The sequence below is a fragment of the Streptomyces sp. NPDC002499 genome, from assembly GCF_053595415.1.
Genome location: NZ_JBSFXO010000015.1, coordinates 171,157 through 227,143, shown reverse-complemented (window position 1 = coordinate 227,143; position 55,987 = coordinate 171,157). Strand labels below are relative to the sequence as shown.

General features: G+C 69.8%; 53 protein-coding genes and 1 pseudogene (2 of these 54 running past the window's edge). 28 read left to right on the top strand and 26 right to left on the bottom strand.

All coding sequences use genetic code 11. The annotated features are described in order from the left end of the window. Nucleotides 1-1,483, top strand: the 3' portion of a protein-coding gene (gene hutH / locus ACWD5F_RS37990) for a histidine ammonia-lyase (protein WP_451260953.1). 56 nt of this gene lie to the left of the window's left edge; 1,483 of the gene's 1,539 nt are visible here — the last part of the coding sequence; its start codon lies beyond the left edge, outside the window; the stop codon is at nt 1,481-1,483. Between the two features lie 58 nt (nt 1,484-1,541). On the opposite strand, the gene ACWD5F_RS37985 is transcribed toward hutH, so the two are convergent. Both ACWD5F_RS37985 and ACWD5F_RS37980 read right to left on the bottom strand, forming a co-directional pair. Beyond that, nucleotides 1,542-2,354 (bottom strand): hypothetical protein, encoded by an 813-nt coding sequence (locus tag ACWD5F_RS37985; protein WP_451260842.1) that lies wholly within the window; start codon nt 2,352-2,354, stop codon nt 1,542-1,544. Between the two features lie 41 nt (nt 2,355-2,395). Continuing rightward, nucleotides 2,396-2,746, bottom strand: coding sequence for a hypothetical protein (locus tag ACWD5F_RS37980; protein ID WP_451260841.1), 351 nt, complete (start codon nt 2,744-2,746; stop codon nt 2,396-2,398). A 109-nt stretch (nt 2,747-2,855) separates the two neighbouring features. Between ACWD5F_RS37980 and ACWD5F_RS37975 the strand changes: the two genes are divergently transcribed. From ACWD5F_RS37975 to ACWD5F_RS37950, 6 genes are all read left to right on the top strand, one after another. Further along, on the top strand, nt 2,856-3,203 hold the full coding sequence (locus ACWD5F_RS37975; protein ID WP_451260840.1) for a hypothetical protein: 348 nt from the start codon (nt 2,856-2,858) through the stop codon (nt 3,201-3,203). 223 nt (nt 3,204-3,426) lie between these two features. Continuing rightward, a complete protein-coding gene (locus ACWD5F_RS37970; protein ID WP_401713646.1) occupies nt 3,427-4,692 on the top strand; it encodes a L,D-transpeptidase in 1,266 nt (421 codons plus the stop codon). A gap of 152 nt (nt 4,693-4,844) precedes the next feature. Then, the gene (locus tag ACWD5F_RS37965) at nt 4,845-5,264 is read left to right on the top strand and encodes a hypothetical protein (protein WP_451260839.1); all 420 of its coding nucleotides are present in this window, start codon (nt 4,845-4,847) and stop codon (nt 5,262-5,264) included. 100 nt (nt 5,265-5,364) lie between these two features. Beyond that, nucleotides 5,365-6,828 (top strand): ABC transporter permease, encoded by a 1,464-nt coding sequence (locus ACWD5F_RS37960; protein WP_451260838.1) that lies wholly within the window; start codon nt 5,365-5,367, stop codon nt 6,826-6,828. 104 nt (nt 6,829-6,932) lie between these two features. Then, complete coding sequence (locus ACWD5F_RS37955) at nt 6,933-7,616, top strand: ABC transporter ATP-binding protein (RefSeq protein ID WP_401713643.1); 684 nt, start codon at nt 6,933-6,935, stop codon at nt 7,614-7,616. A 217-nt stretch (nt 7,617-7,833) separates the two neighbouring features. Further along, the gene (locus ACWD5F_RS37950) at nt 7,834-11,154 is read left to right on the top strand and encodes a S8 family peptidase (protein ID WP_451260837.1); all 3,321 of its coding nucleotides are present in this window, start codon (nt 7,834-7,836) and stop codon (nt 11,152-11,154) included. 77 nt (nt 11,155-11,231) lie between these two features. Here ACWD5F_RS37950 and sigJ read toward each other — a convergent pair whose 3' ends face one another. After that, nucleotides 11,232-12,116: an RNA polymerase sigma factor SigJ gene (gene sigJ, locus ACWD5F_RS37945; RefSeq protein ID WP_451260952.1), complete on the bottom strand. Its 885-nt coding sequence runs from the start codon at nt 12,114-12,116 to the stop codon at nt 11,232-11,234. A 214-nt stretch (nt 12,117-12,330) separates the two neighbouring features. Between sigJ and ACWD5F_RS37940 the strand changes: the two genes are divergently transcribed. Both ACWD5F_RS37940 and ACWD5F_RS37935 read left to right on the top strand, forming a co-directional pair. Continuing rightward, the gene (locus tag ACWD5F_RS37940) at nt 12,331-12,876 is read left to right on the top strand and encodes a YceI family protein (RefSeq protein ID WP_451260836.1); all 546 of its coding nucleotides are present in this window, start codon (nt 12,331-12,333) and stop codon (nt 12,874-12,876) included. A gap of 62 nt (nt 12,877-12,938) precedes the next feature. Beyond that, nucleotides 12,939-13,742: a globin domain-containing protein gene (locus tag ACWD5F_RS37935; RefSeq protein WP_451260835.1), complete on the top strand. Its 804-nt coding sequence runs from the start codon at nt 12,939-12,941 to the stop codon at nt 13,740-13,742. A gap of 3 nt (nt 13,743-13,745) precedes the next feature. Here ACWD5F_RS37935 and ACWD5F_RS37930 read toward each other — a convergent pair whose 3' ends face one another. Then, nucleotides 13,746-14,663, bottom strand: coding sequence for a helix-turn-helix domain-containing protein (locus tag ACWD5F_RS37930; protein ID WP_451260834.1), 918 nt, complete (start codon nt 14,661-14,663; stop codon nt 13,746-13,748). 179 nt (nt 14,664-14,842) lie between these two features. Here ACWD5F_RS37930 and ACWD5F_RS37925 point away from each other — a divergent pair, with 179 nt between their 5' ends. Next, nucleotides 14,843-15,883, top strand: coding sequence for an NAD(P)-dependent alcohol dehydrogenase (locus tag ACWD5F_RS37925; RefSeq protein WP_451260833.1), 1,041 nt, complete (start codon nt 14,843-14,845; stop codon nt 15,881-15,883). Between the two features lie 65 nt (nt 15,884-15,948). Here the strand turns inward: ACWD5F_RS37925 and ACWD5F_RS37920 are convergent, their stop codons facing one another. The 3 genes from ACWD5F_RS37920 to ACWD5F_RS37910 are packed head-to-tail and all read right to left on the bottom strand — an operon-like array spanning nt 15,949 to nt 19,033. After that, the gene (locus ACWD5F_RS37920) at nt 15,949-16,995 is read right to left on the bottom strand and encodes a FecCD family ABC transporter permease (RefSeq protein ID WP_451260832.1); all 1,047 of its coding nucleotides are present in this window, start codon (nt 16,993-16,995) and stop codon (nt 15,949-15,951) included. 2 nt (nt 16,996-16,997) lie between these two features. Further along, nucleotides 16,998-17,987 (bottom strand): FecCD family ABC transporter permease, encoded by a 990-nt coding sequence (locus ACWD5F_RS37915; protein WP_451260831.1) that lies wholly within the window; start codon nt 17,985-17,987, stop codon nt 16,998-17,000. Then, nucleotides 17,984-19,033 carry an ABC transporter substrate-binding protein gene (locus ACWD5F_RS37910; RefSeq protein ID WP_451260830.1) on the bottom strand — a complete coding sequence of 350 codons (1,050 nt, stop codon included), beginning with the start codon at nt 19,031-19,033 and terminating at the stop codon, nt 17,984-17,986. The genes ACWD5F_RS37915 and ACWD5F_RS37910 overlap by 4 nt, the downstream gene beginning before the upstream one ends. Before the next feature lie 127 nt (nt 19,034-19,160). Here ACWD5F_RS37910 and ACWD5F_RS37905 point away from each other — a divergent pair, with 127 nt between their 5' ends. Both ACWD5F_RS37905 and ACWD5F_RS37900 read left to right on the top strand, forming a co-directional pair. After that, nucleotides 19,161-19,544 (top strand): VOC family protein, encoded by a 384-nt coding sequence (locus ACWD5F_RS37905; protein ID WP_451260829.1) that lies wholly within the window; start codon nt 19,161-19,163, stop codon nt 19,542-19,544. Between the two features lie 124 nt (nt 19,545-19,668). Next, a complete protein-coding gene (locus tag ACWD5F_RS37900) occupies nt 19,669-20,436 on the top strand; it encodes an SDR family oxidoreductase (RefSeq protein WP_451260828.1) in 768 nt (255 codons plus the stop codon). Nucleotides 20,437-20,465: 29 nt separating this feature from the next. On the opposite strand, the gene ACWD5F_RS37895 is transcribed toward ACWD5F_RS37900, so the two are convergent. The 4 genes from ACWD5F_RS37895 to ACWD5F_RS37880 form a co-directional block, all read right to left on the bottom strand. Continuing rightward, on the bottom strand, nt 20,466-21,143 hold the full coding sequence (locus ACWD5F_RS37895) for a DUF3885 domain-containing protein (RefSeq protein WP_451260827.1): 678 nt from the start codon (nt 21,141-21,143) through the stop codon (nt 20,466-20,468). Next, complete coding sequence (locus ACWD5F_RS37890; RefSeq protein ID WP_451260826.1) at nt 21,140-22,267, bottom strand: serine hydrolase domain-containing protein; 1,128 nt, start codon at nt 22,265-22,267, stop codon at nt 21,140-21,142. Before ACWD5F_RS37890 ends, ACWD5F_RS37895 begins: the two co-directional genes overlap by 4 nt. A 120-nt stretch (nt 22,268-22,387) precedes the next feature. Beyond that, complete coding sequence (locus ACWD5F_RS37885; RefSeq protein WP_451260825.1) at nt 22,388-23,128, bottom strand: hypothetical protein; 741 nt, start codon at nt 23,126-23,128, stop codon at nt 22,388-22,390. Nucleotides 23,129-23,337: 209 nt separating this feature from the next. After that, a complete protein-coding gene (locus ACWD5F_RS37880) occupies nt 23,338-24,267 on the bottom strand; it encodes a DUF5829 family protein (protein ID WP_451260951.1) in 930 nt (309 codons plus the stop codon). A gap of 153 nt (nt 24,268-24,420) precedes the next feature. Here ACWD5F_RS37880 and ACWD5F_RS37875 point away from each other — a divergent pair, with 153 nt between their 5' ends. The 7 genes from ACWD5F_RS37875 (at nt 24,421) to ACWD5F_RS37845 (ending at nt 32,795) form a co-directional block, all read left to right on the top strand. After that, complete coding sequence (locus tag ACWD5F_RS37875; protein WP_401713617.1) at nt 24,421-24,996, top strand: TetR/AcrR family transcriptional regulator; 576 nt, start codon at nt 24,421-24,423, stop codon at nt 24,994-24,996. Between the two features lie 222 nt (nt 24,997-25,218). Further along, nucleotides 25,219-25,824 (top strand): (2Fe-2S)-binding protein, encoded by a 606-nt coding sequence (locus tag ACWD5F_RS37870; protein ID WP_451260824.1) that lies wholly within the window; start codon nt 25,219-25,221, stop codon nt 25,822-25,824. Nucleotides 25,825-25,828: 4 nt separating this feature from the next. Then, nucleotides 25,829-26,803, top strand: coding sequence for an FAD binding domain-containing protein (locus tag ACWD5F_RS37865; protein WP_451260823.1), 975 nt, complete (start codon nt 25,829-25,831; stop codon nt 26,801-26,803). Further along, nucleotides 26,803-28,947 carry a xanthine dehydrogenase family protein molybdopterin-binding subunit gene (locus tag ACWD5F_RS37860; protein ID WP_451260822.1) on the top strand — a complete coding sequence of 715 codons (2,145 nt, stop codon included), beginning with the start codon at nt 26,803-26,805 and terminating at the stop codon, nt 28,945-28,947. The genes ACWD5F_RS37865 and ACWD5F_RS37860 overlap by 1 nt, the downstream gene beginning before the upstream one ends. Nucleotides 28,948-29,158: 211 nt before the next feature. Beyond that, complete coding sequence (locus tag ACWD5F_RS37855) at nt 29,159-29,827, top strand: hypothetical protein (RefSeq protein ID WP_451260821.1); 669 nt, start codon at nt 29,159-29,161, stop codon at nt 29,825-29,827. Between the two features lie 30 nt (nt 29,828-29,857). Further along, complete coding sequence (locus ACWD5F_RS37850; protein WP_451260820.1) at nt 29,858-30,952, top strand: hypothetical protein; 1,095 nt, start codon at nt 29,858-29,860, stop codon at nt 30,950-30,952. 583 nt (nt 30,953-31,535) lie between these two features. Continuing rightward, on the top strand, nt 31,536-32,795 hold the full coding sequence (locus tag ACWD5F_RS37845) for a hypothetical protein (RefSeq protein ID WP_451260819.1): 1,260 nt from the start codon (nt 31,536-31,538) through the stop codon (nt 32,793-32,795). 71 nt (nt 32,796-32,866) lie between these two features. On the opposite strand, the gene ACWD5F_RS37840 is transcribed toward ACWD5F_RS37845, so the two are convergent. Continuing rightward, nucleotides 32,867-34,132: a transcriptional regulator gene (locus tag ACWD5F_RS37840; RefSeq protein WP_451260818.1), complete on the bottom strand. Its 1,266-nt coding sequence runs from the start codon at nt 34,130-34,132 to the stop codon at nt 32,867-32,869. Between the two features lie 93 nt (nt 34,133-34,225). Further along, a complete protein-coding gene (locus ACWD5F_RS37835) occupies nt 34,226-34,894 on the bottom strand; it encodes a hypothetical protein (RefSeq protein WP_451260817.1) in 669 nt (222 codons plus the stop codon). A 75-nt stretch (nt 34,895-34,969) separates the two neighbouring features. On the opposite strand from ACWD5F_RS37835, the gene ACWD5F_RS37830 reads away from it, so the two are divergent. Then, a complete protein-coding gene (locus ACWD5F_RS37830; protein ID WP_451260816.1) occupies nt 34,970-35,596 on the top strand; it encodes a hypothetical protein in 627 nt (208 codons plus the stop codon). A 52-nt stretch (nt 35,597-35,648) separates the two neighbouring features. Here the strand turns inward: ACWD5F_RS37830 and ACWD5F_RS37825 are convergent, their stop codons facing one another. From ACWD5F_RS37825 to ACWD5F_RS37795, 7 genes and pseudogenes are all read right to left on the bottom strand, one after another. Beyond that, nucleotides 35,649-36,242 (bottom strand): DUF4291 domain-containing protein, encoded by a 594-nt coding sequence (locus ACWD5F_RS37825; protein ID WP_451260815.1) that lies wholly within the window; start codon nt 36,240-36,242, stop codon nt 35,649-35,651. A 644-nt stretch (nt 36,243-36,886) separates the two neighbouring features. Further along, nucleotides 36,887-37,021 (bottom strand): annotated as a pseudogene (locus ACWD5F_RS37820) (peptide-methionine (S)-S-oxide reductase MsrA); the annotation flags it as partial. Between the two features lie 115 nt (nt 37,022-37,136). Beyond that, nucleotides 37,137-38,105 carry a WD40/YVTN/BNR-like repeat-containing protein gene (locus tag ACWD5F_RS37815; RefSeq protein WP_451260814.1) on the bottom strand — a complete coding sequence of 323 codons (969 nt, stop codon included), beginning with the start codon at nt 38,103-38,105 and terminating at the stop codon, nt 37,137-37,139. A 437-nt stretch (nt 38,106-38,542) separates the two neighbouring features. After that, nucleotides 38,543-38,956, bottom strand: a complete 414-nt coding sequence (locus ACWD5F_RS37810; protein ID WP_451260813.1) for a hypothetical protein — start codon at nt 38,954-38,956, stop codon at nt 38,543-38,545. 304 nt (nt 38,957-39,260) lie between these two features. Next, on the bottom strand, nt 39,261-39,560 hold the full coding sequence (locus ACWD5F_RS37805) for a hypothetical protein (protein WP_451260812.1): 300 nt from the start codon (nt 39,558-39,560) through the stop codon (nt 39,261-39,263). A 366-nt stretch (nt 39,561-39,926) separates the two neighbouring features. Further along, nucleotides 39,927-40,607, bottom strand: a complete 681-nt coding sequence (gene msrA / locus ACWD5F_RS37800) for a peptide-methionine (S)-S-oxide reductase MsrA (protein WP_451260811.1) — start codon at nt 40,605-40,607, stop codon at nt 39,927-39,929. A gap of 93 nt (nt 40,608-40,700) precedes the next feature. Next, nucleotides 40,701-41,819: a hypothetical protein gene (locus ACWD5F_RS37795; RefSeq protein WP_451260810.1), complete on the bottom strand. Its 1,119-nt coding sequence runs from the start codon at nt 41,817-41,819 to the stop codon at nt 40,701-40,703. Between the two features lie 243 nt (nt 41,820-42,062). On the opposite strand from ACWD5F_RS37795, the gene ACWD5F_RS37790 reads away from it, so the two are divergent. Beyond that, the gene (locus tag ACWD5F_RS37790) at nt 42,063-43,217 is read left to right on the top strand and encodes a cystathionine gamma-synthase (RefSeq protein WP_451260809.1); all 1,155 of its coding nucleotides are present in this window, start codon (nt 42,063-42,065) and stop codon (nt 43,215-43,217) included. A gap of 21 nt (nt 43,218-43,238) precedes the next feature. Here ACWD5F_RS37790 and ACWD5F_RS37785 read toward each other — a convergent pair whose 3' ends face one another. The 3 genes from ACWD5F_RS37785 to ACWD5F_RS37775 all read right to left on the bottom strand — a co-directional run bounded on the left by ACWD5F_RS37785 (nt 43,239) and on the right by ACWD5F_RS37775 (nt 44,732). Next, nucleotides 43,239-43,487: a hypothetical protein gene (locus ACWD5F_RS37785; RefSeq protein ID WP_451260808.1), complete on the bottom strand. Its 249-nt coding sequence runs from the start codon at nt 43,485-43,487 to the stop codon at nt 43,239-43,241. 61 nt (nt 43,488-43,548) lie between these two features. Continuing rightward, the gene (locus ACWD5F_RS37780) at nt 43,549-44,052 is read right to left on the bottom strand and encodes a sigma factor-like helix-turn-helix DNA-binding protein (protein WP_451260807.1); all 504 of its coding nucleotides are present in this window, start codon (nt 44,050-44,052) and stop codon (nt 43,549-43,551) included. 173 nt (nt 44,053-44,225) lie between these two features. Further along, nucleotides 44,226-44,732 (bottom strand): MarR family winged helix-turn-helix transcriptional regulator, encoded by a 507-nt coding sequence (locus ACWD5F_RS37775; protein WP_401714403.1) that lies wholly within the window; start codon nt 44,730-44,732, stop codon nt 44,226-44,228. A gap of 163 nt (nt 44,733-44,895) precedes the next feature. Here ACWD5F_RS37775 and ilvA point away from each other — a divergent pair, with 163 nt between their 5' ends. From ilvA to ACWD5F_RS37760, 3 genes are all read left to right on the top strand, one after another. Further along, nucleotides 44,896-46,125, top strand: a complete 1,230-nt coding sequence (ilvA, locus tag ACWD5F_RS37770) for a threonine ammonia-lyase (protein ID WP_401713594.1) — start codon at nt 44,896-44,898, stop codon at nt 46,123-46,125. A gap of 171 nt (nt 46,126-46,296) precedes the next feature. Further along, nucleotides 46,297-47,343 carry an ATP-binding cassette domain-containing protein gene (locus ACWD5F_RS37765; protein WP_451260806.1) on the top strand — a complete coding sequence of 349 codons (1,047 nt, stop codon included), beginning with the start codon at nt 46,297-46,299 and terminating at the stop codon, nt 47,341-47,343. Continuing rightward, a complete protein-coding gene (locus ACWD5F_RS37760; RefSeq protein ID WP_401713590.1) occupies nt 47,340-48,197 on the top strand; it encodes an ABC transporter permease in 858 nt (285 codons plus the stop codon). The genes ACWD5F_RS37765 and ACWD5F_RS37760 overlap by 4 nt, the downstream gene beginning before the upstream one ends. A 66-nt stretch (nt 48,198-48,263) precedes the next feature. Here ACWD5F_RS37760 and greA read toward each other — a convergent pair whose 3' ends face one another. Both greA and ACWD5F_RS37750 read right to left on the bottom strand, forming a co-directional pair. Continuing rightward, nucleotides 48,264-48,764, bottom strand: coding sequence for a transcription elongation factor GreA (gene greA, locus ACWD5F_RS37755; RefSeq protein WP_123998068.1), 501 nt, complete (start codon nt 48,762-48,764; stop codon nt 48,264-48,266). Between the two features lie 178 nt (nt 48,765-48,942). Continuing rightward, complete coding sequence (locus tag ACWD5F_RS37750) at nt 48,943-49,341, bottom strand: DUF4307 domain-containing protein (protein ID WP_401713587.1); 399 nt, start codon at nt 49,339-49,341, stop codon at nt 48,943-48,945. Between the two features lie 107 nt (nt 49,342-49,448). Between ACWD5F_RS37750 and mca the strand changes: the two genes are divergently transcribed. Together mca and ACWD5F_RS37740 are read left to right on the top strand one after the other, a co-directional pair. Next, nucleotides 49,449-50,330: a mycothiol conjugate amidase Mca gene (gene mca / locus ACWD5F_RS37745; RefSeq protein ID WP_451260805.1), complete on the top strand. Its 882-nt coding sequence runs from the start codon at nt 49,449-49,451 to the stop codon at nt 50,328-50,330. After that, nucleotides 50,323-50,592 (top strand): hypothetical protein, encoded by a 270-nt coding sequence (locus tag ACWD5F_RS37740; RefSeq protein WP_451260804.1) that lies wholly within the window; start codon nt 50,323-50,325, stop codon nt 50,590-50,592. Before mca ends, ACWD5F_RS37740 begins: the two co-directional genes overlap by 8 nt. 191 nt (nt 50,593-50,783) lie before the next feature. On the opposite strand, the gene ACWD5F_RS37735 is transcribed toward ACWD5F_RS37740, so the two are convergent. Further along, nucleotides 50,784-53,984 (bottom strand): tetratricopeptide repeat protein, encoded by a 3,201-nt coding sequence (locus ACWD5F_RS37735; RefSeq protein ID WP_451260803.1) that lies wholly within the window; start codon nt 53,982-53,984, stop codon nt 50,784-50,786. 180 nt (nt 53,985-54,164) lie between these two features. On the opposite strand from ACWD5F_RS37735, the gene ACWD5F_RS37730 reads away from it, so the two are divergent. Together ACWD5F_RS37730 and ACWD5F_RS37725 are read left to right on the top strand one after the other, a co-directional pair. Beyond that, the gene (locus ACWD5F_RS37730) at nt 54,165-54,896 is read left to right on the top strand and encodes a hypothetical protein (protein WP_451260802.1); all 732 of its coding nucleotides are present in this window, start codon (nt 54,165-54,167) and stop codon (nt 54,894-54,896) included. A gap of 30 nt (nt 54,897-54,926) precedes the next feature. Next, a protein-coding gene (locus tag ACWD5F_RS37725; RefSeq protein ID WP_451260801.1) for a thioredoxin domain-containing protein crosses the window boundary here: on the top strand, nt 54,927-55,987 show its 5' portion. It continues 973 nt past the right edge of the window; the window shows 1,061 of its 2,034 coding nt (coding positions 1-1,061); the start codon lies at nt 54,927-54,929; its stop codon lies beyond the right edge, outside the window.

Here is a 55,987-nt window from a genome sequence, read left to right as displayed (position 1 = left end):
GGCGCGCGACGGCGCCCGGGTCGAACTCTCCGCGGAGGCGGTGACGGCCCTCGCCGCGGCCCGCGCGATCGTGGACACGCTGGCGGCCAAGCCCGAGCCCGTCTACGGCGTCAGCACCGGCTTCGGCGCCCTGGCGACCCGGCACATCAGCCCCGAGCTCCGCGCCCAGCTGCAGCGCAACATCGTCCGCTCGCACGCGGCCGGCATGGGCCCGCGGGTCGAGCGCGAAGTCGTACGGGCGCTGATGTTCCTGCGGCTCAAGACCGTCTGTTCCGGACACACCGGCGTCCGCCCCGAGGTCGCGCAGACCATGGCCGACGTGCTGAACGCCGGAATCACCCCGGTCGTGCACGAGTTCGGCTCCCTCGGCTGCTCCGGCGACCTCGCCCCGCTCTCGCACTGCGCGCTGACGCTGATGGGCGAGGGCGACGCGGAGGGCCCCGACGGGGTCGTACGGCCGGCCGGCGAGCTGCTCGCCGAGCACGGCATCGCCCCCGTCGAACTGCGCGAGAAGGAGGGCCTCGCCCTTCTCAACGGCACCGACGGCATGCTCGGCATGCTGGTCATGGCCCTCGCCGACCTGGACCGCCTCTACAAGTCGGCCGACATCACCGCGGCCCTCTCCCTGGAGGCCCTGCTCGGCACCGACAAGGTGCTCGCCCCCGAACTGCACGCCATCCGCCCGCACCCGGGCCAGGGCGCCAGCGCCGCCAACATGCTGGCCGTGCTGAAGGGTTCGGAGCTCACCGGCCACCACCAGGACGACGCCCCGCGCGTCCAGGACGCCTACTCGGTGCGCTGCGCCCCGCAGGTCGCCGGCGCCGGCCGGGACACCCTGGCGCACGCCCGCCTGGTCGCCGAGCGGGAGTTGGCCTCTGCCGTCGACAACCCCGTTGTGCTGCCCGACGGTCGGGTCGAGTCCAACGGCAACTTCCATGGCGCGCCGGTCGCTTACGTCCTCGACTTCCTCGCCATCGCCGTCGCGGACCTCGCCTCCATCGCCGAGCGCCGCACCGACCGGCTGCTCGACAAGAACCGCAGCCACGGTCTGCCGCCGTTCCTCGCCGACGACGCCGGCGTCGACTCGGGCCTGATGATCGCCCAGTACACGCAGGCCGCGCTGGTCAGCGAGTTGAAGCGGCTGGCCGTACCGGCGTCCGCGGACTCGATCCCGTCCTCCGCGATGCAGGAGGACCACGTGTCCATGGGCTGGTCGGCGGCCCGCAAGCTGCGCACCGCCGTCGACAACCTCGCGCGCGTGCTCGCCGTCGAGCTCTACGCCGCCTCCCGCGCGGTCGAGCTGCGCGAGGGTCTGACCCCCGCGCCCGCCTCGCGTGCCGTCATCGACGCCGCGCGGGCCGCCGGTGTCCAGGGGCCGGGCCCCGACCGGTTCCTGTCGCCGGACCTGGCCGCCGCGGACGTGTTCGTGCGCGAGGGAGCACTGGTGGCCGCGGCGGAGACGGTCACCGGACCGCTGCAGTAGCGGATTTCGCCTGTGGAACCCGGGGCCCGTTCGTCGTCGAACGGGCCCCGGAGCGGTGCTACTTGAGCTTGGCCGCCTGGGCCTTGATCAGCTCCGCCGGGATGTCGTACGTGACCTTCTCGCCGGCCATCGCCGCCAGGCTGAGCGAGTAGTACGCGGCGACCGTCGAGCCGTGCCGCACGACCTCGCCGTGCACCGTGGTCATGTCGCCCTCGACCGGTCCCGACACCGCGAAGGCGATCGACTCGTCACCGGTGCCGGAGGCCTTCTCGGCGACGACCTTCGTGAACTTCTGGGTGTCCTCGCCCGGCGCCGAGACCGAGAACCCGCTCGCGCAGCCGGAGACCGCGTCCGACACGGACTTCAGCGTCTCCTGGGCGCCCTCGCCGTCGTACGAGGAGAGCGAGACGATCGACATCGTCGAGTCGAGGATGTCCTGGAGGTTGTCCATGGTGGCGTCCAGGTCCTCGTCGGAGGTGCCCGTCGGCGTCGGCTCGGTGCTCTTCTCGGTGGCCATCCGGTTCACGTACGCGCTCTCGTCCGCGCCCGGCGCGAAACCCGTGAGGACGTAGGCGAGCGGCGCGCACTTGGCGTCGACGACCTTCACCTTGTCCTTGGACTCGGCGAACTTGCCCCCGGTGTCCGCGGATTGGACGTCGAACCCGTCCAGATCGCCCTTGGCGATGATCAGCTTCCCCAACTCGGCCGCGCTGAGCGCCTTGGCGGCCGTCGTCGACGAGGAGTCCTTGTCCGCCGAGGAGCTGTCGCTCCCGCTGTCCTTGGATTCCCCGCCGCACCCCGTGATGAGGGCGAGCGACAGCGCTGCCGCCGTCGCGGTGGCGCCTATGCGCACCCTCGATGATCTCTTCATGAGCGGACTATGAAGTCCTGGTCAAGGAAACGTCAAGCGGGTTAGAACCCGAGCCGTTCGCGACGCACCGAGTAGACGACGAACCCGGCACCCAGCGTGAGGAACAGGGTCCCGCCGACGACGTACGGAGTCGTGTCGAAGCTGCCCGTGTCGGCCAGCCGGGTCTCGCTCCCGACCGCCTCGTCGGACGCCGGGTCGGTGTGCGCGGAGGTCTGGTCCGCGGTCTGCTCCGAGGTCTGCGAAGTGGCCCTGGCCTGCGTCGTCGCGGTCGCCGATGGCTGGTCTCTGACCGGGGTGTCCTGAGTCGCGTTGGCGGACGGGACGAACCACAGGGCACCCAGCAGGGTCCCCGCGGCGGTGGCGGTCAGCAACGGACGGCGAACGGATGACACGGAATATCGATCCCCTTGTGGCGCTGGCGAATTGGCCGTGTGGGCCGATGTTAGTGAAAGGAGCGGGTCACGGGAAAGTCACGGGAGCTGTGGGCCTTACGCTCCCGGCATGAGCCTTGAAGAGACCTCACGATTTGTACGGCTTCGCGTGGAACTCGTCCTCGAAGTCGACGACGCGGACGCCGTGACGAAGGCCGCACTGCGCCGGATCGCCGCGGAGGACGATATGCCGGCCGATGAGCGGGTACACGCCGAGGACGCTGTGACGGAAGACACCGCCGAGGCGCTCGCGTATCTGGTCGATCCGTTCGACCTGGTCAGCGAGGTGCCCGGGGTCGAACTCGCGCAGGCCTCCTGGTCGAGCGAGCCGATCGACTACGACCCCGATTCGCCGGATTGGGATCTGGACGAGGATGATGACGAAGGAGACGGTGACGGGGCGCGGGACGCCTCCTGATGTGACTTGGGGAACAGGTGACCCCGGGTGGCAACCGCCGGCCGGGGTTCCGTCGTCTCAGTAGGGCACGGACCGAGATCCGCACCACTGGCCCCGGTGGACGTGGCACGCCCCACACGTAACCGGAATGTGGAACGGGGTGAACCGGTCGTAGCGTTGAAGTTCTGTGGCGGGGACGTTCGTGCCAACGGGGACTCTCGGGGTTTTGGGGATATCGGCAGCGATGGAGAAGCGTGTGATGACGGACAGTAAGCGGCGCAGGGGCCTCTCGGTCGCGGCCGCACTGCTCGGCGGTGTGCTGGTGCTCTCGGCGTGTTCCAGCGGCGGTGACGACGACGCCTCCAGTGGGAGCAGCGAGTCCTCGCAGGCCAAGGCGGACGAGGCGGCGGCCAAGAAGACGTCCGTGGCCGACATCAAGATCACGCCCAAGGACGGCTCGGACAACGCGTCGATCAACAACTCGGCCGCGGTGACCGTCAGCAAGGGCACGCTCACGACCGTGTCGATGACGACGGCCGACGGCGCGAAGGTCGCCGGCGAGCTGTCGGCCGACAAGACCAGCTGGAAGCCGACCACCCAGCTGGAGCGCTCGACCACCTACAAGCTGGCCGCCGCCGCGAAGGACTCGGACGGCCGCGTCGCCCACGAGAACGCCTCGTTCACCACGGTCTCCCCGGCCAACAGCTTCATAGGGAACTTCACGCCGGAGGACGGCTCGACCGTCGGTGTGGGCATGCCGGTGTCGATCAACTTCGACAAGGCGATCACCGAGAAGGCCGCGGTCCAGAAGGCCATCACGGTCTCCTCCAGCAGCGGCCAGGAGGTCGTGGGGCACTGGTTCAACGCCAACCGCATCGACTTCCGCCCCGACAAGTACTGGACCGAGAACTCCACCGTCACGCTGAAGCTCGCGCTCGACGGCGTCGAGGGCGCGTCCGGTGTCTACGGTGTGCAGCAGAAGACGGTGACCTTCAAGATCGGCCGTAACCAGGTCAGTTACGTCGACGCGAAGACCAAGCAGATGAAGATCACGCACAACGGCGCGACGATCAAGACCATCCCGATCTCGGCCGGTTCGCCGGAGAACAAGACCTACGAAGGCATCATGGTGATGTCGGAGAAGTTCAAGGAGACGCGCATGAACGGCGCGACCGTGGGCTTCACCGACGACGACGGCAAGGGCGAGTACGACATCAAGGACGTGCCCCACGCCATCCGCCTCACCAACTCCGGCACCTTCGTGCACGGCAACTACTGGGGCGCCAAGTCCGTCTTCGGCAGCGTCAACACCAGCCACGGCTGCGTGGGCCTGTCCGACACCAAGGGCGCCAACGACACGGGTACGGCGGGCTACTGGTTCTACACCCACTCCATCGTCGGCGACGTGGTGGTGGTCCAGAACACCGGCGACAAGACGGTCTCCCCGGACAACGGCCTGAACGGCTGGAACCTGAGCTGGGCGGACTGGAAGGCCGGTTCGGCGGTCTGATCCGACCGATTGTTGACTCGCGCTTGACTGAAGGCGGTTGCTCTGCGGAGCGGCCGCCTTCAGTGTTCTCCTGTTGCGGATCTTCGACTTCGAGGCGGGAATCAATGGGGCGGGAAATGCGGGCGGTTCGGCGTTCTGCCGGGACGGAAACGATGCTGGACGTGCTGTTGCGCTGGGCGTGGATCCGGCGCCGTACATCCGCGCAGGACATCGCGGACCTCCGGGACGGGCAGGTCCTCCAGATCGCGGCGTTCACGCGCAGCATCGGCGGAGCGGCCATGGTCTCGGTGGGAAAGGGCAAGCAGATCGCGCGGACCAGGTCGGGGCAGCTGCGCCTCGCCGTCGGTGAGGACCCGGTCTGGAACGACCGGCGGGGCAGCGGGAGCGCGACACTGAGACCGCCCTTCCGGCTCAAGGCCACCGGCGAGAAGGTGCCGATGGCGCCGAAGTTCGACCGCTACGAACTCGCCACGGCCGACGGGACGTACGACGTGGCGGTTCCGAAGAAGGACAGCGATTTGGTGCGGTATGTCTTCGACTCGGCGCGCGGTAGCGACGAGACGTCTCCCTGACAGCCCCGCCCCGGCCCGCACTTGGGCCGTCGACAGCCTTCTCATCGTTCTCTTATGTCGGCCTTATCCAGTCATCACGCGCTGTACCTAGCTTGCGGCCATGTTCTTCACCTACCTGAGGCGCGAACTGCGCCGCCGCAGAAAGGCGGCCCTCGTCGTCGCCTCCGGGCTCGCGCTGGGTATCGCGCTCGTCATCGTGGTCAACTCCGTGTCCTCCGGCATGGGGAAGGCGCAGGACAAGGTCCTTCAGTCGCTGTACGGCCTCGGTACGGACATGACGGTCACCAAGGCCGCCGCCGCCTCCACGAGCACCACGGACCGGCCGCGCTTCAACTTCGACGCGCAGGCCGACGGTTCCGACTCCGAGCAGAGCAGTGACCGCGTGATGGTGCAGGGCTTCCAGACCCTGGCGAACACGACGGTCTCCAAGGTCGGTTCGCAGAGCGGTGTCTCCGACGCCGTCGGCGGCCTGAGCCTCCAAGTCATCAAGGTCAACGGGCAGTTCACCCGCGGCCAGTTCCAGCAACAGGGCGGCGGCGGTCAGAACGGTGGCGGTCAGAACGGTGGCGGCGGCGGTCAGCCGCAGGGCGAGGTCCAGGGCGGTGGCGCCAACTTCGACGTCAACAGCTACTCCGTCTACGGCGCCGACGTCACCAAGCCGGCCCTCGGCCCGCTGACCTCGTCGAAGATCACCAGCGGCCGTACCTTCAAGACGACGGAGACCAACTCCAAGGTCGTCGTCGTCGACTCGGCCTACGCCAAGGAGAAGAAGTACAAGGTCGGCTCCACGATCACCATCAAGAAGGTCAAGTTCAAGGTGATCGGCATCGCCACCGCCGACAGCGGCGACTCGGCGGCCAACCTGTACATCCCGCTCACGCAGGCGCAGACGCTCAGTGACTCGAAGAACAAGGTCACCACGATCTACGTCAAGGCGACCGACTCCCAGCAGATCAGCTCGGTCAAGTCGACGATCCAGAAGAACGTCTCGGGTACGACGGTCACCACCTCCGCCGACCTCGCGGACACCGTCTCCGGCTCCCTCTCCACCGCCTCCTCCCTCGCCACCAGCGTCGGCAAGTGGCTGTCGATCGCGGTCCTGATCGCGGCGTTCCTGGTCGCCGGTCTCCTCACCTCCTCCGCCGTCTCCCGCCGCGTCCGCGAGTTCGGCACCCTCAAGGCCCTCGGCTGGAAGTCGGGCCGCGTGACCCGCCAGGTCGTCGGCGAAGCGGTCGTCAACGGCCTCCTCGGCGGCGCCCTCGGCATCGCCGTCGGCCTGGCGGGCGCGTACGTGGTCACGGCCATCAGCCCCACCCTGTCCGCCCAGATGGGCAGCACCGGTGGCGGTGGCGGCGCCGGCGGTCCCGGCGGCGGTGGCGGCTTCGGCGGCCCCGGACGGGCAGCGGCCAAGACCCTCGACGTAGCCCTGACGGCTCCGGTGAGCGTCACGACCGTCGTCCTCGCGGTCGGCCTCGCGGTGGCGGGCGGCCTGATCGCCGGTGCGTTCGGCGGCTGGCGCGCGTCCAGGCTCCGCCCGGCGGATGCCCTGCGCAGAGTCGAGTAGCGGTCCCGTAGCCGACCCAGGGGCGCGGGGAACTGCGCGACCAGCCCCCACAGGCCGGCAGCAAACGACGAAGCGCACCACCCCAAATCCTCTCTGGAGCCACCATGTACGAACTAAGAGGCGTCACCAAGCGCTACACCCGCGGCAAGGAAGCGGTCGTCGCCCTGGACAACGTCGACCTCAACATCGCGGACGGCGACCGCCTGGTCATCCAGGGCCCCACCGGCGGCGGCAAGTCCACCCTGCTGCAGATGCTCGGCGCCCTCGACCGGCCCACCGCAGGTGAAGTCACCCTCGACGGCACCGACTTGGCCAAGCTCTCCGAGGCGAGGCTGACAAAGGTCCGCAGCGAGAACATCGGCTTCGTCTTCCAGTCCTTCAACCTCATCCCCACCCTCACCGCCCAGGAGAACGTGGAGACCGCCCTCGTCCCCCTCGGCATCAAGGGCAAGGACCGCCGCGAACGGGCGGCCGAGGCGCTGAAGTCGGTCGGGCTCGGCGAACGCCTCGGGCATCTGCCGTCCGAGATGTCCGGCGGCCAGCAGCAGCGCGTCGCGATCGCCCGCGCGCTCGTCAAGGAACCGAAGGTGCTGCTCGCCGACGAGCCCACCGGCAACCTCGACGAGTCGATGCGCGACGAGATCATGGACGTACTGGAGCGCATGTGGAAGGAGTTGGGGTTGACCTTCATCATGGTCACCCACGACTCCTCGATCGCGAAGAAGGCCCCGCGGGTCGCGACGATTCGCAAGGGACGCATCACTGTCAAGGAGAACGCGGGGGCATGACGGGGCGTGAACCGCGCGGAAACGTAACAGGATTCCCGCGGTCGCGTAACAGTCTTCCTACCTGGTTCTTACCGCCCTCTCATCTCTTGAGGTGCCTGATCGCCCCCCGGCATACTGCGTATTCCGGGGGGCGCACGTATGTGCGGGACCACCCCCGGCCGGGTGAACGGGGAGTATTCGCCCGGTACTTCTGCTAGGGGGAGTTTTGCGCAGACAAGTGAAAAAGGCGTGCGCGGGCACGATCGCCGCGGCCGCCGCCGTGGCCCTCGCGGCGGGCATGACCAGCCCGGCGCAGGCCGAGGCGGAGCAGACCGGCACCACTTCGGCCCAGTCGGCCAAGTCGTCGCTCACGAAGCACCGCATCACCCTGATCACCGGTGACCGCGTCTCCGTCGACGCCAAGGGCCGGGTCGTCGGCCTGGAGCCGGCGAAGGGGCGCGAGCACATACCCGTCCAGATCCGCAAGACCGACGGCCACACCCTGGTCGTACCGGCCGACGTCGCGCGCATGATCGCGACCGGCAAGATCGACCAACGGCTGTTCGACGTCACGGAGTTGAACAAGGCCACGACCCGCACGTCCCAGAAGCAGGGACTGAAGGTCATCGTCGGCTACAAGGGCGCCGCGGCGGCGACCAAGGCCGACGTCCGTGACGCGGGCAAGCTCCGGCACGCCCTCACCACGCTCAACGCGGACGCGGTGCAGACGCCGAAGCAGGACGCGCCCGAGCTGTGGGACGCGGTGACCAACGGCTCGAAGACGGCCTCCGGCATCGCGCACGTCTGGCTCGACGGCGTCCGCAAGGCCAGCCTCGACAAGTCCGTGCCGCAGATCGGCGCCCCCACCGCGTGGGCCGCCGGCTACGACGGCAAGGGCGTCAAGATCGCCGTCCTCGACACCGGCGTCGACGCGACCCACCCGGACCTCAAGGACCAGGTGATCGCGGCCAAGAACTTCTCCACCTCGCCCGACGCCACCGACAAGTTCGGCCACGGCACGCATGTCGCGTCCATCGCGGCCGGCACCGGCGCCAAGTCGAACGGCAAGTACAAGGGTGTCGCCCCGGGTGCCAAGCTGCTCAACGGCAAGGTGCTCAGCGACGACGGCTACGGCGACGACTCGCAGATCATCGCGGGCATGGAGTGGGCGGCCGAGCAGGGCGCCAACGTCGTCAACCTGAGCCTGGGCGGCGGTGACACCCCGGAGATCGACCCGCTCGAAGCCGAGGTGAACAAGCTGTCCGAGGAGAAGGGCATCCTGTTCGCCATCGCCGCCGGCAACTCGGGCGACTTCGGCGACGAGACCATCGGCTCGCCGGGCACCGCCGCCGACGCGCTGACCGTCGGCGCGGTCGACGACAAGGACAAGCTGGCGTCCTTCTCCAGCCGCGGCCCCGGCCTCGACGGGCAGATCAAGCCCGACGTGACCGCCCCCGGCGTGGACATCACCGCGGCCGCGGCCCCGGGCAGCGTCATCGACAAGGAGGTCGGTGAGAAGCCCCCGGGCTACCTGACCATCTCCGGTACGTCGATGGCGACCCCGCACGTGGCGGGCGCGGCGGCGATCCTGAAGCAGCAGCACCCCGACTGGGGCTTCGCCGAGCTGAAGGGCGCGCTGACCGGATCCACCAAGGGCGGCAAGTACACGCCGTTCCAGCAGGGTTCGGGCCGCATCCAGGTCGACAAGGCCATCAAGCAGACGGTGATCGCCGACCCGGTGTCGGTGAGCTTCGGCGTCCAGCAGTGGCCGCACACCGACGACACCCCGGTCACCAAGCAGGTGACGTACCGCAACCTCGGTACGAAGGACGTCACGCTGAAGCTGGCGGCGACCGCCACCAACCCGAAGGGGCAGGCCGCTCCGGCCGGCTTCTTCAAGCTCGGTGCCACCACGGTCACCGTCCCGGCCGGCGGCAAGGCCTCCGTGGACCTGACCGTCAACACCAAGCTGGGCGGCACGCTCGACGGCGCGTACTCCGCGTACGTGACCGCGACGGGCGACGGCCAGACCGTGCGGACGGCCGCGGCCGTGCAGCGCGAGGTGGAGTCGTACGACGTCACGCTGAAGGTCATCGGGCGGGACGGGAAGCCGGCGCCGTTCTACAACGCGTCCCTGGCCGGCGTCTCCGGTCTCGGCAAGGAGAAGTTCTACTCTCCCTACGACCCCGACGGCACCGTCACCGCCCGCATCCCCAGGGGCCAGTACATCCTGGACAGCGGTGTGTTCGTGGACCCGGAGGACTTCGCCAAGGGTGCTGACTGGCTGGCCCAGCCGAAGCTGAGCGTCACCAAGAACACGTCCATCACACTGGACGCCCGGACCACCAAGCCGGTGGCCATCACGGTTCCGGACGCGGCGGCGAAGTCGGAGTTCGCCTCGCCGGAGTACTCGATCGAAACGGCGAACGCCGGGTACAGCTTCGGCTGGTTCCTGACGACGTACGACAACTTCCGCACTGCGCACCTCGGTCCCCAGATCACCGACGGCTCGCTGACGCAGCAGTGGGACGGTCACTGGACCAAGGGGACGACCGAGGAGTACGACACCACGATCGGCGCCACGGTCAAGAAGCTCGCCACCGGCTACACCAAGCACTACAAGGCGAGTGAACTGGCCAAGGTCAAGGTGGGCCTGGGCTCCGGGGCGAGCGGCAAGAAGGGCGCGCTGAGCGCGACCGGCTGGCTGGCCGACAGCAACGGCGCCTCCTCGATGGCCGTCCCGCAGACCCTGCCCGGCACCCGCACCCTGCACCTGTCCACGTCGGGCGGCGTGCAGTGGAATCTGGACTTCGAGCAGTACAACGGTGTCGACGAGCACAACTTCCCGATCACCGAGGCGTACTACACGATCGGCGCCGGTCAGACCTTCAAGGCCGGCAAGACGTACTCGAAGACCTTCAACACGGCCGTCTTCGGACCGCACCTGAACTCCGAGTTCGGCCTGTACCGCGACGGCAACAGCATCTTCGGCGTCGTGCCGCTGTTCGCCGACGGCAAGGGCCACGCGGGTTCGTCGACCTTCACTTCGGCCGACACGACCCTGTACCGCAACGGCCGCAAGGTCTCCTCCAACCACGACCCGCTGTTCGGCGACGGCCTGTTCACGGTCCCGTCGGCCGCGGCCGACTACAAGCTGACCACCTCGGTCAAGCGCAGCGTCAAGATCGCGGCGGCCTCCACCCGCATCGACGCGAGCTTCACGTTCCGCTCGAAGAAGAGCACCAACCTCACCAAGCTCCCGGCCTCCACGGTCCGCTTCAACGCGACCACGGGTCTGGACAACCGGGTCGAGGCCGGCAAGACGGTCTCCATCCCGGTCTCCGTCGAGGGCTCGGCCAAGGGCAGCAACCTCAAGTCGCTGTCGGTGTACGTCTCCTACGACTACGGCCAGACCTGGAAGAAGGTCAGCGTCGTGGGCGGCAAGATCAAGGTCAAGAACCCGGAGAAGGGGAAGGCCATCTCCTTCCACGCGAAGATCACCGACAAGAAGAACAACAAGTCGACGATCTCGATCTACAACGCGTACTACGGCAAGTGAGCCGCTAGTTCGCGAGTGAACGAGGGCCCGCCGGAGGTACTGCCTCCGGCGGGCCTTTCGCATCCCGGGACCCGGAGTCAGCTCCAGGAGCGGAGCTTCTCCGGGTTCCGCACGCCCCACACGTGCCGGATCCGGTCGCCCGCGACATCGAAGGCCAGTACCACCTCCGTGACGCCGTCCACCTGCGCCACCAGCCCTGCCTGGCCGTTGACCGTGCGCTCCAGGACGATCACCTTCACCGGAGCCCTGGCCATCAGGTCGGCGAAGTAGCGCGCGACCGCCTCGCCGCCGCGGATCGGGCGGGGCGCGGCGCTGGCGAGGCCGCCGCCGTCGCCGGTCGCGGTGGCGTCGGGGTCGAGGAGGCGGACGAGGGCGTCGATGTCCTGCGCCTCCCACGCCTCCTTGAAGTGCCGGACGACGTCGGCGCGTTGGGCCCCCGAGGTCGCCGGGGCGGCCGACGACTGTGCCGCGCGGATACGACGCCGGGCGGACGAGGCCAGCTGACGGCACGCCCCCGGCGTACGCCCGACGATCTCCGCCACGTCGGCGAAGGAGTACCGGAAGACGTCATGCAGGACGAACGCGACGCGCTCGGCCGGGGTCATCGACTCCAGCACGACGAGGAAGGCCATGTTGACCGACTCGTCGAGGGTGACCCGGTCGGCCGGATCCGCCGCCGCGCCGCCGGCCCACCCGCCGGTCCACTCCGTACGGTCGGGCACCGGCTCCGGGATCCACTCACCGACGTACCGCTCCCGCCGGGCCCGTGCCGAGCGCAGCAGGTCGAAGCAGATACGGCTGGCGACCGTCGTCAGCCACCCGCCGGGCGCGGCGACGGCATCCCGCTGCGCCACGGGCATCGCGTACCAGCGGGCGTACGTCTCCTGCACGACGTCCTCGGCGTCGGCCAGCGAACCGAGCAACCGGTAGCCGAGATTGATGAGTTGACGCCGCTCGCTCATGATCGCGTCGAGCCCCGCCTCGGCCGACTCCTCGCTCACGCCGGTCCCTCCCTCACGGATCGCAGGTCATCACCTTCATGGAGACGACTTCATGGATACGACGAGACGGCGGCCCGGAATGTGAGGCGGGCCCCTGACATTCTCCGGGCCGCTCTCGTCGTACCTCTGTGACACCTCAGACAGCCAGGGAAACAGGGAAACAGGGAGGAAGGCCATGAACGACCTGTCGGAGCAGGCCGCACTCACCGGGGACTACGTTCTCGACGCCACCCGCACCCGGATCGGGTTCGTCTCGCGGGCCATGCTGATCAGCACGGTGCGCGGGCGGTTCGAGGAGTTCGAGGGCGGGGCGCACCTGGACGGGGAGGACCCGTCGAAGTCGGAGGTCCGGCTGACCCTCCGCACGCGGGGCCTGCGGACCGGCAACGCCCGCCGGGACGAGCACCTGCGCGGCGCCGACTTCCTGGACGGCGACCACCACCCGGACATCACCTTCACGTCGACGCGCGTACGCCGGACCGGCGCGACCCGCTTCACGCTCACCGGCGACCTGACGATCCGTGGCACGACCGGCCCGGTCACGGTGGACCTGGAACTGACCGGCACCGGCACTGGTATCGGCACCGGCGACCACATCGCCTTCACCGGCCGGGGAATCCTCAACCGCAGGGACTGGAACGTGAGTTGGGGCGGCCGTCTGCTGGCCGACAAGGTGACCCTGGAACTGGAGGTCGCGCTGATCCATTACGCCCAGCGCTGACACGCGCGAAGGCCCCGCCGGAAGATCCGCGTCCGGTGGGCCGCGCGTGTTTCGGTGAGCGCATGACCACACAGACCGTCGAGTACATCCGCTACCGCATTCCTCAGACCCGCTCGGCCGAGTTCGTGGCCGCGTACACGCGCGCGGCGGCTCAGCTGGCGGCGGCGCCCCAGTGCGTCGACTACGAACTGACGCGCCGCGAGGGCGACATCGGGGACGACACCGGCGAGGACACCGGGAACGACGCGCACTTCGTCCTGCGCATCACCTGGACCTCGACCGAGGACCACCTGAAGGGCTTCCGCACCTCGGAACTGTTCCCCGGCTTCCTCGCGGAGATCCGCCCGTACATCGAGAACATCGAGGAGATGCGCCACTACGCCCCGACGCCGGTACGCGGCACGGGCTCCGCGCTGCCGACGCTCCACGACTGGGCGGGCGGCGCCGAGGCCTTCTCCCGTCTGACATCGGCCTTCTACGACAAGGTCCTCAAGGACGACCTCCTGTCTCCGCTCTTCGCCGACCTGGCCCCCGAGCACGCGGAGCACGTCGCCGTCTGGCTCGGCGAGGTCTTCGGCGGCCCGGCCACGTACTCGCACACCCAGGGCGGCCACAACCACATGGTCGCGATGCACGCCGGCAAACACATCACCGAGCCGCAGCGCCGCCGCTGGGTCAACCTCATCCAGGACGCGGCGGACGAGGCGGCCCTCCCCACGGACGCGGAGTTCCGCTCGGCGTTCCTGGCGTACGTGGAATGGGGCACGAGGCTGGCGGTGTACTTCTCGGGCCCGAACGCCCAGCCGCCGACCGAACAGCCGGTACCGAAGTGGAGCTGGGGCGCGATGCCGCCGTATCAGGGATGAGCTTCAGGCCGAAGGCCTCACACTGCTGCCCGCCCGCGACGCATCCGCTCCCCAGCTCGCCAGCAGGCGTAGGGACTCCTCGCTCTGGGTGCCCGCTTCCGCGTGGTAGGCGACCAGGCCCTGTTCCGTGTCGTCGGCCAGGCGGAAGGACTCGAACTGGAGGGCGAGGTCGCCCACCAGGGGGTGGTGGAGGCGTTTGACGCCGAAGCTCTTCTCCTTGACGTCGTGGGTGGCCCACAGGCGCCGGAAGTCCTCGCTCTTGACGGAGAGTTCGCCGACGAGGGTGGCGAGGCGGGGGTCGTCGGAGCAGCGGCCCGCGTCCATCCGGAGCACGCAGACGATGTCGATCGCCTTCTGCTCCCAGTCGACGAAGAGGTCCCGGTAGTCGGGCCGCAGGAACACCAGCCGCGCCCAGTTCCGCTCCTGCGGCGGCAGCTCGCCCCAGTCGCCGAAGACCGCCGCCGCCATCCGGTTCCAGGCGAGGATCTCCGTGCGCCGCCCCGAGATGTAGGCGGGCACGCTGTCCATTGTCTCCAGCAGCCCGCGCAGCGAGGACCGCACCTGCTGCTGGGCGCACGCCGCCGCCTGCTTCTTCTTGAGCTTCGGCTTCGCGAGATGCGTCAGATGCGCGTGCTCGGCGTCGGTCAGCCGCAGCGCCCGCGCGATCGAGTCCAGCACCTCCGACGACACGTTCCGCCCGTTGCCCTGCTCAAGCCGCGTGTAGTACGCCACCGAGACGCCCGCCAGCTGCGCCAGCTCCTCGCGCCGCAGCCCGGGCACCCGCCGGTGCCGCCCGAAGTCCGGCAGCCCCACGTCCTCCGGCTTCAGCCGGGCCCGCCGGGTGCGCAGGAACTCGCTGAGCTCGGCACGCGGGTCGAGGGAGCCGGCGGGCTCCCGTACGGGATCTGGCTGTCCATCCATACGTCCAGTATTCCCGGTCGTACGCACACCAGCCTGTCCCCGCCAGTGGTAGGCACGCTGGACGTAGGCAGAACGGTGGTCTGGGTGAATCCCCGGGCGAGGGCCAGTGTGGACGTCGTGCCCGGTCAGAAAGACTTCTGAAGGCGACCGGGCGCATACCCCCGCTAGGAGATCCCGGCATGACTACCGTTGCTGCGTACGCCGCCCCCGCCGCCAAGGCGCCGCTGGAGCGCACCACCATCGAACGCCGCCCGGTCGGCGAGTTCGACGTCCTGATCGACATCAAGTTCGCCGGTATCTGCCACTCGGACATCCACCAGGTCCACGAGGGCTGGGGCGAGGCGATCTTCCCGATGGTCCCGGGCCACGAGATCGCGGGCATCGTCTCCGAGGTCGGCCCCGGCGTCAGCAGGCACAAGGTCGGCGACCGCGTCGGCGTCGGCTGCATGGTCGACTCCTGCCGCGAGTGCGAGAACTGCAAGGCCGGCCTGGAGCAGTACTGCACCAACGGCAACGTCGGCACGTACAACGCCGTCGGCAAGGACGGTGAGCCCACCTACGGCGGCTACTCCGAGAAGGTCGTCGTCGACGAGAACTTCGTCGTCACGATCCCCGACGGCCTCTCCCTCGACGTCGCCGCCCCGCTCCTGTGCGCCGGCATCACCACGTACTCCCCGCTCAAGCACTGGAACGCGGGCCCCGGCAAGAAGGTCGCCGTGGTCGGCTTCGGCGGCCTGGGCCACATGGCCGTCAAGATCGCGCACGCGCTCGGCGCGGAGGTCACCGTCCTCTCCCAGTCGCTGCGCAAGCAGGACGACGGCCTGAAGCTGGGCGCCGACCACTACTACGCCACCAGCGACCCGAAGACCTTCGAGGAGTTGCACGGCACCTTCGACCTGATCATCTCCACGGTGTCGGCGCCGCTGGACTTCGGCGCCTTCCTCTCGCTGCTGCGCACCGACGGCGCCCTGGTGAACGTCGGCGCCCCCGAGGAGCCCATCTCCCTCAACCTCTTCTCGGTGATCGGCGGCCGCAAGACCCTCGCGGGATCCGGCATCGGCGGCATCCGGGAGACCCAGGAAATGCTGGACTTCTGCGCCGAGCACGCCCTGGGCGCGGAGATCGAGCTGATCAGCGCGTCCGAGATCAACGAGGCGTACGAGCGGGTGCAGAACAGCGACGTCCGCTACCGCTTCGTGATCGACACGGCGACGATCTGATCCCGTCGCGGCAACCGTCGCGAGCGCAGACCTGACGGCCCCGGAGGCGCACTCCTCCGGGGCCGTCAGTACGTCGTCGTACGCCGCCCCAGCAGCCACAGCAGGTACGGCCCGCCGACGAGCGAGGTCAGCGCGCCGACCGGCACCTCCAGCGGGGGCAGTACGGTACGGGCCGCGAGATCGGCGCCGACCAGGATCACGGCACCCGTCAACGCGGCGTTGAGCAGCGGCAGTTGAGGCGTCCGGGTGAGCCGGCGGGCCAGTTGCGGCGCGGTCAGCGCGACGAACCCGATCGGCCCCGCCACCCCGGTCGCGGTCGCGGCGAGCACGACACCGAGCACGGTCAGCCCGAGCCGGACCCGGTCCACCCGCACCCCGAGCGCGGCGGCCGTCTCCGGGTCGAGGCCGAGCGGCCGCGTCGCCCGGCTCGCCCACACCAGCGCGGGCAGCGACAGCAGCAGTACGACGCCCAGCGGCCCGGCCTGCTCCCAGCCGCGCCCGTTCAGGCTCCCGGTCAGCCACAGCTTGACCTGCTCGGCGGCCTCCAGCTCGCTGTCGGTGAGATACAGCTGCACGACGGCGGAGAGCGCGACCCCGATCCCCACGCCCGTCAGCACGAACCGGCTCGGCTGCATCCCGTGCCGCCACGCCAGTACGTACACGAGCGCGGCGGCGGCAAGCCCGCCCGCCACGGACACGATCGGCAACGCGCCGGGCGAGGCGACGACCCCGGTCGACAGCGCCAGCACGGTCGCGGCGGCGGCCCCGTGCCCGACCCCGATCACATCGGGACTGGCCAGCGGATTGCGGGTGACGGTCTGCACGAGGGCCCCGGACAGCCCGAGCGCCGCGCCGACGAGGGCGCCGAGCACGATTCGGGGGACCCGCAGCTCCGAGACGACGAGTTCGTAGGGCCCGCTTCCGGTACGCAGGGTGTGCCACACCTCGGCAGGCGAGATGTACGTCTGCCCGAGACAGGCGGAGGCGAGCATGACGCCGGCGAGGAGGAAGAGGAGGAGAACGGCGACGACTGCCGAACGGCGGTGCAGGAGAAGGGAGATACGGGGGTGGGGGCGCAGTACCACTGAGGCACGGGCTGTCGTACCGCTCATGCTCAAGCCGCCGTACCTTTCCTGCGGACGAGCACCACCAGCACAGGTACGCCCACCAACGCCGTCATGACTCCCGCCGGCACCTCCGCCGGAGCCCGAACCACCCGCCCCAAGACATCCGCCCCCACCAACAACCCCGCCCCCAGCAACGCGGACAACGGCAGCACCGCCCGATACCCCCCGCTCACCAACCGCCGAGCGAGATGCGGCACCGCGAGCCCCACGAACGCGATCGGCCCCGCGGCAGCCACGGCCGCGGCGGTCAGCAGCGTCGCGCCGAGCGCCGCGCACCCCCGTACCAGACCCACCCGATGCCCCAGCGCCCGAGCCGTCTCGTCGCCGAGGGCCAGCGCGTCCAGGCCGCGCGCGCAGCCGATCACCAGCAGCGCCCCGACCAGGAGGAACGGCAGCATGCGGACGACCGTGTCGGTGTCCCGGCCGCTGAGCGAGCCGACCTGCCAGAACCGGAACTGGTCGAGCGTGGCGGAGCTGGAGGTGAGGACGACGGTCGTCGCGCCGGCGGTCATCGCGGACAACGCGGTGCCGGCGAGCGCGAGTTTGACCGGCGACGCGCCTCCCCGCCCGCGCGAGGCGATCCCGTACACGAGGAACGCGGCCACGACCGCGCCGGCGAAGGCGTACCAGACGTAGCCGCCGAAGCCGTACCCGCCGGCCCCGAACGCGATGGCGAACACCACGCCCGCCGCCGCCCCCTGGCTCAGCCCGAGGATGCCCGGGTCGGCGAGCGGGTTGCGGGTGACGGCCTGGAGCGCCGCGCCGGCCAGGCCGAGCGCCGCGCCCGCGGTCAGACCGACCTCGGTACGCGGCAGCCGCAGCGACCGTACGACCAGCGCGTCCGGTGAACTCCCGCCGTGCACAAGGGCGTCGAGCACCGCGGACGGCGGAATCGCCCGGGTGCCGACGGCGAGGCTGAGCAGCGCGGCGACCGCCACCACGAGGGCGGCGGTCGGCCAGGCGAGGCGTCGGATCACGTGCCGAGGTGCTCGGCGAGCTGCGTCACGACCAGACGGGCGGCGGTGGGACCGGCGTTGAGGTACCAGGGGTCGTCGTCGACCTTGACCGCGTGCCCGGCCTTGACCCCGGCCATCGACTTCCACAGCGGCCCGGCGAGCACGGACGCGGCGTCGGTCTTGCCGGCGTCGCCCTGGACCGAGTAGAAGATCCAGTCGCCGTCCGCGGTGTCGATGCTCTCCGCGCCGAGGTCCTCCGAAATGGCTGTGAACTGCTGGGACTTGGGCCGCTTGAGACCCATGTCGACGGCGATGGAACCGGTGAAGGAGGAGACGCCGAACATGCGCGTGCGGTCGGGTGTGAAGCGCACCATGGAGACGGTCGGGTCGCCCGTGACCGTCTTCCCCTTCGCGGCCGCGTCGCCGACGATGCCGTCGAGCAGCGTCTGCGCCTGCTGGCCCTTGCCGATGGCGGCGCCGACCAGCAGCAGGTCGCGCTTCCAGTTGATGCCGTTGCCGGCGGTGATCACGGTGGGCGCGATCTTCGACAGCTTCGGATAGAGGTCGCCGAGCGAGTCGTTGGCCAGGATCAGGTCCGGCTCGGCGGCGGCGAGCGTCTCGAGGTTGGGCGCCTGCCGCGTGCCCGCGTCGGTCATGTCGGCGAGCTGCGCCTTGTACTTGGGGAAGGCGTCCGCCAGATAGTCGGGCACCAGACCGGCGTTGTCGGCGCGCGTGGTGGCCGCCGGTACGGTCCCCAGCGAGAGCAGGTCGTCGAGCTGGCCGGTGCTGAGCACGGCGATCTTCTTGGGCGCCGCCTTGATGGTCGTCCTGCCCTCGAAGTGCGTGACGGTACGCGGGAACGTCCCGTCCGTGTCCGGGTCGGCGCCCATGCCCTCGGCGAGCGCGCTGGGGGCGGCGGACGGTCCCTCGGAGGCGCCGATGACCTTGTTCTGCGCGCCGGCCTTCTTCTCGGTGCCGCTGTCACCGCTGTCCGAGGAGGAACACCCGGCGAGCAGTCCTCCGACGACGGTCGCGGCCACGACGGCCTTCAATCCCACTGCACGCACGAGCGCTACTCCGATACACGTCGATCACATCGTTCACATGGGTCACGAGGATCGCCGTTGATCCTGTTAAGGCAAGCCTTACCTTAACTGCCCTGCGGAGTATGTTGGGCGTGAGGAGGCCCACACGATGACCGTGCAGCTGAACCACACCATCGTCGCCGCACATGACAAGCAGACGTCGGCCCGGTTCCTCGCCGACATTCTGGGACTGCAAGTGAGCCCGCAGTACGGCCCGTTCATCCCCGTCGAGATCCCCAACGGCGTGACGCTCGACTACCTGGACACGGACGGCGCCATCACACCGCAGCACTACGCGTTCCTGGTCTCGGAGGACGACTTCGACACCATCTTCGCCCGCGTCCAGGCAGCCGGCCTGACCTACTGGGCTGACCCCTTCCACCGCCGCCCCGGCGAGATCAACCGCAACGACGGCGGCCGCGGCGCCTACTTCGACGACCCGAACGGCCACAACCTGGAGATCCTCACCAGGCCGTACGGCAGCGGAGGTTGATCCCCACCGATCGCCGCCGATCCCCGCCGAAAACTTCTCCCTGTCGGCTGTCACATTCCTCGACGCTCCCGGGTCATGTCGGTGAGGCACCCAGCCTCACCGCGACGAACAGGGAGCAGAGACCATGCCGACATCACCCATCCTGGTCACCGGCGGAACCGGCACACTCGGCCGCCATGTCGTCCCCCTCCTCCGGTCGGCCGGCCACGAGGTCCGCGTCCTGACCCGCCACGGCCGCCCTCCGGTCGACGGCGTCGAGTACGTCACGGGAGACCTGCTCAAGGGGGAGGGGGTGGCGGCGGCCCTCGACGGCACGGAGACCGTCCTCCACCTGTCCGGCGGCCCCAAGGGCGACGACGAGGCGACCCGAACCCTGGTCCGGGCGGCCCGCGTGTCCGGCGTCCGCCACCTGATCTACATCTCGGTGGTCGGCGCGGACCGTGTCCCGCTGGCCTGGCTGCGTACGAAGCTCGCGTCGGAGCGGGCGATCGCCGACTCGGGCATCCCGTTCACGACGCTGCGCGCGGCCCAGTTCCACGACCTGGCCCTGACCATGGTCGAGAAGATGGCGAAGCTCCCCGTCCTCCCGGCCCCCGGCGGCCTCCGCCTCCAACCGGTCGACACCCGCGAAGTCGCCGCGCGGCTGGCGGAGTTGACCCTGGCCGCCCCCGCCGGCCCGGTCCCCGACCTGACCGGCCCCGAGCTCTACGACCTCCCCGCCCTGGTCCGCCCGTACCGCCGGCTCCTCGGCCACCGCGACCGCCCGACCCTGCCGGTACGGGTGCCCGGGAAGGTGGGGCGGGCGTACCGGGCGGGGGCGAACCTGACGGTGGAGGGCGCGGAGCGCGGGAAGCGGACGTGGGAGGAGTTCTTGGGGGAGCGGTTGGGATAGGCGGGGTGTCGGTGGGTGACGCGCGCGGGTCAGAGACCGGCCGAGTTGCGGGGCAGCCAGTCGGCGTGCCGCTCGCGGAGCGCGTCCCGCTCGGCGGGGGTGGTGAGGACGACGTCCGCGCCACCGTCGTACGGGCAGTGGATACGGCGGAGTTCCGGGTCGGTGACGAAGACATCGGCGAGCGTGTCGTCGGCGACCGCGTGCAACAGGGCGTCGGCGCAGCCGTGTTGCCATGGGCGGAGGTCGGCGTAGAGGCGGAAGTGGGTGTGGAACTCGGGGTCGGGATCGTCCACTTCGGACTCGGTCCACCAGCGGACGCCGGTCGGGTGGAGTCGCTGCCGGTGCGGGTACCCGGCGGGGCCGGTCGGTGTGAGCGACCAGTCCATGGTCACGACGTACACCTCGCGGCCCGTGAACAGCTCGTCGAGGACCGTGTTGTAGCGGTGCAGCAGGATCGCGTACTCGTCCTCGGACTCCGGGTAGCGCTTCGAGCCGGGGAGGCTGTGGAAGCGGACCCAGACGTCCGGGTACGTGCTGCGGAAGGTGTGGGCGAGGGGCGGGACCGACGGGTGGCGGTCGCGCCACAGGACGGCCAACTCCGGGAGGTCTGACGGCGTTCGTGTCGAGTCCGGTGCGGGCGTCGAGGGTGCGGAGGGCGTCGCGGGCGTGAGCCCGTCGGTCGACGTCGACGACGCCCCGTCGCTCACCTGCCGGCCTTCGCCCGCAGTCCCTGGAGGCCGTCGTAGGCGGCCATCACCATCTCCAACCCCCGGCTGTCGTCGCCGGGTTCGCGCATCTGGTTGGTGACGTACGCGATCGCCGTACGGGCCTCGGGTTCGACCATGACGAGGGAGCCGCCCCAGCCGCCCCAGCCGTAGGTGTTGCCGAACAGGCCGTAGCCCAGGCCGTATCGGACGGGCATGCCCAGGAGGCGGTCCTGGCCCTGGAACTGTTCCACCCACGCCCGGTCGCACCCCGCCCGCGACAACAGCCGTACGCCGCCCACCTCGCCGCCGCACGCCATCACCGACTGCACGAGGGCGACCGAACGGGCGTTGCCGAAGCCGCTCGCGGCGGGGATCTGGGCGCGGCGCCAGGCGACGCTGTTCCCGTCGCGGACGCGGATTCCCGTACCGGGGGCCGGAGTCGGGGCGCCGATGCCGGGTGCGCTGGAGAGGTAGTCCTCGTCGTGGGACGGGGGCGGGACCGTGAGCGCCACCCGGTCGTCGTGCTCGGCGGCCAGGCCCATGTGGAAGTCCGCGCCCAGCGGTCCCGCGATCTCGTCGGCGAAGAACTCGCCCGGGGTGCGCCCGGTGATCCGGCGCACGACCTCGCCGACCAGGAACCCCTGGGTGAGCGAGTGGTATCCGGCCGCCGTGCCCGGTTCCCACTCCGGGGCCTGCGCGGCGAGCCGGGCGGTGGCGGACGACCAGTCGTAGGCGACCTCGGCCGACCACTGTCCCTCGAAGTCGGGCAGGCCGGCGGTGTGCGAGAGCAGGTGCCGTACCAGCACCCCGTCCTTGCCGGCCGCCGCGAACTCCGGCCAGTAGCGGGCGACGGGCGCGTCCACGTCCAGTTCACCGCGGTCGGCGAGGACCAGTGCGATGAGCGCGGTCATCGTCTTGGTGACGGAGTAGACGTTGACGATCGTGTCCCGCTGCCACGGCACGGTGCGGGCCGCGTCCGCGAACCCGCCCCACACGTCCACCACGGGCTCCCCGTCCACGAAGACGGCCACCGCCCCACCGACGTCCCCCTCGTCGAGCAGAGCGGCCAGTGCGCTGGGCACGGCGTTGAAGAGGTCGTCGTAGGAGCCCTGGATGTCGGCCATGGGTCGTATTCAGCCCGCCGGGGTGGGGTGAGGGCAACCGATTTTCGGGGGAGCGAGGGGGAGTGAGGGGGGAGTGGGGCGGGCGGGGAGAGGGTGGCGGCGGAAGCCGGCTCGGGGCCCCTAGGCCCACAGGCTCTCCCAGCGCGCGTCGACGCTCCAGGCCTCCGCCCCCGACGCGAACTCGGTGAAGATCGCCGTCACTTGATCCCGGTCGTTCAGCACGCACCGGTAGTGCCGCTCCATCGAACCGTCCCGGTGCTCGACCGCGAACTCGCCCGCGGCCACACCCGCGTCGGGGCCTTGGCCGACCTGGACGAAGCGGCCGTTGGGCTTCTCGAGGATCAGGAACCAGTTCTCCGGGGACAGCCGGCGCACGGCGCGCTCGATCACGTCGAGGTCGGGGTCCTCGATCTTCAGCCCGACGCACGGCTGAAGGCTCAACGCATCGGCGCCGTCCGCTCCATCTGCGCCATCCGCGCCATCCCTTCCGCGCAGCGCCGGCGGAAGGTGGAGCACCTCCGCCTGCGGGTCGAAACAGACCAGCCCATGGCGGCCGGCGAGGTCCAGTACCGCGGTCGCGGTCGCATCGGCCCGACCCCACGAGATCGGCATGATCACGTGCGCGTCGGACACATCGAGACCCGCCGTCCACGGGGACGCCTCGGCCTGCGAGAAGTCCGCCGCCGACTCCGGGAGTTCGGGGAAATCGACGATCAGCGCCCGATGGAACGCGGTCACCGCGTCGTTCGCGACCACTCCCGCCGCCGAAGGACCGCCGTCGCACAGCGACTTGTACGTCTCGGCCGCCGCCGACGCCGAGATCCGCCCGGGTTCGAACCACACCGCCAGATCGAAACTCATGCCGTCCCGTCCCCTCCACCGAAACCCGCCACTGGAGCCTGCCACCGAAGCCTGCCACCGGGGCCTGCCCTCGAAGGAGACCGAGCGTAGGCGGAGCCTCTGACAACGCACGGATCCTCTGACAACGCACGGATCGGGAATCGGCCGGCGGGACGCGCAGGTGCGCCCCCTGTCGAGAGGGCGCACCCACTGCCTACGTCTCAATCCCTCTACTGCGCGCCGTTCGCGGCGAACGTCCACACCGCGTGGCTGCCGGGGCCGACCGTGAGGGTCGAGTTGCCGATCTGCTCCACGTGCCGGTCCTTCACGGGCCGGTTGAGGGACATCTCGACCCGCTGGTAACCCGCTTGGGCACGCGGGACGACGTTGAGCCGGATCGTGGTGCCGCCGCCCTCCGCGACGACGCCACCGCCCGCCACGCTCCGGACGGTGAACCCGCCGGCCCGCAGCAGCGGCACGGTGTCGGCGAGGTCGCCCGCGGTGATCGCGATGCGTACGGACGTCACGTCACGCATCAGGTGGGTGCGGTAGTCGTCCGGGAGGACGCGCTCGCGGCCGACGTCACCGGGGAAGCTCGCCGGCTCGGTCTTGCTGCGAGGATCGGCGAAGTACTCCGACCGGTACTCCATCCCCCAGGCCCCGAAGGCGTCGTACTGCGTGTCGGTGAAGACGGCGTCGAACCACGGCACGGGCACGCCGTCACCGAAGTCCCGGGTCTGGAGGAAGTCGATGGGCTCGGCGACCCCTTCGTCCTTCAGCCGCTCGGTGACCGTCGCCAGGTCCCCGGCCCGCTCGGTCGACAGACCCAGCCCGGCGGACCCGAGGGTGCCGTCCTGGCCGGGGACGTCACCGACTCCGAACAGCTCCACGTAGGTCTCACGGCCCAGCAGATAGCGCCCGGTCCAGGTCTGTCCGCCGCTGCCGGTCGTGGTGCGCACCTGGAAGTTGGCGAACTCCCGCAGGTAGTCGGAGTGTTCGATGGCGTCGGCCGTCTCCCGGTCGAAAACCCCGTAGGAGTGGTTGTAGAGCAGCAACTGCCGCCCGTACGAGTCGCCCGAGGCCCGGCTCCCCTCGGCCTGTGCCGTCCCCACCCCACCCCCGATCGCTCCGGCGAGAGCCACAGCGAGCACGATGATCATCCGCAATGTCCGACGAATCAGCATGCGGGGGAGCGTAGAGCGGGGAGGGCGGGGCCGCCGTACCTTGTGAGCGAGGCTGAAATGCTTGACACCGGCCCAGGCGTCATCGACGTATATCCGATGACATTGAGTGTCATCACTAGGATGAGCGACATGGGTCGATGGATGCCGGACGCAGCGGGCCGCTTGTCGCGGGCCGCGCTCGAGCTGTACGAGGAGCGCGGCTTCGAGGACACCACGGTCGCCGAGATCGCCGAGCGGGCCGGTCTGACCAAGCGGACGTTCTTCCGCCACTTCCCCGACAAGCGCGAGGTGCTGTTCCCGCTCTCGGCCCGGATCCACCAGACGATCGTCGACGCCATGGCCGCCGCGCCGGCCGACCTCTCGCCGCTCGCCGTCGTCCTGGAGGGGTACGGCGCCGCCGTGAACATGGTGAATACGGCGCACGCGCACGCCAGGCGGCGCCGAGCCGTCATCGTGGCCAACCCGGAGCTCCAGGAACGGCAGCTGACCAAGTTCGCCCAGACCAGTTCGGCCGTGACCGAGGCCTTGTGCGAGCGCGGTGTCGCGCCGCGGGCCGCCTTCCTGACCGCCCTGGCAGGTGCCGCCGCGTGGAGAGCCGCGCGCGAATGCTGGCTCGAGGGTCCGGAGACACAGGACCTGCACGCCCTGCTGCGGGAATGCGCGGAGGAGCTCAGGGCCGAGGTCGCGGCCCCGCTCAAGCCGTAGGCCACGGCCGCAGGTAAGCCGTGAGCTCCGGCCGCAGGTGAGCTCCGGCCGCAGGCGAGCCACGGCCGCAGGTAAGGCACGGCCGCAGGTAAGAGACACACCCACCGCCACCGCCCCACCTCCCCCGTCGCTCTCGTCACCCATGACACCTGGTGTCATCACTGTTACGATGACACCAGGTGTCATCACCTGCCACGTGTCGACCGAGAGGGTGCATCGCGCATGTCGGAAACGTTCGACGAGGCCACCACGCTCAAACGACGAACCTTCGTCGCGGCGTCGACAGCGGTGGCCGGCCTCCCCCTGCTGAGCTCGGACCGCCTGCCCGCATCGGCGTCCGCGGCCGCACCCACGCCGGCCGACCAGCTCTCCACCGTCCGTCTGACGGTCAACGGCGAGCAGCGCACCGCGCAGGTCGACAACCGCACCTCACTCCTCGACCTGCTCCGCGAGCACCTGGACCTCCCCGGCACGAAGAAGGGCTGCGACCAGGGCGCCTGCGGAGCCTGCACGGTGCTCGTGGACGACCGGCGGGTGAACTCCTGCCTCGTCCTCGCCGTGATGGCCCAGGACGCGCACGTCACCACCATCGAGGGCCTCGCCCGGGACGAGCAACTGCACCCGCTCCAGCAGGCGTTCATCGACCACGACGGCCTCCAGTGCGGCTACTGCACGCCGGGGCAGGTCCTGTCGGGCGTCGCCTGTATCGCCGAGGGCCACACCGGCTCCCGGGCGGAGATCCGCGAGTGGATGAGCGGCAACCTCTGCCGGTGCGGGGCGTACACGAACATCGTCTCCGCCATCGAGCAGACCGCCAAGGAGGCGTGAGCGCATGCATCCCTTCGCCTTCAGCCGGGTCTCCACCACCGCCGCCGCGCTCAACGCCGGTGCCGGCAACGGCCGTTACATCGCCGGCGGGACCACCCTGGTCGACCTCATGCGGGAGACCGTCGAGCGCCCCGCGCACGTGGTCGACATCAACGCGCTGCCGTACAAGGACATCACCGTCACCCGGCAAGGGGTGCACGTCGGTTCCCTGGTCCGGATGAGCGAGCTCGCCGCGCATCCGGAGGTGCGGGCCACGTACCCGCTCCTCTCGCAGGCGCTCGAACTCGGGGCCTCGGCGCAGCTGCGCAACATGGCCTCCATCGGGGGCAACATCATGCAGCGGCCCCGCTGTCCGTACTTCCGGGACGTCCACTCCGCGTGCAACCGCCGTGACCCGGGCTCGGGTTGCGACGCCCGGGACGGTGACAACCGTATGCAGGCGATCCTGGGCACGAGCTCCCACTGCGTGGCAACTCACCCCTCCGACCTGGCAGTTGCCCTGGTGGCGCTGGACGCCGTGGTCGAGGTGCGAGGCCTCGACGGCCCCCGCTCCATCCCGATCCAGGACTTCTTCCTCCGTCCCGGGGACGCACCGCAGAAGGAGCACTCCCTCAGGTCCGGCGAACTCATCACCTCCCTCACCGTCCCCGCGGGAGCGCACACGCGCCGCTCGGGCTATCTGAAGGTCCGCGACCGGCAGTCGTACGAGTTCGCCCTCGCGTCCGCGGCGGTGGCGCTGGACATCAGGGGCGGCGTGGTGCGCGGCGCCAGGGTGGCCGTCGGCGGGGTGGCGACCGTGCCGTGGCGGCTGCCCAGGGTGGAGGAGGCGCTCGTCGGCAAGCGGCCGGGGCGCCGGACGTGGACGGCCGCCGCGGCCCTCGCGGCCGAGGGCGCCGAACCGCTCTCCGAGAACGCCTTCAAGGTGCAACTGGTCGAACGGACCGTGCGCCGCCAGCTCATGACGATCGGAGGACAGTGATGGCGACGACCGTCGTCGGGCAGCGGCTCTCCCGCGTCGACGCCCACCGCAAGGTGACCGGCACGGCCACCTATTCGGCCGAGCACCGCCTCGAAGGCCTGTTGTACGGCGTGATCGTCAACGGCACGGTGGCCCGCGGCACGGTGAGCCGGATCTCGGTGGACGCGGCGCTCGGCCACCCGGGCGTCCTGCACGTCCTCACCGACTTCGCCAGCCTGCGCCTCGCCCACCCCGTCGACCGGATCGCCTTCTACGGCCAGCCCATCGCGGTCGTCGTCGCGGAGACCCTGGAGGCGGCGACCCATGGCGCCTCGCTGGTCGAGGCGACGTACGAACGGCAGGACGCGGTAACGGACTTCGACGCCTCCGGCATCCCTTCGCAGACACCCGCCGACGAGCCCGACTACAGCCGCGGCGACCCGACGGGCGCGCTGGCCTCCGCGCAGGTGAAGGTGGACCTGGAACTCACCACCGCCCGCGAGAACCACAACCCCATCGAACTGCCCTCGACCATCGCCCAGTGGCAGGACGGCCGGCTGACACTCTGGGACAAGTCCCAGTGGGCCCAGGGCGCCGCGCGCACGGTGTCCGGCGCGCTCGGCATCGCCGTCGGCAACGTACGCGTGCACAACGAGTTCCTGGGCGGCGGATTCGGCAGCGGAATCCAGACCTACGACCATGTCATCCTGGCCGCGTTCGCCGCGCGCGAGGTCGGCAAGCCCGTCAAGGTCGTCCTGACCAGGCGCCAGTTCTACTACGGCACCGGGTTCCGTCCTGCCAGCAGGCACCGGATGGCCCTCGGCAGCACTGCGGCCGGGCGGGTCAGCGCGCTCGTCTACGAGGTCCGGATCGAGAACGCGCGCTACGCGACCTACACGGACGGCCTGACCGACCTGCCGCAGTTCCTCTACGGCGTCCCCAACACCCGTACCGCCTACCGGGTCACGCCCGTCGACGTCCAGTCTCCGTGCTCCATGCGAGGCCCGGGCGTGGTGCTCGGCAACTACGCCCTGGAAACCGCGATGGACCAGCTCGCGCACGAACTGGCCGTGGATCCGGTTGAGTTGCGGCTGCGCAACGAACCGACCCAGGACGAGGTCAACCAACTCCCCTTCTCCACCCGGAAACTGCGCGAGTGCTACGCCACCGGCGCACGCCGCTTCGGCTGGTCCCGACGGAACGCCAAGCCCGGCTCGCACACGGACGGCGACCTCCTCATCGGCATGGGGATGGCCACCGCCAGCTACCACAACAACCGACGCGACTCCAGTGCCCGGGCCCGGATCCACGCCGACGGCACCGCCGAAGTCTTCGCGGCCACCGCGGACATGGGCCCCGGCACCACCACCTCGGTGATGCAGGTCGCCGCGGACGCCCTGGGGCTGCCGGCTTCGGCGGTCACCTTCAGGCTGGGCGACTCCAGCTACCCCACCGCGCCCCTGCACGCGGCGGCCTGCACCATGGCGAGCGTGGGCTCGGCCGCGCACACCACGTGCAACGCGCTGAGGACGGAGTTCATCCGCAGGGCGGTGGCGGACCCCGACTCCCCTCTCCACGGCGCGAATCCGGCGGACGTGCGCGTGAGTGACGGCTACCTGTCGGCGACCGGTGGAGGCCGGGACAGCTACCGGGACATCCTGCGCCGAGCCGGTCTGCCCAGCCTCGACATCACGGGCAACTGGGGCCCGGGCGACGCCGATTCGAAGATCTCCACGTACGGCTACGGAGCCGTCTTCGCCGAGGTCTCCGTCGACCCCCTGCTGGGCCTGGTCCGGATCCGGCGGATCTTCGCGGCGTACGACGTGGGACGGGTGATCAGCCCCAAACTCGCCCACAGCCAGGCCATCGGCGGCATGGTCGGCGGCATCGGAATGGCCCTCCTGGAGGGCACCGTCACCGACCACCGAGACGGCCGCATCATCAACGCGAGCCTCGCCGACTACCTGGTGCCGGTGAACGCGGACGTCCCCGACCTCGACGCCGCCTTCATCAACACCGAGGACCCACAGGCCGACCCGATCGGCGTGAAGGGCCTCGGCGAGATCACCATCGTCGGGGTGGCCCCCGCGATCGGCAACGCGGTGTTCAACGCAACGGGAAAACGCCTGACGAACCTGCCGATCCGCCCTGAGGCGTTGCTTTGACCGTTGGTGACTTCGGCCGGCAATGTCTTGGCGCGCGGGGGTCCGTCAATGGGCACCCCCGCCCCCTGTGCCGCTCCTGATACCGAGGGCCCACGACCCCGTGTGCTGATAACTTCCCGTCCGTGCCTGTCAGCTCGATGAGGACAACTGGGCCGAGGGCTTCGTCCGAGTACCGCCGGGCGAGTAGAGGTCATGGGAAGGGACGGACCATATGGCCCTCATCGCTGGACAGGCCCCGCTCGACAACGTCATGGCGCAGCTCTCTCAGCGCAGGCCGGTTTTCCATTCCGAAGCCGATCTGCAGCACAGCTTTGCCCAGGTGCTCTGGCAGTTGGCGCCGGAAGTGCGCTCCAGACTTGAGGTACCGCAGCGAGGAGAGGACAGGACCGAATACCTGGACCTCCTGTGCCTCGGTCCTGAGCGTCGTACTGCGATCGAATTCAAGTACTTCACCCGAAGCTGGACGGGCACGGCCGGCACTCCGGTCGAGGACTACGCGCTGAAGGCACATGCCGCCACCGACCTCGCTCGCCTGCACTTCGTTCGGGACATAGTGAGGCTGGAGCGCTTCTGCCGACAGCGCAATGAGAACGGACTTGCCCTCCTGCTGACCAACGAGGCGTCCCTGTGGACTCCGCCGGGCGCCGGTCGCGGACGTACTCGGGATCACGACTTCCGCATCCACGACGGACGGGAGCTGGCTGGGACCCTGCTCTGGGCCGAGGGAACCTACGAGCCGAACACCTGCATTCTGCGAGGCACCTACCCGCTCAAATGGGAGACGTACTCCGAACAGGGTGGTGCAGGCGGAGAGTTTCGCTACCTGGCGGTGTTCGTCGGTTCATCGGTCACCGGAGCCGATGAGACCGGAGACGCGTAACCCGTCTGTGGATCCCCAAGCGGAGGGCATTTGTTCGTCTTCGTGTGCGCGGAGTGTGACGCCGGACTGACCACCCCGTTGTCCCAGGTTGCCCTGCCGGTCCATGCGCACCAGAAGTTCGGGAACGGGATTCAGCTCCCGGTGCTCATGGAGTCGGGCACGTTCGCCGTGGATCCGGAGCCCTGGGGGCCGCCGTGGCGGGCGTGGGCGGACATCGATCCGGGCGAGGCGGCGGCTCGCGGCGTCCACGCGCCGGTTCACGCCCTGTCCGACGGCGACCCCGGCGCGATAGTGATCTCACCCGGAGATGCCCGAGGCACCCGATTGCTCCCGGATAGGAGCGGCGGTTACTGCTGTGGCCTCGACGGGGCGGACGGCCCCAACATGGCCTGCGAGTCGTGCGGCCAACCCGTGGCGAGCCGGATCGACGACTGCTCGCTCTGGCAGGCGGTGTGGCTCGCCCCGAACGCCGTGCGCCGCCTCCTCGTCGGCCCCGAGGTGGCACCGCTCTCATGGGCGGAGTTGACGGCGAACGGGAAGGCCACGCCCCCGTTCGAGCCGCTCACCACGTGGGGATCGCGGCGGGGATCGAACCACTGGTGGTCGTGGAGCCCGGCGTGGGAGGCGGCAGTCGGTCGGGCGCTCGCCCACCTGCTGGTGGCGTCGGAAGGCCGGCCCGTGACCGTCCCGGACGGCCTGTCCAAAGAGGTGTTCCAACGCGCCCTCGACGTCCTGCTGCCCGGAGGCCCGCCGTCGCGACGCGCCGTCCTCGCCGGACCGGGGGTGTACGCCCCTGATGCGGACGCCGACATACTCCTCGTGCCGGATCACCCGCAGACGGGAGAGACCTGGACCCACGCAGGCCCGGCATACTCGGTGCCGCTGCCGTACGGGGTCTGGCTGTGGCTGACCTCCCCCGAGCCGCGACTGCCCGTCCCCGCGTCGGGGGCCATGCCTCACGAAGTGCTCCGCGACAACCCGCAACCGCCGCGCCCCAATTACCTCTTCCGGGCCGATCCGAGCACCTTCCAGCAGACGCTGGTCAGGCTCCTGGCGGTCGGCAGCCCGTGGCTTCGGGAGGTCCTTGAGAACCTCCCGAAGCACATGCGCGCTCGCCTCTTCTAGATGGGCCGGTTCCAGATGTGCCGGCCGAACCACGCTGCCCCCTCACGGCAGGCCTGCGCCGCCATGTCGCATGTCGGCCGGCTGTACGCATGGCGGGAGCCATTGCGCCGTGCGGTCTCTACCTTGGCGGTATGGGTGTGGAGAAGGACGATGTGTGGCTGTGCTACCCGACGGACCTGCGAGCGAACAGTGTGTCCCGGCGGGAGGAACGCTGCACCTGGCACGGCGATCGCGAGAACCAGTGCCAGGAGGAGCCTGTCGTGGTCGTCCAGGACCGTGCTGGACGACGCTGGGCGGCATGCCTTCGGGGCGCGCGTGCCGTCGCCGCCGACCGGGGCGTTCCCCTTCCCTCGTATCTGGGCGATCGGTCCCGCCAGTCATCCCCGTAGGTGGGCAGGAGCCGTTCCTCCCACGGGACTGCGGGGTGCCCAGGGCAACGGCCGGGCCGCAACGCCCCGTACAGCAGGGGGCGCAGAAGGCACCGGGCGCGCAACCGTTCGGGACCGGCAGGAGTCTAGCGAGCGCAGGGATGTCCCCCGGGGGACACCGTCCGTTCGCCCGTATTCCAACAGGGGTTCTCTCCATGCCGATGCCTCCGTACAACCGTCGCGCCTCCCGTGCCGTTGTCGCCGCCCTCGGCGCTGTCGGCCTGGTCGCGCTCGCTGCGGCTCCCGCCGCCTTCGCCGACGAACCCGCGCCCGAGCTGGTCGTCGGAGGCATCGCGCCGATCGACGGGGCGAAACCGGGAAGCACCTTCGACGTACCGGTCACCGTGGCGAACAAGGGCACCGTGGCGGCCGAGAAGGCGTGGATCTACTACGGCGTCACGCGGGGACTCGACTTCACGGAGATTCCCTCCAACTGCCTTTCACAGCACGTCCGTCCCTACGACGAGATGCCCGAGAGATGGACCGTGGTGTGCGAGTTCGACCAGGCGGTCGAGCCGGGCGCCGTCTACACGCCCGAGACGCCTCTCCGTGCCGAGGTGCTGGACCGCGCGCTCTACGACGAACTGCGCGTGCGCGCCGGGGAAGGCGATCCGGTTGCGGACGACAACGGCAGTACGCCGGTGGTGGGAACCGCCCCGGCGGTGAGACTCGTCGCGAGCCAGGCCGGCAGCGAGGGCTCCGCACGCGTGGTCGACGTCCCCGTCACCTCCGTCAACACGGCCGACTTCCAGGTGACGGGCGCCGAGTTGACGGGGAGCGTCGGTGAAACGGTGCCGATGAAGGTGGAGTTCACCAACGCCGGGCCGGCCTGGGTCATGGCCCCGTACTGGGATCAGTCCGTAAGCGTCTTGATCACACCGCCCGCTGGAACATCGGTCGTCAAGACCGCCGCGTTCTGCCGGCTCGAGCGTCACGTGTACCACTGCGGCATGAGGCAGCCGGCACTCAACGAGGGCGGCGGAGAGACCTACACCTTCCAGCTGAAGATCGACAAGCGGGTGGCGCACGCCAAGGGCTCGGTGGCGCTGAGCACCGAGGCACGGCCGTTCGACCCCGACAAGGCCAACGACAAGGCCGACATCACGCTGGACGTCACGGGTGACGGACAGACGGGCTCGACGGGCGGCGGCTCGGGGAACTCTGGCGGGTCGAGCGGGTCGAGCGGGTCGAGCGGATCGGCTGGATCGACCGGATCGGGCGGCGGGTCGTCGTCGTCCGGCGGTGACGGGACGACGACAACAACTGGCGGCGCCGGGACGTCGTCGACCGGCGGCAGCCTGGCGGAGAGCGGGTCCTCGACACTGCCGATCACGGGCATGGCCGCCGCGGCGGTGATCACGGGTGCGGGCGTGCTCGTCGCCGTGCGGCGCCGCCGGGCGGAGAGCCTGAGCTGACGACGGTCGGGACGCGAGCGCTGGCCCCATCGCGGCTTGAAGACCCACGTGAAGCCGCGATCACAGCCCCTCTACGCCTGGACCTGATCGGGGTCAGAGAGCAGAACATCCCTATGTTTCAAGGCCAGTTGGAGCAAACCAGCGGCGGGGGGTGACATACGGTCGGAGGGAAGGTCGTTGACGCTGGCGTCGTCGAGCGGCAGGCCGGTAACGGTCCCGTTCGAACGTGGTCCACCGACCACAATGCCTTCTTCGTTCCGCTCCACCGCCTCGGCGAAGACCGTGTCGAACGTGGCCGCTTCGAATACCGCCACGGTCAGGACGCACACGGCGAGATTCAGCGGCTCCAACGCCATGCCCAAGCACCACACCCGCAACGAGCCGTCCGCCAAGGCGGCGTTGAGCAGGCTGTACGGAGGCAGGCCGTAGTCCACTTCGGAGCCCAAGTCCCCTTTGGCCTCCGGCGCTCCGAGCAACTCCTCGTTGTATTCGCGCATGACGATGCGCCACAGATCCAGGTCCTGCCGGTACGCGAGAGGCGAGAGCGACGCCGGCTGAACCATGCCGGCGGGGATCGGCCCGTAGATGCCCTCTCCCGTGGCGACGTGCCCGGCTTCCCGGTAGAGGAGGAAGAACGTGCCCTGCCCGTCGGGCGTACGGCGCAGAGTCAGAGTGGCGACGGAGGGGAGTACGACACGTTCCTCGAGCGACAGGGGATCGTCGGCCAGGAGTCTGCGCATGGGTACGGCTCGCCAGGGCGGTCTCTCCTCGGGCACCCGTCGCGTGGCCACGGCCAGTTCGTGAGCCACAGCCTCGTTCTGGTCGATGAGGTCGAAGTACTGGCCGATGCCGAAAACCAGACGGGGCTCTCCCGGCTGAGACCAGTCGGCCCGCACAAGGCGAAAGGACGGTCGATCCTCGAAGAGGGTAGGGCGCGCCAAGGCCCCCATGGCGGCGGAATAGCGTTCGTATCTCCCCTTGGGTTCCCTCGGCAGACAACGCCGCGCCGCGTGCAGCAACGGCAGGTTGACGGGTGGGGCAACGCCCTGCCATTCCACCGTCACCGCCGACAGCGGAACAGGGGCCGGCGGGCGCATGGCAGCCTCCCACAGCAAGGAGGTACCACCGATCCGCTCCAGGGAAGGGCGGGCCAGAACGTGCATGTCAGCGGCCGTCTCGCACAGGTGCACAAACCGCTGACGGAGGTCTGTCCGTTCCTTGACGAAGGACGCCCGGGACTCCTCGACGACACCCTGGTCCAGCGCCCGCCACGCGTAGTACAGCCCGCCGATGGCTATCAGCGCACCCAACAGGCCGAGCGACAGTTCCGCGTCCACGTACACCCCCGGGCCAACGGCATGTCCCGGCGGGAAACTACCCTCGTGACCGGCCCGACACTCCAAGAACCGCGTGGCATGGACGGTCAGTGTTCAGTGCCGAACGTCGCTGCCGTGGCTGTGTCCGGGGCGGCGGGTCCACAGAGAAACATCACTGCTCGTCGCGACGGCGATGGTCTGGCCGGAGGGCGAGAAGCCGAAGGCTCGCAGCTCCGAGTAGGTGGAGTGGAAAATGTGCCACCACTGCTCCCCGTACGGGCCAGAGTGGGGAAGTCCGCGGTCGGCCGAAAGATGCACACGATGGTGGGGCCAGTCCGGCGCGACGGACTCCAGCGTCCAGCCGTCGTCGGTCGTGGTGTGCAACCCGCCGCCGAACAGCTCCGCGATGCGCACGCGGCTGCCGGCGATCGGCCCCAGCCCGGGGCAGGTCAGGTCGGCGACGGCGTCGGGGGTGCCGTCCTCGGGGGCAGGGTCGCGGTCTCTGGCGATCTTCTCCCCGGTGGCGGCGTCGAAGAGACCATGACCGTCGTTGGAGACGACCATCACCAGGTCACGGCCGCTCTCGGGGTGGGACGCGAAGCCGATCCCGAGGAGCCCGCCGACAGGGACGCCGTACGTGGACTCGAAGACGGGCCGCCAGGGTTCGGGCGCAGGCACCACAGGCGCGGCGAGAAGCCGATCCCGCAGGGCCTGTTGATACGCGGAGAGCACCGGCTCACGAACGAGTCGCTCTTCCGGATCCGCCCTCTTGAGCCGCTTCATCACCCCACCATCACCCCTCTATGCTCTCGCGTCGGTGACTACCCTGCGCGGCCGGGGAGTTGAGAAGATCACGGCATGGCGGCTTCGGACGAAAATCCCCCCGACGGCTGGTCCTTTCTCGGAATCGGCGCCCCACTCCTGGTCGTCCAGGACGAGCGGCGCGACCTACTGGCCGTGGCAGGCAGGGATACACCCGGTACGACCACTCCGGTCGCGGTCTACAGAACCCGCTCCTTCGACCGCAGGGCGTCCTTCGCCTCACGCTTCCCGGTCCACGCGATGGCCTTCCATCCCAGCCGCCCGCTGCTCGCGACAGGCACCGGAAGGTACGACGGCGGCTACTTCTTCGAGGGCGAGCTACTGCTTCTGCACTTCAAAACGGGCGCGGTCGTCTCCCTCATCGAGCACGAACCTGGTCGGCAGGTGCTGGGTCTGGAATGGCTGGATGAACAGTCCCTTCGCGTCCTCATGGCGCCACCGGACGACTGGCGGGACGAAGCGGCCCACGGAGACGGGTACGTCGCCGTGGTGCACCGGAGGGACTGGACTGCCGTACCTCCACGGTCGCTCACCGGCCGGGACCTGGCCGGTTCAAGGACCCCCGCCCCACGCCCCGACTCCCAAGAGGCAGCGCACCGAGCGGCCGCCGAACTACGCTCCATCTGGCAGGCCCAACGAGCCGTCCCTCCGACGGATCTCTGAGCAGGCATCTGCGTATGTACCAACGGGACGGCCCGAAGAAGCAACCAACCCGTCATCCCCGTAGGTGGGCAAGAAGCTCCTCTCCTACGAGATAGGGGCGCTCCCGGGGCAACAGCCGGGCGGCGGAGTCCTGATCGCCGTCGCTGACGAGGGAATGGATCTCGTGCACGAGCGGCGTCACGTCGCAGATGCCGACCGTCCACTCATCGGCATAGCGCCGAACCGCCTCACCAGAGAGGCCGAGTTGCAGGGAGCGGTACGGCAAGGGCTGAAGACGCAGGTCCCGTTCGGGGTCCCACTGCACGCGTGCCGGTGCACGCTTCAACTCACGCTGCCAGGTGGCTTGGTCGGGATGAACCCCACGGACGTAACTCGACAGACAGGCATGACGCAACGCCCACTCGAAGCCGTCGCGGGTGATCTCGACGGCCAGGACGGTCTCCTGACCTGGCTTCGTAGCCCAGCCACAGCGGTACATCATCCACATGAAGGACGGCTTGATCCATGTCATCCGCTCCCGCTTCCACGCGGCAGGGAAACGGCCGTCGCGGACGGCAGGCAGGCCGATCTCGGGGGAGTACGCCTGGTAGACGGTGATCGTGGATTCCGAGTAGGCCGCGCGGATCCGGTGTTGCGGTTCTTCCATGGCGTACAGCGTGAGGTCGGTCGGGTTGGGTGGCCACTGAATTTCGACGGCGACAGCGATCGGTCCGGGCCCAGCGAGCCTGTGCTGTCATGTAACCCACTACGCAACAGGCTGGACCTCATACCGCTGGGGCGGCCTGCCCATTTGCCGGCGCCACCACTGACCGTCCGCGTCCAGGAACCTGAAGACGACCACCAAACCGATGCCCGCTGCTTGGCCGACAGACTCACCGGAACCATCGATCAACTCCACCTTCGCTGTCAGTGATTCCCGTGGCTGAAGGAGGCATGCGGTCCGGGTGTTGGGTCCGTGGGCGGTTGCGAGCCGCCAGTTGTCACCAGGGAGCGCAGGATGGCGCCGAACATCAATGACTTCGACGTCCGTGAGAGCAGTAGAACCTCCGTTGGTGACTTGCACATTGATCGTCGTGTTGCTTGTCCACGGAGCCGACGCGATCACTGAGGCCGCCCGTCCTTGGGCTGCCTTGGCGTCACGCGCGGTTGTCTCTCGGTGCTGGGTCCACCACGCTGCAACGGTGACGGCCAAAACGCCGGCCCCGCTGAGGGCAGCGATCGCACTCCACAGCTCACCCATGTCAGCCCGCCCCTTACCGTCCTGACCAGAGGATCGATCGAGTGTTTCGCCTACTTTTCAACAGGCGCAATGCCCGTCGGGGAAGAAGCCTCCCAGTTCGTCTCGAACGGGTCGCTTAGCTTGACACCCGTCCCCTCGATCCCGCAGTACCCCGCCGGATTCTTGTCCAAGTACTGCTGGCGATATTGCGTACTAGAAAATAACTCGCCTGAACGTCGTCCACCACATCCCGTGGATTCGTTGCCATCACTCAGGCAGTGGAGGAGCGGCGGTAGAACCGTGAGTGCGAGGGGTGGCATGTTAATGACGTGGTATTGCGAGCCGGGCTGCCATTCCATTCTCACCGACGGCCCAACAAGCCTCATGGTGTGAGCAGTTGATCCCGAGGAGGAGACTTCGGTCGAAGCGGGACCAAGTTCGTCCGCTGTCGGTCGTGACGTCACTTCCGTCCGGGCCGACGGTGATCGCGGTGTCCCTGTGGCCAGGTATCCAGGTGACACTGTTCCTGAAGCCGGCGGGGGTATCACCGAGCGCCCATGACGCACCGCCGTCGGATGTACGGGCGACCACACCGACGTCGATGCTTTGGGATGGGCTGAAGTTGCCGCCCACGGCTAGGCCGTCTTTGGGGTTCTGGAAGGACAGGGAAGCGATGTTCCCTGTCGTGCCTGGTATCGGTGTGTCGGCCACGGTCCAGGTCCTGCCGCCGTTCCGCGTGTGGAACACCTGCGGGTTGTGGCCGCTCCCGCTGACGCCGGTCGTCCCGAACCAGGCGTCGTGACGGCCCTTGGTGACCAGACACGTGCCGGTTGCCAGAGCACCTGCGCCGGGGAAGGTGTCGGGCACCCCGGTGGTGGGCGCGGGGTGCCAGCTGCGACCACCGTCCATGGTTTCCAGCAGGGGGAACCTGGTGCCGACCGCGTCGCCCACGGCGAGACCGTGATGGCGGTCGAAGAAAGCCATGCAGGAGAAGAACGTGTGCGGATCCTCGGCGCGGAACACCTGCTGCCAGCTGGCTCCGCCGTCAGCGGTCCGGTAGATGCGCGCGGATACCCCGGCGGTGTCATCGCTCAGCGCCAGCACGAGCGCGTGGTTACGGTCCAGTGCCTCGACGTCCCGGAATTCGTCGATTGCTCCTCCTGGAGGGGTCACGTCCTGCCAGGAGCGACCCCCGTCCACGGTCCGCACTACGGCACCGCCGACCGCGCCCTGGAACCCGCCTCCGGTGGCCCAGACTGCAGAACGGTCCACAACGTCGACCGCGATCAAGGTGTTGCTCGTGGCAGTGTGTACGAAGCGCCACGAGGGCAATGTCGCGTGGTGCCCCGCCCTTGATGCCGATGACGCCACAGCCGGGTTACTCAGGGCCAGGACAAGTCCGACCACAGCACTCACGCGCAGAATCGTCCGCAGTTGCACAACTCCCATCCCAGGGACGTTAATTGCCGAAGAGCGGGAGGAACATGCGTAAAAAGTACGAATATCGGAGGCTTGGGTGAGCCCAGGTCCAGTCCTACTGCAGTACGTTCCGCGGCCTCTGAGCTCTGTGGACCTCGGTGTGCGTAGCTGCGACACAGCCCAGTGCGCGCCGCTCAGCGTTGGACCCCAAGGGACATGCGCTCCGTCGTCAACCCTCGGATTTGGCGACACTGATTGGGCAGGACGCACCGGTCCCGGCGGGGCTGTGCTGTCAGGTGACCCGTTGTTCAGAGGGCGACGCCAGGTATGAACGCCACCAGTCCTGAGAGGAAGCTGCCTGCTGCTGCGAGTGTGACGAGAGTGGCCTTCCCGTCTGAGAACAGTCCGGAGCAGAATTCACGCACACGCCGCCGGACGATCAGCAACTTGATTTTCTGCCAGCGGTGTTGATGGATGTGGCAGCCCATGAGGATGCCGGTCGCGTTGTTGCGGCAGCCATCGGCTCGTCCTCGGACTGGAGCCCCGCAGGTCACTGGAGCTTGGAAGAAGGACCAGAGGAGGACCGCCGCGGAAAGGGTGATGATCACCACTGGGCCTGCTGATTCATTGATCCACGCTGCGATGAGGAGTGCGCCGGCCAAGACGCCCCACCACTGTCCTAAGCCGCCGAGTCGGCTGCTCTTTGCCCCCGAAGTCGCCATGTCTTTAATCGTGGCGATGGGCGGGACCAATCATGCAGGGCGCGGCCGGTATGACCGAAAGCGATTCCAGGACGGCTGATGCCGCGCAGCTGGATCAGCCTGACGACGTGTTGACAGGCTGTGCCGCCTACTGTCTGGCAGCCCGCAGCACACCCGCTCTAGTGGACACCAAGTTGCAGACCCTGCTGCTCTGCCATCTCCGGCACGGACGCGAACTTACCTTGATCCCCGTCCCGCCCAGCCCGTAGTACCCGCCCGGGTTGTTGCTGCCCGAAAGATACTGCTGGTGTCAGTGCTCAATTGCCTAGGAGGCTTCTGCGGCGTAGGAGAGCAGGTTCGCGAAGCGTAGCCACGGGAGCAGGTACATGTTCAGAAGCGAGTAACCGGGCTGGGTATGGCTGCGGATGCCATGGATGGTGTTGACCAGTTGCTCTGCTGCCGGGTCGTCGAGGTGGCCGAGGGCCTTGAGGTACGAAGCGGCGCAGGCGTCGAGTTGTGCGTGCAGGTCGGCGAGTTGCTGCACTTGGATGGCGGGGGAGAGCGTTTCGTCGGGGTACGGGATGCGCTGGAATGCCGAGTGTCGGTTCGCCACGGCGGCGATCAACCCCAGTCGGGAGGGGGCTGTTGCACTCGGCCAGTGGGGTCCATGAAGGGTGGCCGTGTCGGAGGCTCGCGGAGTGCGTCGGCCGTCTGCCTTCTCTGTCTGGCGGCGGGCAGCTAAGTCATCCACCGCCTGCAGATGAGCCGCTCGGCTCTCCTCCAACGTTTCCAGCGCGCGCAGCAGGGCCGCAGGATCCCTGCGCAGATCGGGTGCGGGGCACGCCGTCGCGGCGAGATACGCCCACGTTGCGTTGAAGCCGAGCGGACAGTGCTGCCCGACGGCACACCTCAGTGCCATGTGCCGTCGAGAGAGCGGGAGCCGCTCGTCACGGACTCTGCGCGCGTGCGTTCCGAAGCCCACCCGGTGACGTCAGCCTTCGGCCTTCGCCACGCCGATCGGGCAAGCGACACCGGTCCCGCCCAACCCGCAGTACCCGCCCGGGTTTTTGCTGCCCGAAAGGTACTGCTGGTGATACCCCTCCGCCGGATAGAACGCCCGCCCCTCCGCCGGCAGGATCTCCGTCGTGATCGTGCGCCAACCCGAAGCCGTCAGGACCTTCTGGTAGGCCTCGCGGGAGGCGGTGGCCAGGGCTGCCTGGGTCGGGGTGTGGGTGTAGATCGCCGAGCGGTACTGCGTGCCTACGTCGTTGCCCTGGCGGAAGCCCTGCGTGGGGTTGTGGGACTCCCAGAAGGTCTTCAAGAGGCCGTCGTACGAGATCAGTTCGGGGTCGTAGACCACGCGGACCGCCTCCGTGTGGCCGGTGAGGCCCGAGCAGACCTCCTCGTACGCGGGGTTCTCGGTGTAGCCGCCCTGGTAGCCGACCAACGTCGTCCACACGCCCACCGGGAGTTGCCAGAACCTGCGCTCGGCGCCCCAGAAGCAGCCCAGGCCGAAGTCCGCGATCTCCAGGTGCCCGGGGTAGGGGCCGAGGAGCGGGGTGCCCAGGACCGTGTGGCGGTCGGGGAGCGAGAAGATCGGCTCGGTGCGGCCACGCAGAGCTTGTTCGGGTGTCGGCAGCCGGGGTGTACGGCTGTCCGGGAACGGGAACATTCGGTCTCCATCCGGGAGGTCAGAGGGGCCCTACGCCTCAACGCGCTTGCGGGCTACCGGAATTCCGGTAACCCAGCCGCCCGGTGGCCGAGCTCAGTGCGGCAACGTCGCCGGGCTCCCTCCGTTCGCCTCGTAGCCCGCCACCGCCAGTGCCCGGTACACCGCGAACTCCGCCGCCGGGTCCGCCGACAGGGTCCACGGCAGTGCGCCCACGTGGCCGTCGATGTGGACGAGCTGGTTCATCGCCTCCGACCAGCGTTCGCCGCGGACCAGGAAGAAGACCAGCATGTGGCGTACGTGCGCCAGCATCGGGTCGTCGGGGCGGGCGGCGTGGACCGCGAAGAGCGCTCCGTGTATCGCCTTGGTCACCACTTCGCTCTGGTAGAAGCTGCTGACCATGTTCACCTCGGGCAGGTGCTCGAAGACCGCGAACAGGGGCATCGCCGCGAGGAGGGAGCCTTGGGGCGCCCGAGCGGCGGCCGCCTCCGCGAAGGAGTTCGCCAGGGTCCGCGAGCCGTGCCACTTCTCGCACCAGTAGTGCAGGGCCGCCAGGTGGGCCCCCATGTGCGCCGGCGCCCGGTCCAGGATCTTCAGCCAGAGCTGCTCGAACTCCGACTGGGAGTAGGCGAGGCCGCGGGCCACCGACAGTTCGACGATGTACGGGATCGGATCGCCCGGCGCGAGCAGCGCCGCGTCGCCGCAGGCCGACCTCGCCTCCTCCATGATGATCCGGAACTCGTCCGTGCCCGGCGTCGACGTACGCCACGCCTGCTGCACCAGGAACTCGGCATGCACCGCCGCACCGCCCGCGTCCTTGGGGTGCTCGGCCCGCCACACCCGCAGCCACTGCCCGCCCGGCGTCTCACTGACCCCGCCCGGCCGCTGCCGCAGCTCCAGCGAGGCCGCGCCCGCGAACGCCTGCACCCGCTGCCAGCGCAGCTCGCCCGCGGCCTCCGTACCGGCCAGCAGCTGCTGGGCCGCGCGGTAGTCGTGCGTGCGCTGCACCAGGTCCAGGACGTTCAGCAGGTCCTGGTCGGGGCCGGGCATGCGGACGTCCAGCTCCTCCTCCCGCGCGAAGCCGTAGTTCGCGGGGTCGGCCGCGTCCGGGTGGCCGGCCGGGACCTGCTCGATCATGCCCCGCCTGCGCCGCAGGAAGGGCAGCAGCACGAAGCCGAGCAGGACCGCCGCCATCAGGACCCAGAGAATCTCCATGCCACAAGCGTTCCAGACACCGCCGACAAATGGCGAACCGGTCGCCGGACCTGTGGACAACTCCCCGCCGGTTGCCTCCGGCGGCCACGTCCGCCCTCACGCCGTGAACCCACCCCCGTGAACCCACCCCCGCCCCGAGACCCCCCTCGCGAACCCACCCCCACCGAGGGAAAACCCCGCAGTACCCCACCTCACGCCCCGCCGTCCGTCATCCGTTCCGCGAGCGCACTACGCTCGGGACCCATGAGCGACAGGCACATCAGTCAGCACTTCGAGACTCTCGCGATTCACGCGGGCAACACCGCCGACCCCCTCACCGGTGCGGTCGTCCCGCCGATCTATCAGGTCTCGACCTACAAGCAGGACGGCGTCGGGGGCCTGCGCGGTGGCTATGAGTACAGCCGCAGCGCCAACCCCACCCGGACCGCCCTGGAAGAGAACCTCGCGGCCCTCGAGGGCGGCCGCCGCGGTCTCGCGTTCGCGTCCGGACTGGCGGCCGAGGACTGCCTGTTGCGTACGCTGCTCAGTCCCGGCGACCACGTGGTCATCCCCAATGACGCGTACGGCGGCACGTTCCGGCTGTTCGCGAAGGTCGTCGCGCGGTGGGGTGTGGAGTGGTCGGTCGCCGACACCAGCGATCCCTCCGCCGTACGGGCCGCCGTCACGCCGAAGACCAAGGCCGTGTGGGTGGAGACCCCCTCCAACCCGCTGCTCGGCATCACCGACATCGCCGCCGTCGCGCAGATCGCGCGGGACGCGGGCGCGAAGCTCGTCGTCGACAACACCTTCGCCACGCCCTACCTCCAGCAGCCGCTGGCCCTCGGCGCGGACGTCGTCGTGCACTCCCTGACCAAGTACATGGGCGGTCACTCGGACGTCGTCGGCGGCGCGCTGGTCACCGCCGACGAGACGCTCGGCGAGGAGTTGGCGTACCACCAGAACGCGATGGGCGCGGTCGCCGGGCCCTTCGACTCCTGGCTGGTGCTGCGCGGCGCCAAGACGCTGTCGGTGCGCATGGACCGGCACAGCGAGAACGCCACCAAGGTCGCCGAGATGCTCGGCCGGCACGCGCGCGTGACGAACGTGCTGTACCCGGGCCTGCCCGAGCACCCCGGTCACGAGGTCGCCGCCAAGCAGATGCGGGCGTTCGGCGGCATGGTGTCGTTCCAGGTCGCGGGCGGCGAGGAGGCGGCCGTCGAGGTCTGCAACCGCGCCAAGGTGTTCACGCTGGGCGAGTCCCTGGGCGGCGTCGAGTCCCTGATCGAGCACCCCGGCCGCATGACGCACGCGTCCGTGGCCGGTTCGGCCCTCGAGGTCCCCGCCGATCTCGTACGCCTCTCCGTGGGCATCGAGAACATCGACGACCTGCTGGGAGATCTGCAGCAGGCGCTCGGATAGCAAGTCGAGGGGGTCCCTCGTTCACCACCCCGTCAGCGGTGGAGTCGTCTCCGAAGGCGGCTCCACCCAGGGGCGGGCCACCATCGCCCATACGAAGAACGCGACCGCCGCCGAGCACAGCAACAGCCAGAACAGCCGTCGGGCGACGGTCCTGCGGCGCAGCATCCGCCCGCCGCGGCGCATCACCTCCGGGTACAGCTCCGGCGGCACCGGGGGCGGCGTCTCCTCCATGGCCTGCCGTGCGGCGGCCTCGCGTTGGGCCCGGTTCATGGGAGTCTCCCGTCGCCGATGTCCCTCATGACGACGCCGACATCCCTCACGCCGACGCCCCTCACGACGACACCACCTTCGCCGGTCCGACCGTCGGCGCCGGCCCCCGCGGCGGATGCAGCAACGTCGCCGTCGCCCGGTCGCAGATCGTGCGGACGCGTTCCGTCGGCAGGCCGAGCAGTGCCGCCGTCTGGGCCTCGGCGACTCCCTCGTACAGCCTGAGGACGAGGATCAGGCGTTCCTGCGGTGCGAGTGCGGCGAGGGCGCTGGCGGGGTGCGGGCGGGCGCGGCCGAAGGCGCCGTACTGGTGCCAGGCCGCGCGGGCGAAGCGGGTGGCGAGGTACTGGCGGGTGTGGTCGTACGGGTCCTCGCCGCGCAGGCGGTGCCAGCGCGCGTACGTGTGCGCGAGGGCGAGCGTCAGCAGGCGCCGCGCGCGCGGGTTGTCGTCGGGGGCCTCCGCCGTGAGCAGTGTGGCGGCATGCAGGAGCCGCCCTGCCGCGCCCGCGACGAATGCCTCGAACTCCCGGGCCCGGCGGGCACCTTGGGACGCCTGCCGTTGTCGCACCGCGCCTCCCGCCCTGACGCGACCCTGAGGACAGGGGCCCGGTCGCCTACGGGATGCCGACCCGCCTGCGACGGGACCCGGTCTCATATGAGGCCAGCGGTGGCCCATCGGTCAAGGGCTCGGCGGACACCCGCGGGATCCGGAGGAAACCGTGGGGCACGCGCGCGGGGAGGTCATGCCTCCGAGGGACCGTCCGCGCCCGGGAGGCCCTGTGTCGCCATACGGGTGGAGAGCGCGGTGTTGAAGCGCGTGAGGAGCGTGCAGAACGCCTCGCGCTCCTCCGGCGCCCAGTCGTGTGTCAGCTCGGCCATCAACTGACGCCTGGAGGAACGTACTTCGTCCAGCCGCGCCAGTCCGCGAGGGGACAGCTGGAGCACCACGGCACGCCCGTCCTCGGGATGCGAGGTCCGCTTGACCAGCCCGGTGTCGACGAGCGGAGCCACCTGCCGGGTGACCGTCGACGAGTCGATGCCCATGCTCGCGGCGAGTGCCTTGACGCCCATGGGCCCCTCCTTGTCGAGGCGGTTGAGCAGCAGATACGCGGCGCGGTCCATGGAGTTGCGCACCTGCCCGACCCCTCCGAGCCGGGTCTGTTCGGCACGGCGGGCGAAGACCGCCACCTCGTGCTGCAACGTGTCGAGGAGACCGATGTCACCGACGGTCGTCATGTCCATCGACATTTCAGGTGTTGTGGGCATGGCCGGAGGCTCGCTTCATGAAAGGGGCGCTGGATTGGGGGACAGAGTACGCGGCCGGGACGCGGGTCGTACCGGCGCTGCGCAAACCAGTCTCGGAGGTTGGTCACAGAGACGGCGTGAGGCTGTGAACTGCGATGCTTGAGTCATGAGCTACAGCACGGCTGACTCCTTTCGGCCCGTGACCCTCGACGATGTGCGCGGTGCGCAGAAGATGCTCACGGGCGTGGCGCGGGTGACGGCGATGGAGGGAAGCAGGCACCTGTCCCAGTTGGTGGGCGCCCCGGTGCACCTCAAGTGCGAGAACCTCCAGCGGACCGGATCCTTCAAACTGCGCGGCGCCTACGTCCGGATCGCCGGTTTGCTGCCCGAGGAGCGGGCCGCCGGAGTGGTCGCGGCGAGCGCCGGCAACCACGCGCAGGGCGTCGCCCTCGCGTCCGCGCTCCTCGGCGTGCGCGCGACGGTGTTCATGCCGAAGGGCGCCCCGCTGCCCAAGATCAGTGCCACGCGTGAGTACGGCGCCGAGGTGCGCCTGCACGGGCACGTGGTCGACGAGACGCTCGCCGCCGCCGAGGCGTACGCGGCCGAGACGGGCGCGGTGTTCATCCACCCCTTCGACCACCCCGACGTCATCGCGGGGCAGGGCACGGTCGGCCTGGAGATCCTGGACCAGTGCCCGGAGGTGCGGACGATCGTCGTCGGGATCGGCGGCGGCGGTCTGGTGGCCGGGCTCGCGGTGGCGGTGAAGGCCCTGCGGCCCGACGTGCGGATCGTCGGTGTGCAGGCGGCGGGCGCGGCGGCGTACCCGCCCTCGCTCACGGCCGGCTGCCCGGTGTCGATCGATCAGCCCGCGACCATGGCCGACGGCATCAAGGTCGGCCGGCCGGGCGAGGTGCCGTTCGGTCTCGTCCGCGACCTGGTGGACGAGGTCCGTACCGTCACCGAGGACGAGCTGGCCACGGCCCTGCTGCTGTGCCTGGAGCGGGCCAAGCTGGTCGTGGAACCGGCCGGGGCGAGCCCGGTCGCGGCGCTGCTGAGCGATCCGCGCGGCTTCGAGGGCCCGGTGGTGGCGCTGCTGTCCGGCGGCAACATCGATCCGCTGCTGATGCAGCGGGTGCTGCGGCACGGCATGGTCGCGCAGGGCCGCTACCTGGCCGTACGTCTGCGGCTGACGGACCGTCCCGGCGCCCTCGCCTCGCTTCTCGGGGCGTTGTCAGTGGTGGACGCTAACGTCCTCGATGTGAGTCACGTACGGACCGATCCCCGGCTCGGGCTCACGGAGGCGGAGGTCGAGCTGCACCTGGAGACGAAGGGTCCTGAGCACTGCGTCGAGGTCGGCCGCACCCTGCGCGAGGCGGGCTACACGGTCATCGACTGAGGCCGCCTCAAGCGGAATGCTCGGTTCGGTATCTCTTCGTCGCTCGATCGGGAAAATGCCGTTGAGAGACGCGATACATCGCGTTATGGTGTGTCCCGTGTCGGCCATCAGGCGGAACGAAAAACCCAAAACTAGGCTTCTCGAAGAATCCCCGACGACGTGGAGACTGATATGCCAGGCGCCATCTATGCCGAAGGTCTGGTCAAGACCTTCGGAGACGTAAAGGCACTGGACGGCGTCGACCTCGATGTCCCCGAGGGCACGGTCCTCGGCCTGCTCGGGCCCAACGGCGCGGGCAAGACGACGACGGTCCGCTGCCTGACCACCCTGCTGCGCCCCGACAGCGGCAAGGCCGTCGTCGCCGGGCTCGACGTGCTCAAGCAACCCAACGAGGTACGGCGCTCCATCGGCCTGTCCGGCCAGTTCGCCGCGGTCGACGAGTATCTGACCGGCCGTGAGAACCTCCAGATGGTCGGTCAGCTCTACCAGATGAAGAGCAAGGCCGCGAAGGCCCGGGCCGACCAGCTGCTCGAACAGTTCGGCCTCACGGACGCGGCAGACCGCACCGCGAAGACCTACTCCGGCGGAATGCGCCGCCGGCTCGACCTCGCGGCGGCCCTGGTCCTCTCGCCGCCCGTGATGTTCATGGACGAGCCGACCACCGGCCTCGACCCGCGCAACCGGCAGATGCTGTGGGAGGTCATCAAGCAGCTCGTCTCCGGCGGTACGACCCTGCTGCTGACCACCCAGTATCTGGAAGAGGCCGACCACCTCGCGCACGACATCGCGGTCGTCGACCACGGCCGCGTGATCGCCCGCGGCACCTCCGACCAGCTCAAGGCCCGCACCGGTGGCGAGCGCGTCGAGGTCGTCGTGCACGAGCGCGACCACATCCCCACCGCGCGCGAGGTCCTGACGGGCTTCGGCAAGGGAGACGTCACCGTCGAGGACCACACCCGCAAGCTCACCGTGCCCGTCACCGGCGGCGCGAAGCTGCTCGCCGAGGTCATCCGCGAGCTGGACGTGCGGGGCATCGAGATCGACGACATCGGACTGCGCCGGCCCACTCTCGACGACGTCTTCCTCTCCCTGACGGGCCACGCGGCCGAGGTCGAGGACGAGGAGAACGGCGCGACGGCGGACGCCAAGGGCCGCAAGCAGACCGACGCCAAGGACCCCAGCCAGCAGAGCAGCCCGCAGAAGGAGACCGACCAGTGAGCGCCGTCACCGAAGCCGCCCCGATCGCGGCTCCCAGCAACCCGCTCGGCCAGTCGGTCCGCGACTCGCTGGTCATGGCCAAGCGGAACCTGATTCGCATGTCCAGAATTCCCGAAATGGTAATTTTTGGGCTGATTCAGCCCATCATGTTCGTGGTGCTGTTCACCTACGTCTTCGGCGGTTCCATGCAGATCGGCGGCAGCACCAGCGCCACCGACTACAAGAACTTCCTGATGGCGGGCATCTTCGCGCAGACCGTCACCTTCGCCACCGCCAGCTCCGGCGCGGGCATCGCCGACGACATGCACAAGGGGCTCATCGACCGCTTCCGTTCGCTGCCCATGGCGCGCGGTGCGGTGCTCACCGGGCGCACGCTCGCCGACCTGGTGCAGACGGCGCTGACCCTGCTCGTCCTGGCCGTCGTCGCACTCCTGGTCGGCTGGCGGGTGGGCTCGGACGGCGGCACGAACGCCGGCAAGGTGCTCGGCGCCTTCGGTCTGCTGCTCCTGCTCGGGTACGCGTTCACCTGGATCGGCGCCCTGATCGGCCTGTCCGTGCGGACCCCCGAGGCCGCCACCTCCGGCGGACTGATCTGGCTCTTCCCGGTGACGTTCATCTCGAACGCGTTCGTGGACACCAGCAACATGACCCCGTGGCTGCGCCATGTCGCCGAGTGGAACCCGTTCAGCGCCACCGTCCAGGCCAGCCGGGTGCTGTTCGCCAACCCGGGCCAGTCCCCGTCGGACGCCTGGCCCATGGTGCACCCGGTCTGGGCCTCGCTGATCTACTCGGCCGTGATCATCGTGATCTTCCGGACCCTCGCGGTACGCAAGTACCGTTCGGCGACCGCATGACAGTGCCCCCGGCGTCGCGGGGACGCCGGGGGCTCGTCCGCTGATGGCAAGGGCGGGTCGGCCGGGTCAGCCGTTGTACGGCTCGGCCTTGAGGATGGTCACCGAGGCCATCTTGCCGTTGGGCAGCTCGTACTGCGCGACCTCGCCCACCTTGTGGCCGATCACGCCGGAGCCCAGCGGGGACTGCGGCGAGTAGGTCTCGACGTCCGAGCTCGCGTACTCGCGCGAGGCGAGCAGGAACGTCGTGGTGTCGTCCTCGTCACCGTCGAAGGCGATCGTCACGACCATGCCGGGCGCGACCGCGCCGTCCGCGGACGCCGGGGCCTCGCCGACCTTGGCCTTCTCCAGAAGCTGGGTCAGCTGGCGGATGCGGAGCTCCTGCTTGCCCTGCTCCTCCTTGGCCGCGTGGTACCCGCCGTTCTCGCGCAGGTCGCCCTCCTCGCGAGCGGCCGCGATCTTCACGGTGATCTCGGCGCGCGCGGGACCAGACAGGTACTCCAGCTCGTCCTTGAGCTTGGTGTACGCCTCCTGCGTGAGCCAGGTGACGTCTTCGCTGGTCTGGGTCACAGGTGCTCCTCGTAGGTACTGGGAATACAAAGCATCGCCCTACCCAGAAGAATGTTCCTTCATGGAAGGGCGAAACCACGAGCCTAACAATTCAGCGGCGCAAGGGGGAGGACATAAACCATCAGAATCACGTCAACGCAGGTCAGGCGGTACGTATTCAGGGTGATGCCGGGTGGCGTCAGCTCGGGTGACAGCCCAGCAGCTCGGCCGTGGTGCCCCGTGAGGTCGTGCGGAGCGTGACGACCTTGTCGATCCGGGTGGCGTGACCGGTGAAGCGGAAATCGGCCCGGCCCACCTCGGCGCCGTTCGCCGCCTGCGAGCGGATCGTGCAGTAACCGGTGGCGTCGGCGTCCTTGCGGACCTCCAGATGCACCTGCACCGAGTCGGCGCCCGCGTCGAAGGCGATCACCTCGCCGCTGATCTCGCTCTCGGCGACGTAGTGGTAGGCGAAGTAGCCGATCAGGGCGAGCAGCAGGGCGCCCAGCACGGCCCCGGCGATCTTGAGCTTGTGGTCGGCGCGCTCGTCCGAGGAGCGGCCGTAGCGGCCCTCGGGCAGTCGCGTACTCGCCGTACTCATGATCGTCCTCTCGGCACCGGAATTATTCGCCCTCCGATTCGGTCACTATAGAAGCCGCCGATCGCGCCCGAAGACACCGGGGGCGCCGACTGACCAAGGATTGAGTCTTGACTGACCAGCTGCGACTGATGGCCGTGCACGCCCACCCCGACGACGAGTCGAGCAAGGGCGCGGCCACCATGGCGAAGTACGTGTCCGAGGGGGTGGACGTGCTGGTCGTGACCTGCACCGGTGGGGAGCGCGGCTCCATCCTCAATCCGAAGCTGCAGGGCGACAAGTACATCGAGGAGCACATCCACGAGGTACGCAAGAAGGAGATGGACGAGGCCCGCGAGATCCTCGGCGTCAAGCAGGAGTGGCTCGGGTTCATCGACTCCGGCCTGCCCGAGGGCGACCCGCTGCCGCCGCTGCCCGAGGGCTGCTTCGCCCTGGAGGACGTCGAGAAGGCGGCCGGGGAGCTGGTGCGGAAGATCCGCGCGTTCCGTCCGCAGGTGATCACCACGTACGACGAGAACGGCGGGTACCCGCACCCCGACCACATCATGACCCACAAGATCTCGATGGTGGCGTTCGAGGGCGCGGCGGACACCGAGACGTACCCGGAGTCGGAGTTCGGCCCGGCGTACCAGCCGCGGAAGCTCTACTACAACCAGGGCTTCAACCGCCCGCGCACCGAGGCGCTGCACAACGCGCTGCTCGCGCGCGGCCTGGAGTCGCCGTACGAGGACTGGCTCAAGCGCTGGAGCGAGTTCGAGCGCACGGAGCGCACGCTGACCACGCACGTTCCCTGCGCCGACTTCTTCGAGATCCGGGACAAGGCGCTGCTCGCGCACGCCACGCAGATCGACCCCGACGGTGGTTGGTTCCGGGTGCCGCTGGAGCTTCAGCGGGAGGTCTGGCCGACGGAGGAGTACGAGCTCGCGAAGTCGCTCGTGGACACCTCCCTCCCCGAGGACGACCTCTTCGCGGGCATCCGCGACAATGCCTGACATGAGCGCAAGCGTGAGCCTGGCAATGACACACCTCGTCCCCCTCGCCGAGGTGGACGAGAACAAGGTCACCCCCGGTGTCCTCGGCTTCGTCGTCTTCGCGGTGATGGCCCTGGCGGTGTGGGCCCTGATGAAGTCGATGAGCAAGCACATGGGCAAGGTCGACTTCAAGGAGACGTCAGCCTCCGGCGAGGACCCGGACCCGACCACCGCCGAGGCCTCGCCGGCCGGGGCAACCGGAAAGACGTCGGACAAGGCGTAGCGACGGCCCTGCCGGGCGGACGGCGGTCCGGGAACGGGACGGGGCCGGTGGCCCCGGGTCGGGCAGGCTGGGACGGGCCGGGTCAGGCCCGCCCTCTGCCGGCGCCGCCCGTTGCGCCCCGCAGTTGACCGCGGGGCACCACCCGCGCCGCCGTCCGGCGACCGCTCGCCCCTGTCAACCTCCGGCAGCCGTCACGTCGCCGCCCCCACCGCCACGCCCATGACCTCCCGTGCGTGTCGGCTCGGTACCATCCCCAACCGCCATGCCTGCCAGCCCGTTTCCAGGCTGATGCCTCGCTCCAGGAGGAGTTGGTACGTGTCGACGTAGTCGTCCAGCTTCTCGTCGCGCAGGGGGTGGCCGGTGCGGGAGAGTTGGGTCAGGTCCTCCTGGGCGACCGCTGTGCCGACGTCGACGCCGCCGGGGGCCGCGTACGGGAGCAGGGTGCAGCGCAGGAAGCGGGCCCAGTCCTCGCCGCGGCGGTCGCCGTACGAGGTGAAGAGGGCGATCGCCTCGTCGCACAGGGCCAGGGCCTGCTGGGTGCGGTTGTTGCCGGCGTCCACGACGACCAGTTCCAGGCAGGTCCAGGCCTCGCCGTGGGTGACGCCGATGCGCTGGAAGTCGGCGCGGGCGTCGACCAGGAGCTGGCGGGCGAAGCCGGAGTTGCGCAACGAGCCGGTCTGGGCGGCCCGTTGGTCGCGGGTGACGCGGGCCGAGTGGTGGCGGGCGCAGGCCAGGCCGTAGACATCACGCATCCGGGAGAACATCGTGCGCGAGCGCTCCAGTTCGCGCACCGCCCGGTCCAGGTCGCCGGTCTCCTCCAGGGCCTGGCCCAGGTAGTAGACGGTCCAGGCCTCGCCGCGCGCGTCCTCGTTGTCGCGGTGCCGGGCGGCCGCCTGGCGCAGGCCCTCCACCGCGGGCGACGGGTCGCCGTCGACCAGCCGGGCCCGGGCCAGCTGGGTCAGCGCCCAGGCCTCGCCGCGGGCGTCGCGGGTGCGGCCGTACCGGTCCAGGGCCGCGTGCAGTTCGGTCTCCGCGCGCGGTACGTCGCCCATGCGCAGGGCGAGTTGGCCGAGCTGGAAGTGGGCCCAGGCCTCGCCGTGCACGGACTCGCCGGCGCGGTGCAGGACCAGGGACTCGGTCAGCAGCCGTACCGCCTCGGCGACCTGGCCGCGGTCGCGTTCCACCGCCGCCAGCGCGTGCATCGTCCAGGCCCGGTCCGTGGCGAGTTCGGGAGGTGCCTGGAGGGCGAGTGCCTCGCGGAGTCTGGCGGCGGCCTCGGTGAGGTTGCCCTGGTGGTGCAGGGTGATGCCGAGCGAGCACAGGGCGCGGGCCGCGCCCGCGTCGTGATGGGCCTCCCGGTAGAGGTCGACGACGGAGGCGAGGGTGGTGCGGGCCTTGTCCAGCTCGCCGAGCTGACGGGCCGCGATACCCGTACGCCACTGCACCGAGCGCACCAGCAGCCCCTGGTCCACGGCCTGCGCCAGGTCGCTGATCTCGCCCAGGCGGTAGAGGTCGCCGCGCAGCAGGCAGTAGTCGCACAGGGCGCCGAGCAGGTTCAGCACCGCCCCCTGGTCCACGCCCTCCGCGTGCCGCAGCGTCGAGGTGATGAAGCTCGACTCGTCGTCCAGCCAGCGCAGCGCCTCGTCCAGGGACGTGAAGCCGTGCGGGCTGAAGCGGTCCGAGCGGGTCGACATGTTGCCGTCGACCAGACGCAGCACCGAGTCCGCGAGTTCCGCGTAGCTCACGATCAACCGTTCCTGCGCCGCCGTACGCTCCGCCTGCTCCTCCTCGTCCAGGAGGCGGGCGTGGGCGAAGGCGCGGACGAGGTCGTGCAGGCGGTAGCGGTCGCCGCGCACATGGTCGATCAGGCCGGCGCGGGAGAGCGCGGTCAAGTGACGTTTCGCCTCCGCCTGGTCGGTCGCCAGCAGCGAGGCCGCGGCGGCGGCGCCGAGCGAGGCGCGGCCGGCCAGCGCGAGCCGGCGCAGCAGCCGGCGGGCGGGCTCGGACTGGTCGGTGTAGCGCAGCCACAGCACCCGCTCGACCGGTTCGACGGGGCCGTACGCCCCGAGATCCGTGGCGAGTTGGCGCGGTGAGCGCGGGCCGAGGGACGAGCCCGCGACGCTCAGCGCCAGCGGCAGTCCGCCGCACAACTCCCTGATCAGGTCGGCCGATTCGGCGTCGTAGGGACCCGAACTGTCCTGCGCCGCCGACTCCAGCAGCTCCTCCGCGCCGGCCGGGTCCAGTGCCTGGACCGGCAGTTGGTGCACCCGGGCCGGCAGACCGGCGGGCAGCTCCATGGGGTGCTCGGTGGTGACCAGGACCAGGCTGTCGGAGCGTTCGGGGACGAGGGTGCGGACCTGCTCCAGGTCCGAGGCGTCGTCCAGGACGATCGTCACCGCGGTGCCGGTCAGATGCTGGTGGTACAGCTCGCTCAGCCGCTTGACCTGCTGGTCGGGGGAGGAGCGCTCGCGGAACAGCAGCTGTTCGCGCGGTGCGCCGAGCCGGTTCAGCAGGTGCAGCAGGGCGTCCCGGGTGGGCAGCGGCTGCTCCTGGCCGCCGCCGCGCAGGTCGACGACGCAGGCGCCGCGGAAGTAGTCCTTGAGGTCGTGGGTGGCGCGCACCGCGAGCGTCGTACGTCCGCTGCCGGGCGCCCCGTGCAGCACCACCACCGTCGGCAGGGTCTCGGTGCTCGCGCGCGAGGCCTGCACCCACTGCCGGATCCGCCCCATCTCCGTCCGGCGGCCTGCGAACACGCCCGAAGGATCGGGGAGTTGGGCGAAGGACTGGGCGAGCACACTGCGCCCGCGGGCCGCCGCGCTCTTGTCGGTGCCGCGCAGTTGCGGTCCCGGCTTCTTCTTCGGACCGGTGGACGCGGCGAGCACGCGCTGCTGGTCCAGGAACGGACGGATGCCGCGCACCTCCAGCGCGGTCAGCCACTGCAACCGCAGCTGTTCGGGCCCGCCGGGCTGGCTCTCGGCGCCGGCGCGGTGGTGCGCGGCCGGCAGATGGGACCCGGCGACCTTCACCACGGTCGCGGCGGCGCCCACCACGCCGACGGTCACGCCCGCGCCCAGCGCCGTCCCCGTGCCCGTACCGAGCGCCAGGTCGGCCACGGCCGCCGCCACCGCGGCAACGGCCGCCACCAGCAAGGGAGTTCCGGCGCCTTCGCGCGCGTACCGCTGGCCGAAGGTGAGGCTGCCGGCCGCCGCCTCCTCCAGCGCGCGGGTGTAGGCCCCATACTCCTCGGCGGCGGTCTCCGCCATCGCGTCGAGCGCGCCACGCGAGCGCGACAGCAGCACGCTGCCGTCGGTACGGCCGCCGGAGCGCCGTACCTCTTCCTCGACGGCCCGGGCCAACAGCCGTTCGGCGTCGGCCCGATGGCTGTCCCGCATGTCAAGTCCCCCTCCGACGGCAACGGCTTTCTTGGTCAAGTGTGCTGCGGACGGGGCCCGGGGGCGAGAGGGCGGGCGCTCCGCGAATCGCCGTGGAGGGATTGTGAATTCGTTCTGTGTGCCCGCTGAGTGGTTATCGTGATCGCCGACATCGCATGGAATTGACGGGGAGAAGAGAACATGAGCGCGGACAACGGGACGCCGAACCCACCGGCGGGTCCACCGCCGAGCCCGTACCTGGGTCCACCGAACCCGTACCCGGTCCCGCCGCAGGGACCGCCGCCCTCGCACCCGCCGCGCTGGGCGTGGTGGGTGGTCGGGATCGTCATCCCGGTCGTGGGCATCCTCATCACGATCCTGGTGGGCCGGCCGAACTCGTCGGACGACGACGGCGACCGGAACGTGCAGTCGGGGCCCTCCGCCTCCGTGCGGTCCAATGGTGCCGGAGCGGGACAGGGCGGCGGCAAGACGCAGAGCAGCCCGCCGCCGGCGGCCGACGCGGAGACGTGGCAGAAGGTCTACGGGCCCGCCAAGGCGACGGCCGAGCAGAGCATCTCGGGGACCTACGTCGAGCTGGACACCCCGAAGGCACCCCTCGAGCTGAACGGTGGAGGCGACGGCGCGGACCTCTACTTCGGGTCGGCGAACGGCGACCCGTCGATCAGCGTCCCCGACAGCGCGAACAACCTGGCGCCGTTGCCCGACACCGGTAGCGCCCCCACGGCCGAGGCATGCGCGGAGAGCGTGGACCGCAACGGCAGCTACACCGCGTCACCCGTGAAGCGGGGCGAACAGTACTGTCTGCTGACCGGCGAGGGCCGCATCGCCTACCTCAAGGTCGTCACCATGCCGGACGGCGGCGTCGGCGGCGGAATCCTCGACGTGACCGTCTGGCAGACGCCTGGCGCGTGACCCGGGGGGTCCTGCGGCAGGATGGACTCCATGCCGAACCGACTGGCCCATGAGACGTCGCCGTACCTCCTCCAGCACGCGGACAACCCGGTCGACTGGTGGCCGTGGTCGGCCGAGGCCTTCGAGGAGGCCCGCAAGGCGGGCAAACCCGTTCTGCTGAGCGTCGGTTACTCGAGCTGTCACTGGTGTCACGTCATGGCGCACGAGTCCTTCGAGGACCGGGCGACCGCCGAGTACCTCAACGAGCACTTCGTCAGCGTCAAGGTCGACCGCGAGGAACGCCCCGACGTCGACGCCGTCTACATGGAAGCCGTCCAGGCCGCCACCGGCCAGGGCGGCTGGCCCATGACCGTCTTCCTCACCCCCGAAGGCGAACCCTTCTACTTCGGTACGTACTTCCCGCCCACGCCCCGCCAGGGCTCGCCGTCCTTCCAGCAGGTACTGGAGGGCGTCCGCGCCGCCTGGACCGACAGGCGGGACGAGGTCGCCGAGGTGGCCGGGAAGATCGTGCGGGACCTCGCCGGACGAGAGATCTCCTACGGGGACTCGCAGGCACCGGGCGAGGAGGAGCTGGCCGGCGCGCTGCTCGGGCTCACCCGTGAGTACGACCCGCAGCGCGGCGGATTCGGCGGGGCGCCCAAGTTCCCCCCGTCCATGGTCGTCGAGTTCCTGCTCAGGCATCACGCGCGCACCGGCGCCGAGGGCGCGCTCCAGATGGCCCAGGACACCTGCGAGCGGATGGCCCGGGGCGGGATCTACGACCAGCTCGGCGGCGGGTTCGCGCGGTACTCCGTCGACCGCGACTGGGTGGTGCCGCACTTCGAGAAGATGCTGTACGACAACGCCCTGCTGTGCCGCGTCTACGCGCACCTGTGGCGCTCCACCGGCTCCGAGCTGGCCCGCCGGGTCGCCCTGGAGACCGCAGACTTCATGGTCCGTGAACTGCGCACGAACGAGGGCGGGTTCGCCTCCGCGCTGGACGCCGACAGCGACGACGGGAGCGGGCGGCACGTCGAGGGCGCGTACTACGCGTGGACGCCACGGCAATTGACGGCCGTCCTCGGCGCCGAGGACGCCGAACTCGCCGCGCA

Coding starts and splice junctions, on each gene's coding strand:
- ACWD5F_RS37985 (WP_451260842.1), bottom strand. CDS start 2,354: ATGAAGAGATCATCGAGGGTGCGCATAGGCGCCACCGCGACGGCGGCA.
- ACWD5F_RS37975 (WP_451260840.1), top strand. CDS start 2,856: ATGAGCCTTGAAGAGACCTCACGATTTGTACGGCTTCGCGTGGAACTC.
- ACWD5F_RS37970 (WP_401713646.1), top strand. CDS start 3,427: ATGGAGAAGCGTGTGATGACGGACAGTAAGCGGCGCAGGGGCCTCTCG.
- ACWD5F_RS37965 (WP_451260839.1), top strand. CDS start 4,845: ATGCTGGACGTGCTGTTGCGCTGGGCGTGGATCCGGCGCCGTACATCC.
- ACWD5F_RS37960 (WP_451260838.1), top strand. CDS start 5,365: ATGTTCTTCACCTACCTGAGGCGCGAACTGCGCCGCCGCAGAAAGGCG.
- ACWD5F_RS37955 (WP_401713643.1), top strand. CDS start 6,933: ATGTACGAACTAAGAGGCGTCACCAAGCGCTACACCCGCGGCAAGGAA.
- sigJ (WP_451260952.1), bottom strand. CDS start 12,116: ATGAGCGAGCGGCGTCAACTCATCAATCTCGGCTACCGGTTGCTCGGT.
- ACWD5F_RS37940 (WP_451260836.1), top strand. CDS start 12,331: ATGAACGACCTGTCGGAGCAGGCCGCACTCACCGGGGACTACGTTCTC.
- ACWD5F_RS37935 (WP_451260835.1), top strand. CDS start 12,939: ATGACCACACAGACCGTCGAGTACATCCGCTACCGCATTCCTCAGACC.
- ACWD5F_RS37930 (WP_451260834.1), bottom strand. CDS start 14,663: ATGGATGGACAGCCAGATCCCGTACGGGAGCCCGCCGGCTCCCTCGAC.
- ACWD5F_RS37925 (WP_451260833.1), top strand. CDS start 14,843: ATGACTACCGTTGCTGCGTACGCCGCCCCCGCCGCCAAGGCGCCGCTG.
- ACWD5F_RS37920 (WP_451260832.1), bottom strand. CDS start 16,995: ATGAGCGGTACGACAGCCCGTGCCTCAGTGGTACTGCGCCCCCACCCC.
- ACWD5F_RS37905 (WP_451260829.1), top strand. CDS start 19,161: ATGACCGTGCAGCTGAACCACACCATCGTCGCCGCACATGACAAGCAG.
- ACWD5F_RS37900 (WP_451260828.1), top strand. CDS start 19,669: ATGCCGACATCACCCATCCTGGTCACCGGCGGAACCGGCACACTCGGC.
- ACWD5F_RS37890 (WP_451260826.1), bottom strand. CDS start 22,267: ATGGCCGACATCCAGGGCTCCTACGACGACCTCTTCAACGCCGTGCCC.
- ACWD5F_RS37885 (WP_451260825.1), bottom strand. CDS start 23,128: ATGAGTTTCGATCTGGCGGTGTGGTTCGAACCCGGGCGGATCTCGGCG.
- ACWD5F_RS37880 (WP_451260951.1), bottom strand. CDS start 24,267: ATGATCATCGTGCTCGCTGTGGCTCTCGCCGGAGCGATCGGGGGTGGG.
- ACWD5F_RS37875 (WP_401713617.1), top strand. CDS start 24,421: ATGGGTCGATGGATGCCGGACGCAGCGGGCCGCTTGTCGCGGGCCGCG.
- ACWD5F_RS37870 (WP_451260824.1), top strand. CDS start 25,219: ATGTCGGAAACGTTCGACGAGGCCACCACGCTCAAACGACGAACCTTC.
- ACWD5F_RS37865 (WP_451260823.1), top strand. CDS start 25,829: ATGCATCCCTTCGCCTTCAGCCGGGTCTCCACCACCGCCGCCGCGCTC.
- ACWD5F_RS37860 (WP_451260822.1), top strand. CDS start 26,803: ATGGCGACGACCGTCGTCGGGCAGCGGCTCTCCCGCGTCGACGCCCAC.
- ACWD5F_RS37855 (WP_451260821.1), top strand. CDS start 29,159: ATGGCCCTCATCGCTGGACAGGCCCCGCTCGACAACGTCATGGCGCAG.
- ACWD5F_RS37845 (WP_451260819.1), top strand. CDS start 31,536: ATGCCGATGCCTCCGTACAACCGTCGCGCCTCCCGTGCCGTTGTCGCC.
- ACWD5F_RS37835 (WP_451260817.1), bottom strand. CDS start 34,894: ATGAAGCGGCTCAAGAGGGCGGATCCGGAAGAGCGACTCGTTCGTGAG.
- ACWD5F_RS37830 (WP_451260816.1), top strand. CDS start 34,970: ATGGCGGCTTCGGACGAAAATCCCCCCGACGGCTGGTCCTTTCTCGGA.
- ACWD5F_RS37825 (WP_451260815.1), bottom strand. CDS start 36,242: ATGGAAGAACCGCAACACCGGATCCGCGCGGCCTACTCGGAATCCACG.
- ACWD5F_RS37810 (WP_451260813.1), bottom strand. CDS start 38,956: ATGGCGACTTCGGGGGCAAAGAGCAGCCGACTCGGCGGCTTAGGACAG.
- msrA (WP_451260811.1), bottom strand. CDS start 40,607: ATGTTCCCGTTCCCGGACAGCCGTACACCCCGGCTGCCGACACCCGAA.
- ACWD5F_RS37795 (WP_451260810.1), bottom strand. CDS start 41,819: ATGGAGATTCTCTGGGTCCTGATGGCGGCGGTCCTGCTCGGCTTCGTG.
- ACWD5F_RS37790 (WP_451260809.1), top strand. CDS start 42,063: ATGAGCGACAGGCACATCAGTCAGCACTTCGAGACTCTCGCGATTCAC.
- ACWD5F_RS37785 (WP_451260808.1), bottom strand. CDS start 43,487: ATGAACCGGGCCCAACGCGAGGCCGCCGCACGGCAGGCCATGGAGGAG.
- ACWD5F_RS37775 (WP_401714403.1), bottom strand. CDS start 44,732: ATGTCGATGGACATGACGACCGTCGGTGACATCGGTCTCCTCGACACG.
- ilvA (WP_401713594.1), top strand. CDS start 44,896: ATGAGCTACAGCACGGCTGACTCCTTTCGGCCCGTGACCCTCGACGAT.
- ACWD5F_RS37765 (WP_451260806.1), top strand. CDS start 46,297: ATGCCAGGCGCCATCTATGCCGAAGGTCTGGTCAAGACCTTCGGAGAC.
- ACWD5F_RS37750 (WP_401713587.1), bottom strand. CDS start 49,341: ATGAGTACGGCGAGTACGCGACTGCCCGAGGGCCGCTACGGCCGCTCC.
- ACWD5F_RS37740 (WP_451260804.1), top strand. CDS start 50,323: ATGCCTGACATGAGCGCAAGCGTGAGCCTGGCAATGACACACCTCGTC.
- ACWD5F_RS37735 (WP_451260803.1), bottom strand. CDS start 53,984: ATGCGGGACAGCCATCGGGCCGACGCCGAACGGCTGTTGGCCCGGGCC.
- ACWD5F_RS37730 (WP_451260802.1), top strand. CDS start 54,165: ATGAGCGCGGACAACGGGACGCCGAACCCACCGGCGGGTCCACCGCCG.